The 54,843-nt window shown below is 63.0% G+C and carries 59 protein-coding genes, 1 tRNA gene and 1 pseudogene (2 of these 61 only partly in view); 27 read left to right on the forward strand and 34 right to left on the reverse strand.

Features of this window, described 5'->3' with window-relative positions; all coding sequences use genetic code 11:
* From JQ567_RS19835 to JQ567_RS19850, 5 genes are all read right to left on the reverse strand, one after another.
* Positions 1-846, reverse strand: the 5' portion of a protein-coding gene (locus JQ567_RS19835) for a M20 family metallopeptidase (protein ID WP_212440381.1). The gene continues 573 nt to the left of window position 1, outside the view; only the first 846 of its 1,419 coding nucleotides appear in the window; the start codon lies at positions 844-846; its stop codon lies off the left edge, out of view.
* A gap of 834 nt (positions 847-1,680) precedes the next feature.
* The gene (locus JQ567_RS19840; RefSeq protein ID WP_212440382.1) at positions 1,681-3,036 is read right to left on the reverse strand and encodes an alpha/beta fold hydrolase; all 1,356 of its coding nucleotides are present in this window, start codon (positions 3,034-3,036) and stop codon (positions 1,681-1,683) included.
* Between the two features lie 163 nt (positions 3,037-3,199).
* The gene (locus tag JQ567_RS38245) at positions 3,200-3,475 is read right to left on the reverse strand and encodes a DUF5939 domain-containing protein (protein WP_249165574.1); all 276 of its coding nucleotides are present in this window, start codon (positions 3,473-3,475) and stop codon (positions 3,200-3,202) included.
* Between the two features lie 274 nt (positions 3,476-3,749).
* Positions 3,750-4,148, reverse strand: a complete 399-nt coding sequence (locus JQ567_RS19845) for a nuclear transport factor 2 family protein (protein WP_212440383.1) — start codon at positions 4,146-4,148, stop codon at positions 3,750-3,752.
* 300 nt (positions 4,149-4,448) lie between these two features.
* Positions 4,449-4,694 (reverse strand): DUF4440 domain-containing protein, encoded by a 246-nt coding sequence (locus JQ567_RS19850; RefSeq protein WP_212440384.1) that lies wholly within the window; start codon positions 4,692-4,694, stop codon positions 4,449-4,451.
* Positions 4,695-4,993: 299 nt separating this feature from the next.
* On the opposite strand from JQ567_RS19850, the gene JQ567_RS38890 reads away from it, so the two are divergent.
* The 3 genes from JQ567_RS38890 to JQ567_RS19865 all read left to right on the forward strand — a co-directional run bounded on the left by JQ567_RS38890 (position 4,994) and on the right by JQ567_RS19865 (position 6,316).
* Positions 4,994-5,575: a phasin family protein gene (locus JQ567_RS38890; protein ID WP_312017431.1), complete on the forward strand. Its 582-nt coding sequence runs from the start codon at positions 4,994-4,996 to the stop codon at positions 5,573-5,575.
* Positions 5,576-5,787: 212 nt separating this feature from the next.
* Complete coding sequence (locus JQ567_RS19860) at positions 5,788-6,000, forward strand: hypothetical protein (RefSeq protein ID WP_212440385.1); 213 nt, start codon at positions 5,788-5,790, stop codon at positions 5,998-6,000.
* A 127-nt stretch (positions 6,001-6,127) separates the two neighbouring features.
* On the forward strand, positions 6,128-6,316 hold the full coding sequence (locus JQ567_RS19865) for a hypothetical protein (RefSeq protein ID WP_212440386.1): 189 nt from the start codon (positions 6,128-6,130) through the stop codon (positions 6,314-6,316).
* Positions 6,317-6,330: 14 nt separating this feature from the next.
* Here the strand turns inward: JQ567_RS19865 and JQ567_RS19870 are convergent, their stop codons facing one another.
* Positions 6,331-7,134: a Crp/Fnr family transcriptional regulator gene (locus JQ567_RS19870; RefSeq protein ID WP_212440387.1), complete on the reverse strand. Its 804-nt coding sequence runs from the start codon at positions 7,132-7,134 to the stop codon at positions 6,331-6,333.
* Entirely contained in the window at positions 7,107-7,358 is a 252-nt protein-coding gene (locus tag JQ567_RS19875; protein ID WP_212440456.1) for a hypothetical protein, read from the reverse strand. The genes JQ567_RS19870 and JQ567_RS19875 overlap by 28 nt, the downstream gene beginning before the upstream one ends.
* 369 nt (positions 7,359-7,727) lie before the next feature.
* Here JQ567_RS19875 and JQ567_RS19880 point away from each other — a divergent pair, with 369 nt between their 5' ends.
* The 4 genes from JQ567_RS19880 to JQ567_RS19895 all read left to right on the forward strand — a co-directional run bounded on the left by JQ567_RS19880 (position 7,728) and on the right by JQ567_RS19895 (position 12,775).
* Positions 7,728-9,245: an AMP-binding protein gene (locus JQ567_RS19880; protein ID WP_212440388.1), complete on the forward strand. Its 1,518-nt coding sequence runs from the start codon at positions 7,728-7,730 to the stop codon at positions 9,243-9,245.
* A gap of 157 nt (positions 9,246-9,402) precedes the next feature.
* On the forward strand, positions 9,403-10,476 hold the full coding sequence (locus JQ567_RS19885; protein ID WP_212440389.1) for a DUF2252 family protein: 1,074 nt from the start codon (positions 9,403-9,405) through the stop codon (positions 10,474-10,476).
* A gap of 167 nt (positions 10,477-10,643) precedes the next feature.
* Positions 10,644-11,615 (forward strand): S1C family serine protease, encoded by a 972-nt coding sequence (locus JQ567_RS19890; protein WP_192738349.1) that lies wholly within the window; start codon positions 10,644-10,646, stop codon positions 11,613-11,615.
* Positions 11,616-11,686: 71 nt separating this feature from the next.
* A complete protein-coding gene (locus JQ567_RS19895; protein ID WP_212440390.1) occupies positions 11,687-12,775 on the forward strand; it encodes a phospholipase in 1,089 nt (362 codons plus the stop codon).
* A gap of 55 nt (positions 12,776-12,830) precedes the next feature.
* Here JQ567_RS19895 and JQ567_RS19900 read toward each other — a convergent pair whose 3' ends face one another.
* On the reverse strand, positions 12,831-13,580 hold the full coding sequence (locus tag JQ567_RS19900; RefSeq protein ID WP_212440391.1) for an SDR family NAD(P)-dependent oxidoreductase: 750 nt from the start codon (positions 13,578-13,580) through the stop codon (positions 12,831-12,833).
* Positions 13,581-13,695: 115 nt separating this feature from the next.
* On the opposite strand from JQ567_RS19900, the gene JQ567_RS19905 reads away from it, so the two are divergent.
* Both JQ567_RS19905 and JQ567_RS19910 read left to right on the forward strand, forming a co-directional pair.
* Positions 13,696-14,589, forward strand: a complete 894-nt coding sequence (locus JQ567_RS19905) for a LysR family transcriptional regulator (protein ID WP_212440392.1) — start codon at positions 13,696-13,698, stop codon at positions 14,587-14,589.
* A 56-nt stretch (positions 14,590-14,645) separates the two neighbouring features.
* Entirely contained in the window at positions 14,646-14,852 is a 207-nt protein-coding gene (locus JQ567_RS19910; RefSeq protein ID WP_212440393.1) for a hypothetical protein, read from the forward strand.
* A 71-nt stretch (positions 14,853-14,923) separates the two neighbouring features.
* On the opposite strand, the gene JQ567_RS19915 is transcribed toward JQ567_RS19910, so the two are convergent.
* From JQ567_RS19915 to JQ567_RS19930, 4 genes are all read right to left on the reverse strand, one after another.
* Positions 14,924-15,601, reverse strand: coding sequence for a DsbA family protein (locus JQ567_RS19915; protein ID WP_212440394.1), 678 nt, complete (start codon positions 15,599-15,601; stop codon positions 14,924-14,926).
* 29 nt (positions 15,602-15,630) lie between these two features.
* On the reverse strand, positions 15,631-16,374 hold the full coding sequence (locus JQ567_RS19920) for a sulfite exporter TauE/SafE family protein (protein ID WP_212440448.1): 744 nt from the start codon (positions 16,372-16,374) through the stop codon (positions 15,631-15,633).
* 170 nt (positions 16,375-16,544) lie between these two features.
* Positions 16,545-17,024, reverse strand: coding sequence for a PaaI family thioesterase (locus tag JQ567_RS19925; protein WP_212440449.1), 480 nt, complete (start codon positions 17,022-17,024; stop codon positions 16,545-16,547).
* A gap of 5 nt (positions 17,025-17,029) precedes the next feature.
* Positions 17,030-17,464, reverse strand: a complete 435-nt coding sequence (locus JQ567_RS19930) for a thioesterase family protein (RefSeq protein WP_212440395.1) — start codon at positions 17,462-17,464, stop codon at positions 17,030-17,032.
* A gap of 128 nt (positions 17,465-17,592) precedes the next feature.
* Between JQ567_RS19930 and JQ567_RS19935 the strand changes: the two genes are divergently transcribed.
* Positions 17,593-18,165, forward strand: coding sequence for a TetR/AcrR family transcriptional regulator (locus JQ567_RS19935; protein ID WP_212440396.1), 573 nt, complete (start codon positions 17,593-17,595; stop codon positions 18,163-18,165).
* A 240-nt stretch (positions 18,166-18,405) separates the two neighbouring features.
* On the opposite strand, the gene JQ567_RS19940 is transcribed toward JQ567_RS19935, so the two are convergent.
* On the reverse strand, positions 18,406-18,894 hold the full coding sequence (locus tag JQ567_RS19940) for a hypothetical protein (protein WP_212440397.1): 489 nt from the start codon (positions 18,892-18,894) through the stop codon (positions 18,406-18,408).
* Positions 18,895-19,095: 201 nt separating this feature from the next.
* Here JQ567_RS19940 and JQ567_RS19945 point away from each other — a divergent pair, with 201 nt between their 5' ends.
* Both JQ567_RS19945 and JQ567_RS19950 read left to right on the forward strand, forming a co-directional pair.
* Positions 19,096-19,383: a PsiF family protein gene (locus tag JQ567_RS19945; RefSeq protein WP_212440398.1), complete on the forward strand. Its 288-nt coding sequence runs from the start codon at positions 19,096-19,098 to the stop codon at positions 19,381-19,383.
* Positions 19,384-19,588: 205 nt separating this feature from the next.
* Positions 19,589-20,674 carry an AbrB family transcriptional regulator gene (locus tag JQ567_RS19950; RefSeq protein ID WP_409363617.1) on the forward strand — a complete coding sequence of 362 codons (1,086 nt, stop codon included), beginning with the start codon at positions 19,589-19,591 and terminating at the stop codon, positions 20,672-20,674.
* Here the strand turns inward: JQ567_RS19950 and JQ567_RS19955 are convergent.
* Positions 20,671-21,210 carry a disulfide bond formation protein B gene (locus JQ567_RS19955; protein WP_212440399.1) on the reverse strand — a complete coding sequence of 180 codons (540 nt, stop codon included), beginning with the start codon at positions 21,208-21,210 and terminating at the stop codon, positions 20,671-20,673. The two genes, JQ567_RS19950 and JQ567_RS19955, sit on opposite strands and share 4 nt — an antisense overlap.
* 149 nt (positions 21,211-21,359) lie before the next feature.
* Here JQ567_RS19955 and JQ567_RS19960 point away from each other — a divergent pair.
* Together JQ567_RS19960 and JQ567_RS19965 are read left to right on the forward strand one after the other, a co-directional pair.
* A tRNA-Leu gene (locus JQ567_RS19960) sits at positions 21,360-21,444 on the forward strand.
* Positions 21,445-21,578: 134 nt separating this feature from the next.
* Positions 21,579-22,043, forward strand: a complete 465-nt coding sequence (locus tag JQ567_RS19965; RefSeq protein WP_212440400.1) for a GNAT family N-acetyltransferase — start codon at positions 21,579-21,581, stop codon at positions 22,041-22,043.
* Positions 22,044-22,071: 28 nt separating this feature from the next.
* Here JQ567_RS19965 and JQ567_RS38895 read toward each other — a convergent pair whose 3' ends face one another.
* Positions 22,072-23,718: a sensor domain-containing diguanylate cyclase gene (locus JQ567_RS38895; RefSeq protein ID WP_212440401.1), complete on the reverse strand. Its 1,647-nt coding sequence runs from the start codon at positions 23,716-23,718 to the stop codon at positions 22,072-22,074.
* A 275-nt stretch (positions 23,719-23,993) separates the two neighbouring features.
* A complete protein-coding gene (gene aspA / locus JQ567_RS19975) occupies positions 23,994-25,451 on the reverse strand; it encodes an aspartate ammonia-lyase (protein WP_212440402.1) in 1,458 nt (485 codons plus the stop codon).
* A gap of 1,012 nt (positions 25,452-26,463) precedes the next feature.
* Here aspA and JQ567_RS19980 point away from each other — a divergent pair.
* The 3 genes from JQ567_RS19980 (at position 26,464) to JQ567_RS19990 (ending at position 30,098) form a co-directional block, all read left to right on the forward strand.
* Positions 26,464-27,105 carry a hypothetical protein gene (locus tag JQ567_RS19980; RefSeq protein ID WP_212440403.1) on the forward strand — a complete coding sequence of 214 codons (642 nt, stop codon included), beginning with the start codon at positions 26,464-26,466 and terminating at the stop codon, positions 27,103-27,105.
* Positions 27,106-27,492: 387 nt separating this feature from the next.
* Positions 27,493-28,170: a response regulator gene (locus tag JQ567_RS19985; protein WP_212440404.1), complete on the forward strand. Its 678-nt coding sequence runs from the start codon at positions 27,493-27,495 to the stop codon at positions 28,168-28,170.
* 35 nt (positions 28,171-28,205) lie between these two features.
* Positions 28,206-30,098, forward strand: a complete 1,893-nt coding sequence (locus tag JQ567_RS19990; RefSeq protein ID WP_212440451.1) for a sensor histidine kinase — start codon at positions 28,206-28,208, stop codon at positions 30,096-30,098.
* 67 nt (positions 30,099-30,165) lie between these two features.
* Here the strand turns inward: JQ567_RS19990 and JQ567_RS19995 are convergent, their stop codons facing one another.
* On the reverse strand, positions 30,166-30,420 hold the full coding sequence (locus JQ567_RS19995) for a hypothetical protein (protein WP_212440405.1): 255 nt from the start codon (positions 30,418-30,420) through the stop codon (positions 30,166-30,168).
* Positions 30,421-30,663: 243 nt separating this feature from the next.
* On the opposite strand from JQ567_RS19995, the gene JQ567_RS20000 reads away from it, so the two are divergent.
* Positions 30,664-30,918, forward strand: coding sequence for a cysteine rich repeat-containing protein (locus JQ567_RS20000; protein ID WP_212440406.1), 255 nt, complete (start codon positions 30,664-30,666; stop codon positions 30,916-30,918).
* Between the two features lie 34 nt (positions 30,919-30,952).
* Here JQ567_RS20000 and JQ567_RS20005 read toward each other — a convergent pair whose 3' ends face one another.
* From JQ567_RS20005 to JQ567_RS20015, 3 genes are all read right to left on the reverse strand, one after another.
* Positions 30,953-31,558, reverse strand: a complete 606-nt coding sequence (locus tag JQ567_RS20005) for a hypothetical protein (RefSeq protein WP_212440407.1) — start codon at positions 31,556-31,558, stop codon at positions 30,953-30,955.
* 112 nt (positions 31,559-31,670) lie between these two features.
* On the reverse strand, positions 31,671-32,342 hold the full coding sequence (locus tag JQ567_RS20010) for a hypothetical protein (protein WP_212440452.1): 672 nt from the start codon (positions 32,340-32,342) through the stop codon (positions 31,671-31,673).
* A 208-nt stretch (positions 32,343-32,550) separates the two neighbouring features.
* Positions 32,551-32,796: a hypothetical protein gene (locus JQ567_RS20015; RefSeq protein WP_192735271.1), complete on the reverse strand. Its 246-nt coding sequence runs from the start codon at positions 32,794-32,796 to the stop codon at positions 32,551-32,553.
* A gap of 123 nt (positions 32,797-32,919) precedes the next feature.
* Here JQ567_RS20015 and JQ567_RS20020 point away from each other — a divergent pair, with 123 nt between their 5' ends.
* Positions 32,920-33,573 (forward strand): hypothetical protein, encoded by a 654-nt coding sequence (locus tag JQ567_RS20020; protein ID WP_212440408.1) that lies wholly within the window; start codon positions 32,920-32,922, stop codon positions 33,571-33,573.
* Here the strand turns inward: JQ567_RS20020 and JQ567_RS20025 are convergent.
* A pseudogene (locus JQ567_RS20025) lies at positions 33,570-34,127 on the reverse strand (NAD(P)H-dependent flavin oxidoreductase); the annotation flags it as partial. The gene JQ567_RS20020 and the pseudogene JQ567_RS20025 overlap by 4 nt on opposite strands.
* Here JQ567_RS20025 and JQ567_RS20030 point away from each other — a divergent pair.
* Positions 34,085-35,629, forward strand: a complete 1,545-nt coding sequence (locus JQ567_RS20030; RefSeq protein ID WP_212440453.1) for an AMP-binding protein — start codon at positions 34,085-34,087, stop codon at positions 35,627-35,629. The pseudogene JQ567_RS20025 and the gene JQ567_RS20030 sit on opposite strands and share 43 nt — an antisense overlap.
* Before the next feature lie 195 nt (positions 35,630-35,824).
* On the opposite strand, the gene minE is transcribed toward JQ567_RS20030, so the two are convergent.
* From minE to JQ567_RS20060, 6 genes are all read right to left on the reverse strand, one after another.
* Entirely contained in the window at positions 35,825-36,124 is a 300-nt protein-coding gene (gene minE / locus JQ567_RS20035) for a cell division topological specificity factor MinE (protein WP_212440409.1), read from the reverse strand.
* Positions 36,121-36,936, reverse strand: coding sequence for a septum site-determining protein MinD (gene minD / locus JQ567_RS20040; RefSeq protein WP_212440410.1), 816 nt, complete (start codon positions 36,934-36,936; stop codon positions 36,121-36,123). Before minD ends, minE begins: the two co-directional genes overlap by 4 nt.
* A 19-nt stretch (positions 36,937-36,955) precedes the next feature.
* A complete protein-coding gene (minC, locus tag JQ567_RS20045) occupies positions 36,956-37,663 on the reverse strand; it encodes a septum site-determining protein MinC (RefSeq protein WP_212440411.1) in 708 nt (235 codons plus the stop codon).
* A gap of 221 nt (positions 37,664-37,884) precedes the next feature.
* Complete coding sequence (locus JQ567_RS20050; RefSeq protein WP_212440412.1) at positions 37,885-38,658, reverse strand: thioesterase family protein; 774 nt, start codon at positions 38,656-38,658, stop codon at positions 37,885-37,887.
* 122 nt (positions 38,659-38,780) lie between these two features.
* Positions 38,781-39,518, reverse strand: a complete 738-nt coding sequence (locus JQ567_RS20055) for an SDR family NAD(P)-dependent oxidoreductase (protein WP_212440413.1) — start codon at positions 39,516-39,518, stop codon at positions 38,781-38,783.
* Positions 39,519-39,563: 45 nt separating this feature from the next.
* A complete protein-coding gene (locus JQ567_RS20060; RefSeq protein WP_212440414.1) occupies positions 39,564-40,652 on the reverse strand; it encodes a substrate-binding domain-containing protein in 1,089 nt (362 codons plus the stop codon).
* A gap of 114 nt (positions 40,653-40,766) precedes the next feature.
* On the opposite strand from JQ567_RS20060, the gene JQ567_RS20065 reads away from it, so the two are divergent.
* Positions 40,767-42,251, forward strand: a complete 1,485-nt coding sequence (locus JQ567_RS20065) for an aldehyde dehydrogenase family protein (protein ID WP_212440415.1) — start codon at positions 40,767-40,769, stop codon at positions 42,249-42,251.
* Between the two features lie 196 nt (positions 42,252-42,447).
* On the opposite strand, the gene JQ567_RS20070 is transcribed toward JQ567_RS20065, so the two are convergent.
* From JQ567_RS20070 to JQ567_RS20090, 5 genes are all read right to left on the reverse strand, one after another.
* Positions 42,448-43,416, reverse strand: coding sequence for a nitronate monooxygenase family protein (locus JQ567_RS20070; RefSeq protein WP_212440416.1), 969 nt, complete (start codon positions 43,414-43,416; stop codon positions 42,448-42,450).
* A gap of 225 nt (positions 43,417-43,641) precedes the next feature.
* Positions 43,642-44,232, reverse strand: coding sequence for a hypothetical protein (locus JQ567_RS20075; RefSeq protein ID WP_409363618.1), 591 nt, complete (start codon positions 44,230-44,232; stop codon positions 43,642-43,644).
* A 68-nt stretch (positions 44,233-44,300) separates the two neighbouring features.
* The gene (locus JQ567_RS20080) at positions 44,301-44,882 is read right to left on the reverse strand and encodes a YqaA family protein (protein ID WP_212440417.1); all 582 of its coding nucleotides are present in this window, start codon (positions 44,880-44,882) and stop codon (positions 44,301-44,303) included.
* Positions 44,883-44,945: 63 nt separating this feature from the next.
* Entirely contained in the window at positions 44,946-45,401 is a 456-nt protein-coding gene (hisE, locus tag JQ567_RS20085; protein ID WP_212440418.1) for a phosphoribosyl-ATP diphosphatase, read from the reverse strand.
* A gap of 139 nt (positions 45,402-45,540) precedes the next feature.
* The gene (locus tag JQ567_RS20090) at positions 45,541-45,969 is read right to left on the reverse strand and encodes a hypothetical protein (protein WP_212440419.1); all 429 of its coding nucleotides are present in this window, start codon (positions 45,967-45,969) and stop codon (positions 45,541-45,543) included.
* A 257-nt stretch (positions 45,970-46,226) separates the two neighbouring features.
* On the opposite strand from JQ567_RS20090, the gene JQ567_RS20095 reads away from it, so the two are divergent.
* From JQ567_RS20095 to JQ567_RS20120, 6 genes are all read left to right on the forward strand, one after another.
* Entirely contained in the window at positions 46,227-47,291 is a 1,065-nt protein-coding gene (locus tag JQ567_RS20095; protein WP_212440420.1) for an ABC transporter substrate-binding protein, read from the forward strand.
* Positions 47,292-47,400: 109 nt separating this feature from the next.
* On the forward strand, positions 47,401-49,179 hold the full coding sequence (locus JQ567_RS20100; RefSeq protein WP_212440421.1) for a glucan ABC transporter ATP-binding protein/ permease: 1,779 nt from the start codon (positions 47,401-47,403) through the stop codon (positions 49,177-49,179).
* 223 nt (positions 49,180-49,402) lie between these two features.
* The gene (locus JQ567_RS20105) at positions 49,403-50,887 is read left to right on the forward strand and encodes a D-alanyl-D-alanine carboxypeptidase family protein (protein WP_212440422.1); all 1,485 of its coding nucleotides are present in this window, start codon (positions 49,403-49,405) and stop codon (positions 50,885-50,887) included.
* A gap of 184 nt (positions 50,888-51,071) precedes the next feature.
* Entirely contained in the window at positions 51,072-52,754 is a 1,683-nt protein-coding gene (locus JQ567_RS20110) for a long-chain fatty acid--CoA ligase (protein WP_212440423.1), read from the forward strand.
* A gap of 28 nt (positions 52,755-52,782) precedes the next feature.
* On the forward strand, positions 52,783-53,337 hold the full coding sequence (locus JQ567_RS20115; RefSeq protein WP_212440424.1) for a DUF924 family protein: 555 nt from the start codon (positions 52,783-52,785) through the stop codon (positions 53,335-53,337).
* 169 nt (positions 53,338-53,506) lie between these two features.
* Positions 53,507-53,992: a peroxiredoxin gene (locus tag JQ567_RS20120; RefSeq protein WP_192735294.1), complete on the forward strand. Its 486-nt coding sequence runs from the start codon at positions 53,507-53,509 to the stop codon at positions 53,990-53,992.
* Between the two features lie 272 nt (positions 53,993-54,264).
* Here the strand turns inward: JQ567_RS20120 and rnhA are convergent, their stop codons facing one another.
* The gene (rnhA, locus tag JQ567_RS20125; RefSeq protein WP_212209851.1) at positions 54,265-54,729 is read right to left on the reverse strand and encodes a ribonuclease HI; all 465 of its coding nucleotides are present in this window, start codon (positions 54,727-54,729) and stop codon (positions 54,265-54,267) included.
* Positions 54,717-54,843: the 3' end of a homoserine kinase gene (locus JQ567_RS20130; protein WP_212440425.1), read on the reverse strand. 854 nt of this gene lie beyond the right edge of the window; only the last 127 of its 981 coding nucleotides appear in the window; its start codon lies off the right edge, out of view; its stop codon occupies positions 54,717-54,719. Before JQ567_RS20130 ends, rnhA begins: the two co-directional genes overlap by 13 nt.

Below are 54,843 nucleotides of genomic sequence, written 5' to 3' on the forward strand. Positions count from 1 at the left end.
CAGCGCGGCGCCTTGCGCGATCTTGTGAACGCGGCCCACCAACGCGTTCATCCCGGGCAGATCGCGGTCGCGGATCGAATAGCGCACGCGGGCGTGGGCCTGCACCACGTTGGGGGCAATGCCGCCGGTGTCGAGCAGCGCATAATGCACGCGGGCTTCGCTCGGCATGTGCTCGCGCATGTAGTTGACGCCGACATTCATCAGCTCCACCGCATCGAGCGCACTGCGGCCAAGATGCGGCGAGACCGCGGCATGCGAGGCGCGACCGGTGAAGATGAAATCGGCGCGGGTGTTGGCCAGCGACGGCGTCACCGCGACTTCCCAGAAACTGTTGGGGTGCCAGGTGATGGCGATGTCGGCGTCATCGAAGGCGCCCGAGCGCACCATGAAGGTCTTCGCCGCACCGCCCTCCTCGGCGGGGCAGCCGTAATAGCGCACGCGCCCCGGCGTCTTGCTCGCGGCTAGCCAATCCTTCACGGCGGTGGCGGCGAGCAATGCCGCCGAACCCAAGAGGTTGTGGCCGCAGCCATGGCCATGGCCGCCGGCCTCGATGGGGCGGTGTTCCGCGACGCCCGCCTCCTGGCTGAGACCGGGCAGCGCATCATATTCGCCAAGGAAGGCGATGACCGGACCGCCCTCCCCCCATTCGCCCATCAGGGCGGTGGGAATGCCGGCGACATTCTCGGTGATGCGGAAACCCTGATGGCGCAGTTCGGCCAGATGTTCGGCGGCAGAGCGTGCCTCGGTGTAGCAGACCTCGGGCATCGCCCAGACCCTGTCGGCCAAATCGATGAAGCGCGGCTTGATGACGTCAATGCCCCGCCAGATGTCGCTGCGATTGTCCATGCTACGGTCCCCGATCGTTGTTTGGATAAAATCGTATCAGCTTCGCCTGACCCGGCCTAGCGCCGGGCGGGTGACCTGCCATGCGGCCGACGCTATGGATATGCGCCTGCGACCTCGCGGCGCGAATGCGCCCGAGCTTTGCCAGATGCTCCTTGCCCTCGAAATACAGAGGGCGCAGGGAAGACCGGGTGCGCGCTGCACCCGCGGTCTCGCGTGCGGTTTGCACTAAGTAGGCTGCACACGAGCATACAGGTCCAGCGGAGAGCATCCGGCCTTCCCTGCGCAATGGCTTTACGGCTTATATCGAGCTCTCCCTGGTGAACGGGCTTTCTTGCCACCATTGCCCGCAAGAAGCGTTTGGCTCCTCACGAACGTGACGCCAGCAACGGGGCGCCAGGACCACACGACTTCGCCGTACGCATCAGTGCCGTTCGTCGCCAGCACATCAGCGTCCACCGCGACCCGCCCAACGTCCGTGACGACGGCCGACGCCCTCTGAGTGGGACGGGATGGGCAGATATATGACCCTGATTTGCCTTCTGGAAAAGCGAAATATTTTTTATTTCGGGGCTTGACACGAATTCCGATAATCGGAATTGATTTGCCCGCCGGGCGACACCGAGGTATCCCCACACACCCGGTCCCCAACGATGATCGGTGATCGTGCAGCGCATGACGGGTCCCGCACGCCGAATTCCGAGACTTCAATATCCCTCTCGCTAACGGGCCCATCGAGCGGTGCGGTCGCGTACAGATAGCTGGATCGAGATGTCCTGCTGGCCGCTTGATAGTGGTCAAGCGATTGCTTTTGGGCCGCTTGGCTTCCAGCCCGGATCACTTGGTCAAAAACAGATTGATCTCCTCGAAAAACCGAGCACTGGCGGGTTCGTGCTTCAGAAAGAGGTGATTCCGCCCCGGCAGCGCTATGAAACGAGCACCGGGAATCCCGGCCGCCATTTGACGGCCCGCATCGATCGGGGCCATGAGATCGCCACGCACATGCATGACGAGGGTTGGGACCTGCACTTGCGGGAGCAATTCGCGCACATCGAGATTTCCGACGACTTCGAAATAGCGAGCAGCGCATTCAGGTGATGTGGTCTTTCGTTGCAGGTCGTTGAACCAATCAGCCTGCTCCTTTGTAGCCTCGGGAATGAACTGCGAGGTGAACATTTGCCGAAATGCCGGATCATCCGTGCCCCATCCAAGGCGCATCAAAGTTCCCATCGCCTTTCGTTTCTCATGTTCCGCTGGTGATCGCTTGCCGCCGCCCAGCGCAAAACCACCATACAGGATCAAGCGACTAACGCGCTCCGGATGCCGTACGGCATAAGCGATGGAGATGGCACAGCCTTGGGAGACGCCAAACAGCGGAAAGCGGTCTATCCCAACGGCATCGACCACGGTTTCGAGATCGCCGACCCATGCCTCAAGAGAAAGCTCGTCGACATCCCAATCCGACAGCCCGTTGCCTCGTGCGTCGTATCGAACCAAGGTGTGATTCCTCGCCAATCCTTCCAGCAAATGATGCCAGATCGGGCTCTCCCAGTCGTGTTCAAGGTGATTCATCCAGTTCGCCGCCTTGACCAAAGGTGAACCCTGCCCCACGGTTGCATAGGCAAGGCGCACCCCATCGGACGTTCGGCAATATTTGATCTCCTGCGTCATGCTGACGGAATCAAAATTCACCGAGTAGACTTCGACGGGCTTGGCGATGTTCTTGAGGTTCCGGAGCCCCAGCTTCTCGCACGTGAACGAGAGTTTTTCGAGCAAGTGATCGTGTGCTTGGCGCGAAATGCAAATTCCGCCCGGTTCGGCCATGCCCTCAAGCCGTGCGGCGATGTTCACGCCGTCGCCGTAAATATCGTTATCGTCGATGATGATGTCGCCGAGGTTTATGCCAACCCGGAATTCGATCCGCTTATCGACACCTACCTTGGCATTCCGCTCGCTCATGCCGCGTTGCACTTCAACGGCGCATCGTACCGCGTCAACCACGGACGCGAACTCGACCAACATGCCGTCCCCGGTCGTCTTGACGATACGGCCCCGATGTTCTTCGATTTTCGAATCGACGAGCGCTTGCCGGTGCCCCTTCAATTGAGCGAGCGTGCCTTCTTCGTCCGCGCCCATGAGACGGCTGTAACCGGCCACATCAGCAGCCAGAATTGCTGCAAGCCTGCGTTCCAACGATGCATCCTCCAACGGTCAGTTACCGCTCACGAATCTTTCAGAACGAGTCTTTCTTCGCGACTTTCCGGAAGGCAGAGAAAGCGCAACGCCAATCCTTCACAATTGCCTCGGAGATCCGGCCCGTCATCTTTCACGACCCGGACGGTTTGCCGGTGCAAGACTATCTGATGCACGTCGCATTCTCTCTGCCCCAGACCACCATCCAGTCCATCGTGAACAAGCCGACCGCCGCCGCATGAAGAAACAGATCGATTGCTTCGCTCTCGGCGATGCTCCGTTCGTGCGCGAACTTTAGCGGATTGACCCGAAAGAGAGCGCTGTCTTCATTCGATCGAATGAGGCTCTCAAGTCGCGAGACCACCCGGGGAGACCAGGGACGGACGCCCTCAAGCGCAGTGAGCCGCTGTTCAAGAGCCTCTTCGTGGAGTGTACGCATCGGCGTTACCCGAAGGTCTAGCCCGAAGCCCCGCCCCGCAAAGTTAGCACGGAAAGCTGCTGCTGAATACAACAGCGGTGGCAAGCTTGCTCCCGACCCGATCGACGCCTCGCGCGTGAATCGATCTCAGGCATACGCCTAAGAATGCAATTGAGGGGGAAGGTGCTATCGCGGGCCGCCATGGGGCTACCGCCGCTCAACGGCGGAGCTTACGTGCGACACCAAGCCCACGTCGGCTCCGGCGCGGTCTATGGCTCCTGCCCGGCGCTCACCCTCAACGAAACGCTTTGGCGGCTGCGGCTGAGTCCGTGTACTCTTGAAAGGCCACGATCTGCCCGCCGCGGACGGTGAGCACGTGCGCGAAGTCGCTCTCGTAGGTGCGCCCGTTGGCTTTGACCTGCCAGACGTAGTGACCGAGCACGACGACCTTGTCGCCCTGTGCAATGAATTCACTGGGCTCGAATGAACGCGCATCCTGTAAACTGGCGAGCGTCGAAAAGAACTCGCCGACCGCGTTGCGCCCCCGTCGCTTGCCGGCAAAGGGCACGTTCTCAACCTCCGGCAATTGCCACGTGATGTCCTCTGACATGGATTGCATCAGGGTCGGGATATCGCCGGCTTTGAAGTTGGCGTAGGCTTGCTCGACAAGCTGTCGGTTCTCAAGTTCGCTCATTTGCACCCTCCTGGCATTTGGGGTGAAAGCGCGGTTATTCCATAACTGATAGCTAAATCTGTCAATGCGCAGCCGCGCAACTACGCTTCGCGCTTCCGATCCGAGCTACATTTATCGGCGGCCATATGGACGCCGCGCCCGTCTTGAGGGCCGCAGGACGGATTGAGCCCTACGAGCTCCAAGCTCTCCCAATTTGGACACTTGCCGCTGCGGGGCAGGATGAGCTGACCAACATGATTGCAGCGGCGAGCCAAAACATCACGCGCGGGGTGTTGTCATCAGCCAACAACCGCGAGGAGCCTACTTGCCATCGTTCCAGATATCGGTCGCCATTTTCCAGTCGTTTCCGACCTTTTCCCAAACCACAACATACTTCCCGCTCACTTCCTGTGGCGTCGGGCCCTTGGTCTTCAGGCTGAAATTTCCGATCTCGCGTGCCGCAGAGGGGCCGAGCGGCTTGACGTCCAGGACTGTGAGTTTCGGATCGCCAACTTGTTCGGCCATGCTTTTCCACATTGCCTCGATCGCCGCTCGGCCCTGCACCATCGCAGAACCGGGCGGATCGCGGTCTCCGCTCCGATACTGCGTGCATGCCGATCGGCAGCAATTTTACCGCCCGGGCATGCCCCTGAGACTCGCCCTATTGGGTTACCCCCTGGTCGGCGCGGCCGCCCAAGACAGCGGCGGAAACGAACGAAAGCCTGCGCCTCGCAGTGTCCACTTAATTCACAACATCATCCCCGTTAACCATACCTATATACGATGGTGTGAATTGACATCGTCGAAAAAATTTTAATCGAGAGTCGCAAATCGAACCGACCGTCCCGTTTTCGCAGGGCACAGTGGTGCGGGGCTGGATTGAAGCTCATCAAAAAACAAATCGAACACGGAGCGTGAGCTCTCGTGACGCAAGCGAGCGTCTCGGGAAAGGGCTTTCGCTTGAGAAAGGTAATGCCGCAGTGAGTGAAAGCGAAACGAAAGTCGCACCGAACGGAACGAATGTATTCGGGATGCCGCTCTTGGAACTCCCAAAGATCGCGTTGCCTGGCGTGAGCTTCGAGCTGGCCGAGCAGGGTTTTGCCCGCGCGCGGGAAGGTTGCGAGAAGATGAAGGTCGCGTCAGAGGCGATGACCGAAGCGCTGCGCGAGAGCTATTCGAGCAACGCCAGAAGCACGACCGACTACGGGCTTAAGGTGCTCGAAATCTCAAACGCCAATGTCGCCTCCGCGATCGATTTCTTCGTCAATCTGCTGGGCAGCAAGTCCGTTTCGGATGTCTTTACCTTGTCTGCGTCGCAGGCGCGCAAGACCTTCGACGCCGCATCCGGCCAGAACAAGGAATTGCTGGCCCTTGCCCAAAAGCTTGCGACGGAAACGGGTGAGCCGATCAGAGATCACTTCGCCAAGATTCTCCACAAAGCCGGCTAAAAAAGCGGCGCCCAATTCACATAGAGGATTCGTTCAGGAGGGATCCGGCCGGTTGGATTAAGCCCTGCAACGAGCATGCCCACCCCATGCTCGATCAAACAAAGGCACAGGTGCGCTATGCCCCCCCAGTCACCGCACCGACAAGAGGCGCAAATCCAACCGGCCGGTGCTTTGCTGCAAAAACGGCAAGTACCATTTCAAGGGAGGGACACATGGGTATGGTTATGGTGAAATGTCCGCAAAGCGGACGCGCGATCCCCACCGGCATCAAGATCGATCGCGAGAGCTTTAGACGCAGCGCGGTGTTCTTCTCGCGCACCCATTGCCCGATCTGCAGCACCTATCACGACTGGTTCGCGCGGGAAGCCTGGGTCCACGAGCCGAGCATCCGGACGCGGCGTCTCGGCTCGGGCTCCAGCGCCTGACCGTCGCTAGAGCGTGATGACTTCTCTTCGATTCGTCATCCCACTCTAGCTCTTTGTTTGAGCATGATCTTTTCGGAAAACCGGTGCCCACTTTTCCGGATCATGCTTTAGCGCAATGGGGGACACCATGGCGCGCATGGAAATCTCAACTGAAACGTCGACCTGGCTGCTGCAGGCCAGGGACTTTCTTGAAGAAGCACGACGGCTAAAGCCGGGCCCCGCGCGCAACGAGCTGCGCCAGACAGCGAAGGTGCTGCGCGAGCTTGCGAAGCTCGAGGCGAAGAAACGACGCAACGGCCGGTCGCAGCGCCGATAGGTCGGCGGTCGCGCTCACACGACATCGCCCGATTCGATTTCCGGGATGCGCACACCAACCGGCGGAACCGCCGCGCGTGATCGGGCCGTGTTCACCGAAAGGATCTCCTCGACTTCGAGACGTATGGTGCCGTGGCATTCGCACGATGCCGCCGCGAGCCGCGATCGGTCGATCTCGATCCGGCCTCGTTGATCGGACCTGATCGCTCCGGAAGCGCGCAGTTTGCCCATCAAGAGCGTCACCGTCGTTCGTCGCACACCAAGGATCTGCGACAACGCCTGTTGGGTGAGCGGGAGCACGTCGTGGTCGATGCGGTCGCGAAACTGCAGCAGCCAACGGGCCATGCGGGCTTCGACCGGATGCAGCGCATTGCAGGCCGAGCCGAGTTGGAACTGTACCAGCATCGCCCTGGCGTGATTCTGGACAAGGTGCCGGATCGCCGGACTCCGATTGAAAGCGGCGTGAAAGCGCGATGCAGGAATCCGCGAGGCGATGCCCGCCGCACGAACGACCGCGGTAACGGCCGAAGGTGACGGCCCGAGCACTGAAAGAATGCCTATTGCCCCCTCGCGCCCGACTGCGGCGGTGGCAACCGTCTCTCCGTCCGCCATGTCGATCATCAGCGAGATGGCGCCGCTATGAGGGAAAAGGACATGCTCGATCGGGTCACCCGCTCGCGAAATGACCGCGTCCGGATCGAGCGCGACCGTCTCCAGCACGGGCCCCAGCAGATCGAGGTCCGACGGCGGCAGCGCTGCAAGAAGGCGGTTACCTGTTCCGCCCAGAGGCTTCACTGAAGGGAGCCCGCGATGAGACATTCGCGGCCTTCTTCATTTGGAGTGTCGCGAAACGGCGATCTTGCTCCGAGATCAAACTCACCCTGGTACGCTTTTACTCTCGACAACAAATTTGCTCCCAACAACAAAACTCTAACCATCGGCCGCGATGTGGATTTCTGCTCGCCGCGTCGCAAAGAGTTAGATGCAAATGCGCCGGACGCAACAACAAAATGCGCATAAGTACCACCGTAGTAATGCGGCACGCGTGGTTCCAATTCCGGCGCACGGCACACGCTTTCCGGCGCACGGCACACGACGGAAGCGGACGCGACCTATCGGTGCGCGAGCCCGTAGCGATATCAGCAGGTAGCACTTTTGAGACATGACGGTGGACCCCGGGATGTCCGTGAACGGAAGTCGTCGGCGGTCAGCCGCCCAAGCCGCTCAATGAGGTGAACGCTCGCGATCGGGGTTGCTGTTATCTGCGGCAATATGGACGCCGCGCCCGTCTTGAGTGACAATGTCTCCTGTTGGCGAAATGTCTCCTGTTGGCGAAGTGCCAGCGGTGGCCATATGCCGCCTGATACGAAACACAAGAGCGGCATCAAGACGCCCCGCAATGGAAACGCCCCATGCTGATCCCCCTTGCCGACGTGCCGCGCTGGTATGCCGAGCGCAAACCGAAAGACACGATCGCGATCAGCCATGGCGCTGAGACGCTGACCTGGGAGCAACTGGAGCGCAATGCCAACGCCCGTGCCCGCGCCTTTGCCGCCAAGGGGGTCAAGCCCGGCGATTTCGTCGCCATCGGCCTGCCCAACAGCAACATTTTTTTCGAGACCACGTTTGCGGTGTGGAAATGCGGCGCGACGCCGACCTCGCTGACCTGGCGGTTACCGCGCGGCGAGGCGGCTGCGGTGCTGGAGATTCTCCAGCCTTCGCTTGTCGTCGGCGGTCAGCCGGACTGGAATGCACCGAATTCGCTGCCCGCCGATTTTGTGCCGGAGGGCTTTTCCACTGAGCCGATCGACAATCCGGTGGCGCGCTACTGGAAGGCGATGACCTCTGGCGGCTCGACCGGCCGGCCGAAGGTGATCCTCGACCACCGGCCCGCCGTGATCGATACCGCGGGACCGGCAGCGCTCGGCATGCCGATCGGCGCTTCCCTGCTCAACCCCGGGCCGCTCTACCACAACGCGCCCTTCATCGTGTCGCACACCGCGCTGTTCCATGGCGGGCGCGTCACCGGCCTCGTCAAGTTCGACGCCGAGGAATGCCTGCGCCTGATCGAAGAGAGCCGGGTGCAGTGGGTCAATTTCGTGCCGACCATGATGCACCGGATCTGGGCGCTGCCGGGTGAGGTGCGCAGCCGCTACGATCTGTCGAGCCTGCAAATCGTGTTTCACATGGCAGCGCCGATGCCGCCATGGCTGAAGGAAAAATGGATCGAATGGCTCGGGCCCGAGCGCATCTATGAGCTCTATGGCGGTACCGAAGCGCAGGGCGCATGCATCATTTCGGGCGTCGAATGGCTCGAACACAGGGGATCGGTCGGCAAGATCGCCGAGACCTCCCGCCTGCGCATCATCGGCGAGGACGGCAACGAGGTCGCCACCGGCGAGACCGGTGAAATCTATTTCCTGCCCAATGACGGCGCCGGCAGCAGCTATCATTACCTCGGCGCCGAACCAAAACGCCGCGCCGACGGCTGGGAATCGCTCGGCGACATCGGAAGGCTGGACGCCGACGGCTATCTCTATCTCGGCGACCGGCTCGCCGACATGATCCTGCGCGGCGGCGCCAACATCTACCCGGCCGAAATCGAGGCCGCGGTATCAGCGCATCCGTTAGTTCGCTCCTGCGTCGCGGTCGGCCTGCCCGATCCGGAATTCGGCCAGCGCGTGCACGCAATCCTGGAACTTGGGCCCGACACCGACGCGCAATCGGTCGCCGACGGCATGGGCGATTTCCTCTCCGACCTGCTCAGCCGCTACAAGCACCCGGAAAGTTTTGAAGTGGTCAATTTCGGCCTGCGCGATGATTCCGGCAAGGTCCGCCGCACCCTGCTGCGCGACGAGCGCGCCGCCTGGCTGAAGGAGAATCGCGCCTTCCGGATATTGCCCGCGCGGGCGCGGGCCAAGGCGGAGTGAGGAGCGGAGTGGAGTCGGACCGACGGCAGCGACCGTACCAAGATTGCCAAAAAGCCTACTCCCGTCATCCGAGACGTTTCCATACACGGCATCCTGAGGTAGATTCGTCTAATTGACGCGCCGGCTTTCGAGCGGCCGCACCGCATGGGGACATGACATGTCTTTCCGCAAGGATAACAGGGCATACGAGGCCTGGCTCGCCACGCAGTGCGACGTCGTCAAAAAGGATATCGCCTACAAGCACAAACAGATGACGAAGAACCCCTTCATCTTTCTGCGGGCGACCTATTTCCGCTGGGCCAGAAAAATCGGCGACTGGTGTCCGGAGCTGATGGATGCGCCGCAGTTGCTTTCGGTCGGCGATCTGCATCTGGAAAATTTCGGGACCTGGCGCGATGCGGACGGCCGCCTGGTCTGGGGCGTCAACGATTTCGACGAAGCCGCCGTCATGCCCTATGTGCTCGATCTGGTCCGGCTTGCGGCCAGCATCCAGCTTGCGCCGAATCCGGCGGTCGACCTCAGGCATGCCGCCAACGCCCTGCTCCGGGGTTATCGCGACGGCCTTAAAGCCCCACGGCCGGCGCTGCTGTTCGAAGATCAAAGCTGGTTGCGGCCCTATGCCGAGCCTGAGGAAGACAAGCTGAAGGAGTTCTGGAAGGAAGTGGCCGACTACCCGGATTACAAGCCGCCGCCCGCAATCGCCAAAGCGCTGATCGAAAGCCTGCCTGACAGCGTGGACAGGAAGAGCATCCGATTGTGCCGCCTGCTCCACAAGGGTGGCGGCAGCCTGGGGCGGCCGCGTTACGTCGCGGTCGGCGACTGGCGCGGCGGGCAGGTATTGCGCGAGGCCAAGGCGCTGGTGCCCTCGGCGTGGACATATGCCAATGGCCAAAAATCCGGCAAGAAATCCGGGAAGTCGAATTTCCTGGCGCTGGCAAACAGCCGGTATCGCGCGCCGGATCCGTTTCTCGACGTGCGCCATCAATTCATCTTTCGGCGCATCGCCGCCGATTCCCGCAAGATCGAGCTGGGTGATGCCGCCGGCAAGAAATTGCACCTCAAGCTGCTGGAGGCGATGGGACTGGAAGTGGCGTCGGTCCACGCGGCAGGCGCGGTGCCGGTCAAGGCGCTGCAGGCCGACCTTGCGAAACGCCCGCGCGGCTGGCTGAACGCCGCCGCAGCGGTTGCGGCCGACAAAGTCAAGCGCGATTATCGGGAATGGCGGAGCTGACGCGCGTTCCATCAGTGCACGGATCGCAAACCCGCGTTCGATCCGCGATCTCGATCCGCGGCCGTTTCGCTGATATAATCCGGCAAAGGCTGCCGCTGGCAGGACCATGATCTATTCGGGTTGCGCGGCGTTGGTTAAGCGACGCGCAACCGTATGGGAGACCCTTCATGCCCTCTTTGACCGAATGGAAAGTGCCGCCGGCCAACCAGCCGCGCCCGGGCGATTACAGTTTTGATCTCGACCGCGCACTGGCCTCGGTGGTCGGGCTGCATTCGATTATCCCCGCCGACGCCTTCAGCGCGGAAACGCTCGGCACCGAGCGCGCCGGCAATGGCGTGCTGATCGACGACGGCCTGGTGCTGACCATCGGCTATCTCATCACCGAGGCCGAGACCGTGTGGCTGCATCTGGGCGACGGCCGCGTGATGCAGGGCCATCCGCTCGGCTTCGACTTCGAATCCGGCTTCGGCCTGGTGCAGGCGCTCGGGCGTCTCGACATCGAGCCGCTGCCGCTCGGCTCTTCCGCCATCACAAGGGTCGGCGACCGCGTCGTGCTCGGCGGCGCCGGCGGCCGCACGCGATCGGTCGCGAGCCAGATCGCGGCCAAGCAGGAATTCGCCGGCTATTGGGAATATCTGCTGGATGAAGCGATCTTCACCCACCCCGCGCATCCGAACTGGGGCGGCACCGGGCTGATCTCTGGCCGGGGCGAGCTGATCGGCATCGGCTCGCTGCAGCTCGAACGCGAGCGCGAGGGCAAGGCCGAACACGTCAACATGATCGTGCCGATCGACCTGTTGAAGCCGGTGCTCGACGATCTGCGCAAGTTCGGCCGCGTCAACAAGCCGGCGCGGCCATGGCTCGGGATGTTTTCGACGGAGATCGACAACCGCATCGTGGTGGTCGGCGTCGCCGGCAAGGGTCCGGCGGCGCGCGCGGAAATCAAGACCGGCGACGTCATCCTCGCGATCAACGGCGACAAGATCACCAGCCAGACCGGCTTCTACCGAAAACTCTGGTCGCTGGGCCCTGCCGGCGTCGACGTGCCGCTCACGGTCTATCATGAGGGCGTCACTTTCGACGTAGTGCTGACCTCGGTCGAACGCGCCAAGCTGCTGAAGGCGCCAAGACTTCACTGAGCAAGACTGCACTGAAAAAGACTGCACTGAGACAAGGCTTCACCAGACTTGATCAAATCAGGGAATGCGCGATGAGCGAGGCGGTGGTGGACGACGTCGTTGCCGTGCTGCCGCCGCTGCTGCAATCGCTTGAAGCGCTCGGCTTTGTCGCGCGCTACCTGAACCCGCCGGATTTTGGTCGCGTGATGGAAGCTGCCGGCACGCCGGACGAGGCGCTGCGCGCGGTGCGCCCGCGGCTTTCGCAGTGGCCCGCGGAATTCAGCGATATCAAGACCGCGCTCGAGACCGCCAGCGACGCGGCGCTGGCCGCCTTCGCAGGGTTACGCGAAGTGCAGAACGGCAATGGCGATCTGGTCAGCGTGTTTCGGGCACTGCGCTATTCGCCGCGGGCGCAGGAGGCGCTCTATGCGCTGGTCGCGAAATTGCCGCCGGTCAGCGAGTTCTTTGTCGAACCTTCGTTGCGCGAGGATGCCGATCTCACCGCACGGCTGGCGCAACCGGCCAATGAAAACACCGGCATCTTCCACGACCATAACGAGCCCGGCAGCCGCGGTGGCTTCTCGCTCTATGTGCCGGAATATTATACGCCGGACCGCGCCTGGCCGCTGGTGATGGCGCTGCATGGCGGCAGCGGCAATGGCCGCGGTTTCCTGTGGAACTGGCTGCGCGACGCGCGAAGCCACGGCGCCATCCTGATCGCGCCGACCGCGACCGGGAATGCTTCGAATAGCAAAACCACCTGGGCCTTGATGGGCGAGGATACCGACACGCCGAACCTGATGCGCATTCTCGAACAGGTGCGTTCGCGCTGGAATATCGACGCGACAAAAATGCTGCTGACCGGCATGAGCGACGGCGGCACTTTCTGCTATGTCAGCGGGCTCGAAAGCGCCTCGCCGTTCACGCATCTGGCGCCGGTCTCGGCGACGTTCCATCCGCTGATGGCTGAAATGGCGGATGCGGAGCGATTGCGCGGCCTGCCGATCCACCTCGTGCATGGCAAGCTCGACTGGATGTTTCCGGTGCAGCTGGCGCGCCAAACCCAGCAGTTGCTGTCGGCGGCCGGCGCCAACGTGACCTATCGTGAGCTGGACGATCTCAGCCACACCTACCCGCGCGAGATCAACGCGCCGATGCTGGCGTGGCTGCGCGAGGAATGATTCCAGTAACGCGGGCGTTCGGACGCATTTGATGCGGCGAACGCCCGCGGGCCGGTTAGCGCCAGCCGCCGGACGCCGAGATTCGTTCGCCGGTCAGCCAGGCGGAATCATCTGATGCGAGGAACACCGCCACCTTCGCGATGTCGTCGGGCTGGCCGTAGCGGCCGAGCGGCGTCATGCCGATGACTTGCTCTTCGACGTCGCCTCCGAGCAGGCCGGCACTCTCGAGCCCTTCCGATGCCGTGGCTCCCGGCGCGATGGCATTGACGCGGATTTGTCGCGCGCCGAACTCTTTCGCCAGGCTGCGCGTGATCGAATCGACCGCGCTCTTGGTGGCGGAATAGATCACCGAATCCGGCGTCGGATTGAGGCTCGCGATCGACGAGATATTGATGACACTGCCGCCCTGCGGGCCGAAATAGTTCAGCGCTTGCTGGATGGTCAGCAGCGTTCCCAGCACGTTGGTGTTGAACTCGCGATGAAACTCCTTCTCGGTCACCTTCTCGAGCGGCTCGAACTGGTAGACGCCGGCATTGTTCACCAGCACGTCGAGCGTGCCGAACGACGTCTTGGTCTGTTCGAACAAACGCTTCACGTCGGCGGCATCAGCGACGTCGCCCTGCACCGCAATCGCCTTGCCGCCCTTGGTCGTGATGTCGGCGACGACGCGATCGGCGCCTTCGCGGCTCGACGCGTAGTTCACCACCACGGCGGCGCCGGCCGCGGCCAGGCCTTTCGCGATACCGGCGCCGATGCCTTTCGACGCCCCCGTGACGATCGCCACCTTGCCCTTGAGGTCACTCATTTGATTCTCCTGACAGGCCGGCCCTGTTGCCGGCGTTTGTGACCGGCTATCTACTTCGGACTGAATGGCTTATTAGGATCACATAGATCGCAGGATTTGTGCCTGGAATTCCGAAATGACGACAATTCTGGAGAAAACCGCCGGTCTGGTCGCCTTCGTGCGGACGGTGGATTCCGGCTCCTTCTCGAACGCCAGCCGCGCCATCGGCTCCAGCGCGTCGGCCGTCTCGAAAAGCGTGGCGCGGCTGGAGCGCCGGCTCGGCGTCCGGCTGCTGCAGCGGTCGACGCGGACGCTGAGCCTCACCACCGAGGGCGCAGCCTATTACGAACGCGTCGCACCGCTACTCCGCGCGATCGAGGACGCCGAGGACGTCGTGCAGATGGCCGAGAGCGCGCGCGGCCTGTTGCGCGTGACCGCGCCGGTGTTTGTCGGGCGAACGCTGATCGGGGAATGGTCGCAAGCCTTCCTGGCGCGGCATCCCAACGTCAAACTCGAACTCAGCGTCAGCGATCGCCATGCCGATCTGATCCGGGAAGGTTTTGATGTCGCGTTGCGCATCGGCGATCTCGCCGATACCGATCTGACGGCGCGCAAGCTGGCGGATCTGCCGATGGCCATGATCGCCTCGCCGGGTTACGTCGCCGCGCGCGGCGTGCCCCGCAGCGTCGAAGATCTGCGCCAGCATGCTTGTCTGCGCTATCTGCTTGCCGGAAAGCCCTATCCGTTTGCTTTCGCCGATGACACCACCATCACCCCCGAAAGCGTGCTTGATTCAGACGACGGCACTACGCTGTATCACGCAGCCCTTCACGGCGCCGGCATCGCGCAGGTGCTCCGCTTCGCCGTCGAGGACGATTTTGCGGCCGGTCGTTTGGTCGAAATACTGCCTGACGTCGCGATGCCGTCGGTTCCGATGCACGTCGTGCACGCCTTTGGCCGGCAATTGCCGGTGCGGGCGCGACTATTCGTCGATTTCCTTGTGGAACGCGTGGGCCGGATCGGCAAATAGCCCGGCGGGAACTTTCCTCTCAAAGCTGCGTTGTTTGCGCATCATCGGAGGATGTCATGCGAACGTTTCTGGGAATGATTTTGGGCGCGCTGCTGCTGGTCTGCGGCGTCTACGTCTATGATTCGATGAACACATCGAGTGTGGCGAACGGTCAGGTCGCGCAGAACAACCGCACCATCGTCAACTGGGATGTGGCCGCGACCGATTGGAAAGCGTTGAAAACGCGCGCCCATGAGGAATGGACCAAGATCGCGTCGAAGTAATCACGCGACCAGTTGCACGGGAAATCAGGGCGTCCTCGTCACCGACGAGGGCGCTCTTTCCATTGGCGAGACTAGTTAGCGGCCTTCGCCTTCCGCGCGTCCTTGATGACCATTTCGAACTCCGCCATGGTCAGGATGCCGGGCACGCGGAACTTGCCGACGATAAAGGACGGCGTGCCGCGGAAACCGAAGGCTTCGGCCTGGGCGTGGTTGCGCGCGAGGATGGCGTCGATCGCCTTGGCGTTGGTGGCAAGGTCGCGGTTGAGGCGATCCATGTCGACGCCCTTTTCGGCGATCAGCTCGCGGGCGCGCGCCTCGGTCAGCCGTGAACTGACGCCGATCATCGCCTCGTGCGCCTGCATGAACTTGTCCTGATATTTGGCCGCCAGCGCCATCCGCGCCGTGATCTTGGAAACTTCGCCGAGGATAGGCCAGTCCTTCAGCACCAGGCGGACCTTGCCGTCGTCCTGCACGACCTGCGCGATCTCCGGCGCGATCTTGCGGCAATAGGGACAATTATAGTCAAACCATTCGACGATGTTGATGTCGCCGTCGGGGTTGCCGGCCGCGGGGATATCCGGGTCGCGCAGCACCAGCGCTTCGGTCAGCACCGCGTCGTCATCACGCGCAAACGCCTGATGTGGCATCGCGGCGGTGCCGAGCAGGGTTACGCCGGCGCCAAGCAGGCCGAGCGCTTCGCGCCGGCTGCGGTGCGGCTTGGTTCCGGCTGGTTTGTTCTGCTGGTTCATTGCTGCTCTCGCGACGGCCTCACCCCTGTCTACGCCCAGGATGAGGATATGTTACGCGCCAGCATATAGAGCGCTACCGCAATAATGACCACGGCGAACACAATGTTGAGGGCGCCGCGCCGCTCTGCAAGGTGGCGCGCGGCGCCGGTGCCGGCCAATCCCCCGGCAATTCCTCCAGCGACGAACAATCCCGCCAGCGCCCAGGAGACGAGGCCGGACCAGGCGTAGCTGGCGGCGGTGGTCATGCCGAACGCGGTGACGGCGACCAAGGAGGAGCTAACCGCGTTCATGATCGGCATGCCCGTGGCCAGCATCAACGCCGGCACGATCAGGAATCCGCCGCCGATGCCGAAGAATCCCGATAGCGTCCCCGTCGCCAGACCAAGGCTGACGATGGCCGGCATGTTGGACATCGACATCTTGACATCAGGCAGCCCGATCCGCGACCGCGTCTTCAGCATCAGCAGCGCGATCCCGATCATGACCAGCGCGAACAGCGCCAGCAGCTTTTGCCCGTCGACCATCTTGCCGAGGATCGATCCGCCGAACGCGCCCGCCATCCCCGCTGCGGCAAACATCAGCGCGCACGACCAGACCACCGTGCCGCCGCGCGCATGGTTGGACAGATTGACCGCGGCATTGGCGGCGACCGCAATGGCGCTGGTGCCGATCGCGACATGCGGTTCGGGCACGCCGACCACATAGACCATCAGCGGGACCGCCAGGATCGATCCGCCGCCGCCGACCAGGCCAAGCGAAAACCCGACCAGCATCCCCGACGCCAGTCCCAGCACGCTTTGCATGGTGAAGATGATCAAGATGGAAGACTCATGTGCACGGCCGGATCATAGAAGAAATTTCTATGATCCGCCATAGCTGCAGCACAAACCTGCCCTGAAACAGGCGTTCAGCGCACGTCCCATGCTCCGAGCAACGTCCGACGTCAGGCGGGCGCGGGCGCCCTGTCCTGCAACGGGGCGCTGGCGCGGCGTGGCAGTGCCATCAGCGTCCCCGTCATGGTCGCGATCAGCGTCTCGATGCCGTCGTGTTCGGCATAGGCGCGCCCCTCACATACGGTGAGCGTACGACCCGGTTTGACGACGTTGGCCCGGAACGCAAAACGTTGCCCGCGGGCCGGCGCCAGCAGATTGGTCTTGAATTCCACGGTCAGGATGTCGGATCCATCGGGCATCAGTGTGAAGGCGGCGATGCCGCAAGCGCTATCGAGGCCCGCGGTGATGATGCCCGCATGCACAAAACCGTTCTGCTGGGTAAGATCAGGCGAATACGCCATCGCAAGCTCGACCTCGCCCGGCTCCAGCCGTGCGATCGAAATCCCGAGCGTGCGCATCGCGTGCTGGCGCTCGAACGTATCGGTCGCGATCTCACGAAAATCCGGATTCTTCGGCTCGAAGCGCGCCATACCGCTCATGCCAGCACCGCCTCAGCCGGGCAGAGATGCTTTAGCGCGGTATTGCGGATCTCAGGCGCGAACGGCATCGATTTGTGGGCCTGCCGGTCGAGGTGCACGGCGGTGATTTCACAGGTCGCTGATATCTCGCCGGTTTCGGCGTTGCGCATCTCGTGCAGGAAGCGGATCGACTTGTCGCGGATTTCCAGCAGCCGGCTTTTGACTTCGACGATATCACCGGCGAAAAGTTCGCGCTTGTAGCTGATGTTCTGCTGCACGCCGGCCATGCCGTGGCCGGATTCGCGCAAATAGGACGGCGTCAGCCCGAGCCGCGCGAACATATTCCAGTTCGCCTCGTCGAATTTGCCGACATACCACATGATGTTCATGTGCCCGACATGATCGCATTGCCACGGATAGACCGTGCCGCGATAGGTCGCGTCCGTCTCCATCGTCTCGCTCCCGCTTATCGTTTCTGCCCGCTTTTCTGCCCGCTTTCGATTCCTGATACGGTAGCGTATCAGGACATGAACGGGTTAGCAATACGGTACCGTATCAAGAATCGGTGAGGCTGGAATCAATGACCGACGGCAAGAGCGAGAATCGCAAGGACGCGACCTGGATCGAGGCCGGCATGGCGGAAATCGCCCGCACCGGTGTCGAGGGCGTGCGAGTCGAGGTGCTGGCGAAGAATCTTGGCGTCACCAAGGGCGGTTTCTATCGTCGCTTCAAGGATCGCGCGGCGCTGCTGGACGGCATGCTGCAAAACTGGAGCACCGGGCGCATCGCCGCGATCGAAAGGCAGACCAGCCTCGATGGCGCCACCGCGCGCGAACGCTTGCGGGCGCTGGTCGCGCTTTATTCGGAACGGATGAATACCGAGGGCATGGCGGTGGAGCTTGCGATCCGGCAATGGGCGCGATCCGACGAGGCCGCGGCCGCAGCGGTCGCCAGCGTCGATGCCGCGCGCCTGCAAAATGTCGGGCAGCTCTATCGGGCGGCGGGGCTGGCGGCAGAGGAAGCCGACGCGCAGGCGTTCCTGTTCTACTGCTTCATCTTCGGCCAGAGCCTGCTGTTCCTCGAACGCGGCCCACGCAAGCGCGCGCAGCTGATCGCAAAATCAGCCGAGAAGCTGCTCGAGGATGAAGGCTAGACGCGTGATGCGTTAAATTGCATCCGCGATGGAAGCTGCGCTCCCTCTCCCGCACTTGCGGGGGAGGCGTAGGCGGCCTACGGCCGCCGTCCTTGATTAAGAACGCCGATGCGTAGCATCGGCTATGGGTGGGGGCTCTCTCAGCGATGCGACTCGTGGAGAGAGCCCCCACCCGGCGCTACGCGCCGACCTCCCCCGCAAGCGGGAGAGGTGAAGCAAGTCTGCGTATTCAGCGATAGCTCAGGCCGTAGGTTTCAGCTTCTTGGTGCATTCGCTGTAATAGCCGCCGCCCTTCTGGATCCACTTCAGGCCGCCATTGCCGTTGCTGGTCTTGTTGGCGTTGTACTGATCGAGGCAGGTGTGCATGCGCTGTTTGCCAGCGGTTTCCTTGGCGTATTTCGGATCCACGGCGTTCGGATAGACTGCAGGTCCCGCCGGCGCCGCAGCTTCCTTTGCGGGCGCGGCTTCCTTCTTGGCCTTGGCTTCCTTGGGCGCGGCAGCAGGTGCTGCGGCCGGCGCGGCTGCTGGCGCAGCGGCGGTGGCATCCGCACCGCATTGCGCCTTGCGGAAGTCATTCCATTTCTGGCCGCCGAGCGTGCCGGCGGTCTTGGCGGCCTGGTATTTCGCGCTGCATTCCTGCGCGGTGAGGGCCTGCGCCGGCGACGTCACCATGAACGCCGCAAAACCCGACACCGCCATTGCGCAGAGTATTTTTGCTTGATTGGTCATCCTAAGGCTCCCTTGGACAGTTCTCTTGAGCAGTCATCTGCAACGCCCATCCTAGCGCAACCACAGCTTGCGACAACGCGCGGTGCGATTTTCCGTTCAAAATAATGTGGCTGTCAAGGAAGCGGATATTCCGGTCCATTCACTTAACGTTCAGCATCACGGCGCGACGGTCGCGCCCTTGTCTTCAATCCGAGGTGCCCCATGACGAAGATCTCTTCCCTTGTCACCGCGACCGCGATTGCCTCATTCCTGCTGATGGGCGTGGCGTCGGCGCAAACCGCGGCGCCGGCTGCAAAGACCGAGGCGCCGAAGACCGAAACCAAGGCACCGGCCGACAAGAAGGCCGCCGCGAAGCCGCGGACGCCCGGCTCGCTCGAATGCTCCAAGCAAGCCGACGAGAAGGGGCTCAAGGGCAAGGAACGCAAGAAATTCCGTTCCGCCTGCAAGAAGGAATTTGCCGACAAGGAAAAGGCGGCGGGAGCGAAGTAACCACCTGCCCTTCCTGCTTCAGGACAAGGGCTACTTCGCATCTGCATGTCTGATGGTGTCGCTTGGCGCCCGCGGCCCCCGCGCGGGCGCCAGTTGCTTGCCGGCGCATTGACCGCCCGCGCCAGGGCCGATGATGGCTGGCGTACGCATTGCAGCAATCGCGTGGTGCATTTGTCGCGCGATGCGGGATTTGCCATAAGGCGGCGTGAGCCTGATCCCCGCATCGATGACGTCTGCGATTCCTGACCGCGCCAGGATTCTCTCCACGATCGAGACAATCGTCCTCGGCGCCGCTGGCGGCTTGCTGTTTCTTTGGGCAAACCTGCCCGGTGGACTGATCTCCGGCGCGATGTTCGCGGTCGGCATCGCCGCGATCTGCGGACGGCCGCTCGCGATGCCGCCGATCCTGACGCAAAGCGTGCTGCTGCTGCTCGGAATCACGCTGGGCTCGCTGGTGTCGCGGCAGCTGATCCAGCACATGAGCTCCTATCCGCTGACCATCGGACTTCTGGCGCTCGCCACCTTCTGTTCGACCTTCGGCAGCAGCTTCTACCTGCAGCGCTTCCACGGCTGGGACCAGACCTCGGCCTTGCTGGCCGGAAGCCCCGGCGCGCTGTCGCAAATCACCATCCTCGCCGCCGAGAAGGGCGCCGACGTCGCTGGTATCGCCGTGGTTCAGACCATGCGCGTGATCATCCTCACCGCCGCCCTGCCGCTGCTGCTGGCATTGACCGGAATCGCACCATCGGCACCGCCGAACATCGCCGCCATCATCGCCTCGCCGCTCGAACTGGCCGTATTGATCGCGGCTGCGGTCGCGGTCGCGCTGTTGTTGCTGCTGATGAAATTTCCGGCGAGCTGGATGTTCGGCGCGATGATCGCCTCGAGCGTGCTGCACGGCACGGAAATGATCGAGGGCGGGCTGCCGCCCTGGATGCGCGGCGTGGCGCTGGTCGGCATCGGCGCGGTGATCGGCACGCGCTTTGCGCGGGTGAAACGGTCGACGCTGCTCAGCCATGTCAATGCGGGGCTGGGCTCGTTTGCGGTGGCGATCGTGATCTCGGCAATTTTCGTCGCCATCATCGCGCTAACCACGAATGTGCGGTTGGCCGACGTCGTGGTCGCCTTTGCGCCGGGCGCGATGGACGCCATGCTGGCATTGGCGCTGACGCTGCATATCGACCCGATTTTCGTCGGCGCGCACCATCTGTCGCGCTTCGTGTTCGTCTCCATCACGACGCCCGGCATCGTCCATCTGTTCGGACGGCCGCAGGACGATGTGGACGACTAGGCCCGCTTCGCTGACTTGACACCCCACGCCGCGATCGCAGCGATCGCCAGCGAGATCAGCACATTGTAGCCGGCGAGCGAGAGGCCGAGGAAGCGCCACTGCACCTCGTCGCAGCGGATCACTTTCACGGTGTCGAGGCGCTCGAGCAGCGTGCCGGCGCTGCCGAGATTGACGAGCGGGCCCGAGCAATCGGTCGGGCCCTGCCAGAACTTCCATTCGACGCCGGCGTGGTAGCCGCCGAGCCAGGCGTTGGCGAGCGCCGCCAGCGCCAGCAGCCCAAGGCCGGCCAGCAGCACCGGCCGCGGCGCGTTCCGCGAGGCTGCGAAGGCGACCAGAAGGGCGAGCGGGACCGCCAGATAATAGGCGTAGCGCTGTTCGAGGCAGAGCGGACAGGGGCGGATATCCAGCACCAGCTGGAAGAACCAGGCGCCCGCCAGGGTCGCCGCCGCGATGGCCGCGATCGCCAGCGCGGCGACAACAGCGGGATTGGCACCAAGCCCGGCATGTGACGGATTTGCGGTGGCATGAAGCGTCACGGGCGTTCTCCAACGATAACAAGGTCCTATCCCGCTGATATGGCGCTGTCGAGGCGCGGGACAATCACATCCGCGCGGGTTGACCCGGGGAAACCGCCCGCTATATTCCGCCGGCTTCGCGGCACCGGCCTTTGGCCGACGCCCCGAGGGCCCCTGTGGCGGAACTGGTAGACGCGCTCGACTCAAAATCGAGTTCCGCAAGGAGTGCTGGTTCGATTCCGGCCAGGGGCACCACGCTTCGCCCTTTCGGGCTTCGCGTGGCGCGGCCACGTCGCCGTGACGGCCAACTTGCTGCCAGCATTGCGGGCGAAGCGATCCCCTCGTACCCTTCGGCACGACCGCCACCTCCATTCAGAAGCGCGCACCCGATGGACATGCTCGTCAAACTCTATGCCCTGCCCGATTCCCGGCCTGCCTATGATCGATTGCGCAACGCCGGAATCGTCATGCGCCGTGCGCTGGCCCCCGAAAAGCACAAGGTCACAGGCTGGGTGCGGCAGAATTTCAGCGAGGCATGGGCCAGCGAAACCGATGTCGCGTTCAGCCGCCAGCCGGTCTCCTGCTTCATCGCGGTCCGGGAAAAAACCATCGTGGGATTCGCCTGCCATGATGCGACCTGTCGCAACTTCTTCGGTCCGACCGGCGTCGATCCGAAGGCTCGGCAAGGCGGCATCGGGAAAGCCCTGCTGTTCGCCTGCCTCGAGGACATGCGGCAACAAGGCTTTGGCTACGCCATCATCGGCGGCGTGGGGCCGGCAGAGTTTTATTCGAAGGCGGTCGGCGCGGTGGCCATCGAAGGTTCGGAGCCGGGGATTTATCGGGGGCTGCTGTAGCGCCGCATTGCCCGTGGGAGGCTGACCGCTAGATCCGGGCGACCGCGGAAGATCGCGCTTGATCGGCCATCTGGGCAGCCCTGCTCTCTTCACCGGAATACGCGCCGGCATCGGGCACTATCGAGCCCGCCTCGGTTTCCGCCAATTCGGTGCGGTTGCGGCCGAGGCGTTTGGCCTCATAGAGCGCCTTGTCGGCGGCGGCGATGAGATCGCGATGCCTGGTTTCGGCGCCGGGCACCAGCGACGCGACGCCGATGCTCAGTTTCGCATGGCCGCGCTGAATCTCGTCCGCGCCGCAGCGGACGATCAGATCCTCGCGAATCCGCGCCGCCAGCGCTGCCGCATCGCCGAGCGGCGTTTCCGGCAGCAGAACGGCGAACTCGTCGCCGCCATAGCGCGCGCCCATATCCGAAGGCCGCTTCACATTCGCCGCGATCGACGCGGCAATGGCCTGCAGCAGCCTGTCGCCGGCCTGATGGCCATGCGCGTCGTTATAGGCCTTGAAATGGTCGGCATCGATCATCAAGAGCGCGACCGGCGCGCGGCTGCGCATCGCGCGGCGCCATTCATAGGCCAGCGCGCGGTTGAAATGCCGGCGGTTGGCAAGGCCGGTGAGCCCGTCGATCGTGGCCAGAATGGTGAGCTTCTTTTCCGCGGCACTGCGGCGCGCGAATTCGCGATGCAGGAAGGCGGCCAGCATCACCGTCACGGCGCACAGCACGGCCATCAAGACGCCGATCGCGATCGCCTGCCGCCACCACGCCGCAAGGACATCGTCGAGCGATTGGCCGACCACGACGATCAGCGGCAAATTGCCGATCTGGGTATAGACGAACAGCCGTTTGATCCCGTCCGATACCGCCCGCGATTCATAGTGGCCGCTGGGAGCCTTCGGGAAGTGCGTGAACAGTTCGGCGCGCTTGATGTTGCTGCCGATGAAATCCTGGCGGAACGGCCAGCGCATCAGCACGATGCCGTCGGTGCGCGCCAATGTCACCGTGCCGTTGGGCCCCAGCGACGCATCCTTGAACATCGCCTGGAAATGGTCCTGCAGCATGGCAGTGAGCACGACGCCGGCAAACGAGCCGTCCGGATGCGACAGCCGCCGGCTGAACGCCACCAGCGAGAGACCGGTGACACGGGATGCGATCGGACGGCTGATGTACAGGCCGGGAAATTCATTGTCTCTGTGAAACTGGAAATAGTCCCGGTCGGACATGTTGTGTTGCGGCGGCACCAGATTCTTGGAATCGTGCGTGATCCGTCCGGTGTCATCGATGACGAACATCGATGTCGGATGACGCGCGGTGGCGGAATAATCGAACAGCACCAGCTGGCGCATTTCCGGACTGAGGCGATCGAGACCGGGCAGCTTCAAATTGCTCATCACCCCCTCGAGCGAGAGATTGAGCAGGTCCACGTTGCGTGCGATATCGGCCTTGAGCGAATTGGCGATGCTGGTGGCGACCTCGGTGGCACGCGCTTCGGTCGCCCGCCGCGCCTCCAGCAGCACCCAGCCGCATACCGCGGAGAAGCTCAGCGCCAATAGAATCACCGAAATGGTCATCCGGTGATGCGACTGCGTCCATGCCCAGCCGGAGCTATCGTCCGCCTCGGCGGGCTGACGCGGCCAGAGCGACTTCCACACCGGTTTGCTCGCTTCCGCTATTGCCACGGAATTCACCTTGCAAGACGTTGCCATCGCCTTTTGTGCCCCGATGGAACGAGTTAGGCGTTAAAGGCCAAGTGAATTCGCCCCATGTGGTTCACAAATTATTCGCGGAACAGGTTGAAATGGCCCGATCGGGCGACTTTTCCGTGGAAGTACGGATGCTTTTCGCGCCGCACACAAGCATTGATGAGAAACAGCACCGCGCACCGCCAGCGCGGATCACGCCTGCACACGGTCGCAAGGCCCAATCATGACCGAATACAGATCGGCATACGCGATCAGTCGATCTGACTCGGTCCTGCGGTCCCTACCTCCGCCTTGCCCTGCACCAACGTCACCGTAATCGCGCGTGGCCGGGTCAACACTTCCGGCTGCAGGATCTGGTCGAGCTGCTCCGGCGTGAGCAGTTTCTTGGCCAGCACCAGATCGTAGACGCTTTCGCCCGTGACCAGCGCCTGCTGCGCGATCTCGGTGGCGTTGGCGTAGCCGATATAGGGATTGAGCGCGGTGACGATGCCGATCGAGTTTTCGACGCCGCGGCGCAGGTGCTCGCGGTTGGCGGTGATGCCGTCGACGCATTTGTCGGCCAGCGTCAGGCAGCCGGCGCGCAGATGATTGACGCTCTTGAACAGGCTGTGCGCGATGATCGGCTCGAACGCATTGAGCTGCAACTGGCCGGCCTCGGCCGCAAAACTCACCGTAATGTCGTTGCCGATCACCTCGAAGGCGATCTGGTTGACGACCTCGGGAATCACCGGATTGACCTTGCCCGGCATGATGCTGGAGCCCGCCTGCATCGGCGGCAGGTTGATCTCGTTCAACCCGACGCGCGGACCTGAGGACAACAGCCGCAGATCGTTGCAGGTCTTCGACAGCTTGACCGCGACGCGCTTGAGCACGCCGGAAAGCTGAACGAAGCTGCCGCAATCCTGCGTCGCCTCGACCAGGTTTGTCGCGGTCACGACCGGAATGCCGGTGACGGAGCGCAGATGCCGGCACACCAGACCGGCATAGTCCGGGTGCGAGTTGATGCCGGTGCCGATCGCGGTCGCGCCCATGTTGATTTCGCACACCAGCAGCACGGCCTCCTTGAGCCGCTGCTCGTCCTCGCCCAACATGACGGCATAGGTGGAAAACTCCTGGCCCAGCGTCATCGGCACCGCGTCCTGCAACTGGGTGCGGCCCATCTTGATGATGTCCCTGAACTCGTCGGACTTGCGCTCGAACGCCTCGCGCAGCACCGCCATCGCTTCGACCAGCCGCATGATGCCGCCGTAAGCCGCGAGCTTGAGCGCCGTCGGATAGACGTCGTTGGTGCTCTGGCTCATGTTGACGTGCTCGTTGGGGTGCAGGAATTTGTAATCGCCCTTGGGCCGGCCGAGCAGCTCCAAAGCGCGGTTCGCGATCACCTCGTTGGCATTCATGTTGGTGGAGGTGCCGGCGCCGCCCTGAATGACGTCGACCACGAATTGGTCGTGCAGTTCACCCGATCGCACTTCCTCCGCGGCGGCGACGATGGCGTCGGCGAGTTTGGCATCGAGCAATCCCAGTTCGCGGTTGCTCTTCGCCGCGGCGATCTTGATCGAGGCCAGGGCCGCAATGAGATCCGGATAGATCGAGATCGGGGTGCCGCTGATCGGGAAATTCTCCACCGCCCGCAAGGTGTGGACGCCGTAATAGGCCTCCGCCGGAACATCGCGGTCGCCCAGGAGATCGTGTTCGCGTCGCGTCGTCATCGGGGGGACCTTTTCGCCGGAATGTCTGGGGGTTGGATAAGATCAGGAGACGAGGGCTTTTCCTAGTGTCGGGCTTCCCCACAAGGCCGTCATACCCAGCGCATGCGGGGTATCCAGTACGCCGCGGCTTCTCAGTTCTATCACAGGCATCTCTGGGATACTGGATCACCCGCATGCGCGGGTGATGACAGCTGAATGTGTGTTCGCGTTCTCGCGACGCGATGCGCCCGAGCTTTGCCAGAAACTTCCCGCCCTCGAAAATAGAGGGCGCAGGGAAGACCGGGTGCGCGCTGCACCCGCGGTCTCGTGTGCGGTTTGCACTAAATAGGCTGCACACGAGCATACAGGGCAGCGGTGAACACCCGGCCTTCCCTGCGCAATGGCTTTACGGCTTATAACGCGATCTCCCCGGTGAACCAGCTATCTTGCCACCGTCGCCCCCGATTGGCTTTTGGCTTCTCGGGAACTTGACACCAGCAACGGGGTGTCAGGACCACGCGCCTTCGCCGTACGCCTCTGTCGCGTTACGTCTTCGCAACATCGGCGTCCACCGCAACCCGTCCAACGTCCGTGACGACGGCCGACGCCCTCTGAGTGGGACGGGATGGGCGAAGATATGTCCTGATTTGACTTCTGGAAAAGCGAAATATTTTTTATTTCGGGGCTTGACACTCTTTCCGAAAACCAGAACTGACTTGAAACAATCGAGTGTTGCGACCAGAGACAGACGGGCGAGACGCAGATCGGAGGAACCCTATTCCGATCTACTTCACCTGAATAGCTCCTGAAGCATCGCTGCAAGCAAGTCACTCTCGTCCAGCGGCAAGTGTCGCCGCTTTGCGCGTCACTCGCTCGGCTTCTATTTCCGCAACAAGAGCGGACGGCAGTTGAATATTGATTGGACCCATTCCCACAATCTATCCCCCTCGGCGAAGTGACTCTGACCGCAGTCGAGGGGTTCGTAGAGACGTGTCATTAGAATGGGATTCTGATGCGCGAAGGTGAACGTTGATTGTTCATGCCGATAGTGATGGTCAGTGAACGGAAAATTCCAGTTCAACAAGACGCTCTGCAACTCTTCGCCTCGCTTGCCTTCCATCGTCTGCTCAAGATTACTTTGCAGATTTTCATGTCTGGTCGGCCTCATGGCCAAGGCTTCACGGCGGGAATACCTCGGCAATCCGTCATCCTCTCTGTCGCCCACGTACCGCACTTCCAATGCTTGCGCGAGCCGCCTGACCGAAAACACAACCTGGTCCAGCTTGAACAGGTCCTCAGGGTTTCTTCCATACCCATAAAGCAGGTAGCGATTGTCAGCATTTCCGTCCTGATACAGGCGACGAATAAAATCGACTACGGGTTCTTCGCGCCACATGCGTGCCGGCATATTCTCAGGCCGTACGAATTGAGCGATCAGCAGTTCCGGAGCAAGCGGCCTCACCGCTTCGTACAACCTTTCTATGTTATGGCTGAATCCGCGCGACGATCGTCCATTCATGAGAAGCACAGCCTTGAAGTACTTCTCGAGGCAATGGACGGCCAACCAGAAGAAATCAACATTCAACTTCTGTTGGAAACACCATCTGGCCAGGGTGTAATTGTCATCGGCCGTAGAGATAAGAGCTCCCTTACAACGCTGTGCTTTTCGGCATGAAGGTCTGGAAAATCAGAGGGCATTGTCTATTCACTTTCCCTCACTCAAGAATGACCGCCCCCGTTTTCGCGGGAGCCGTCTATTCGCTATCAAACTACGTCGTGGACCATGCGACGAGACTTACCAGGGTAGGCAGCCTTGTCCTTTGGCGATAGGGACGCGTAGTCGGAGCTATGTAGGCCTTGTGGCCCAAATTTGAAGTGCCACAGTTTTCTAACCACCCCGAGTCCGCACTAGGCTCCGCAGACCATGTCGTGCCCTTCGACCGATACCCCGCATGGCCCCTCTTCCCCCTACCTCCCCCATGAATATGGCTGTCCCAAAACGCCGTCGAACGGTTAAACTCGCGCAGGGGCGCCGCGGGGACAGGCGGCCGGAGCCAATTCCATGACGCCGTTGAGCGATGAACCGCTTTCGCAGGCCATTTCCGTTTTGCTGGTCGAAGACGACGCGCCGACGTCCTGGCGGCTGCAGGACGCGCTGACCAAGGCCGGCTATCAGGTGCGCGCGGCGGCGACGCTGGCCGAGGCCAAGGCCTGCCTGGCGCAGGGTGCGCCAAAGGTGCTGCTGACCGATCTGCAATTGCCTGACGGGCACGGCATCGATCTGATCCGCGAGACGCGCCAGCGCTTTCCCGACACCGAAATCATGGTGATCTCGATCCTCGGCGACGAGGAGAGCGTGATCTCGGCGATCACCGTCGGCGCCACCGGCTATCTGCTCAAGGACGCGTTTCCGACCGACATCGCGGCCACGGTCCGCGACCTCGTGGCCGGGCATTCGCCGATCTCGGCCTCGATCGCACGTTTCATCGTGCGCCGGACCCAGAACAATCCGGAGCCGCCGCCCGGCCCGCCGCTCAATACCGCCAAATTGACCCCGCGCGAGATCGATATCCTCTGGGGCATCGCCAAGGGTTTTAGCTACGCCGAGATCGCGGGCCATCTCGGCCTGTCGCGGCAGACCGTGCCCGGACACATCAAGAGCATCTATCGCAAGCTCGAAGTGCACACCCGGGGCGAAGCGGTGTTCGAGGCGGTGCAGCAAGGCCTGATCCGGCTGTGACCGAGGACGCCGCAATCGAGGCTCCTCCCGGCGAGATGCGCCGGCGGCTGCAGGTCTCCCGCCTGTTGCAGTATGTGCTGCTGCAGATCCTCATCGCCATCGCCTGCGGCTTTATCCTGCGACAGCCGCTGCCCGCGCCGCCTGAAAATTATGCCGTGACCGAGTTCAGACTGAGGCAAGGCGACACCGAGCGGTCCGTCACGTCGCCGCACTTCGCCAGCGCGCGGTCACCTGCCGACGATCAGCCAACCTATTCCGGCCGGTTCACATTTCCGGCCGAGCAACCGCCGCGCGCCTGGTCGATCTATCTGCCGCGCTTCACCAATGCCGCCGAAGTCGCTGTCAACGGCGTCGTGGTGCTGGACACGAGGCGCGATCCGGTCGCCAACCGGCCTGACCGCTCTACGCCGCAGATCGCCGTGATTCCGTCAGCGCTGCTGCACGGCGGTTCGAACGAACTCACCATTCGCGTGCTGGTGTGGGGTCCGATCTCGGCGTTTCTCGACACGCCCTACGTTGGACCTGACGATGTCGTTCGTCCCTATTACGACCGGCGGGCGTTGCTGTTCGTCACGTTGCCGATCGTGTTTTCGGCTTGGCAGGCGATCCTCGCAGTGATCCTGACGATCATGTGGGTGATGCGCCGGCATGAACCGGCTTACGGCATGCTGGCGGCGGCGATGGCGGTCGGCGTCTTGCAGGCATTCCTGTCGACCCCGCTCGACGAGTCCCGTTACGCCACGCTCAATTCCATCGCGATCGCTTCCGCGCCGCTCGAGAGCGGGCTTGTTCTGGCCTTTGGCATTCTGTTCTTTGGCCGCAAATGGCCGCGCTGGGGCGCGGTCATCTTCGCACCCAGCGTGATGCTTGCCGTTGCCGGCCTGATCGGCGGCCAGGCCTCGGTCCGCTCGCTGTATCTGTTCATCGGCACGCCGACGGTCGGGCTTTGTCTCGTGATGATGGCGCTGATATCAGGGAATGCGGTGCTGCGGCGGCAGGACGCCGCCAGCATCCTGCTGGGCTGCGCGGTCACCATCGTGCTGACCAGCTGGATTCACGACATGCTCTCCGTGCTGCAGATCGTGCCCGATCGGCGCATCTTCTTCTCGCGATTGTCCTATTCGGCGATGCTGGTGGCGATCGGCGCGGCGCTGACCTGGCGGTTCGCGCGCGCGCTCAACCAGGTCGACAGTTTTGCCGGCCGCCTCGTCACCCAGGTGCGCGAGGCCGAAGACAAATTGAAGGCCAGTTTCGCCCGCGAGGAAGAACGCGCGCGCGCCGCAGCCTTGGCCCGCGAGCGCACCCGGCTGATGCGCGACCTGCACGATGGCCTCGGCGGCCAGCTCGTCAGCATCGTGGCGCTCAGCGAACGCGGCAATGATGCGAGCGCTCCAATCGGCGACGCCGCGCGGGCGGCGCTGAAGGATCTGCGCCTTGTCATCGACTCCATGGACGACATCGGCGGCGATTTGATGCTGGCGCTGGGATCGTGGCGCGAGCGCGCGATGGCGCAGCTGCGCCCGCACGACATCGAACTCGATTGGCTGATAACGCCACCGGGCCTGCCGGTACATCCGGAATTGCGGCCCTGGCACGTGATCCAGATCATGCGGCTGTTGGATGAAGCCCTGACCAATGCGGTCAAGCACGCCGGCGCGCGCCGCATCACGGTCAGCATCGGGACCTTGCGCGACGCCGCGGACCTCGACCAGGGCTGCATCACGATTGCGGACGACGGCAAGGGTTTTGCGCTGGCGCCTGACGGCGAAGCCCCCGCCGAGGGCGCCAAAGCGGGACGCGGCCTGCGCAACATGCGAAGCCGCGCCGCGCGCTGCGGCGCCGGGTTAGATTTGACATCCGGCGCCGGCGGAACGCGGGTGCGGCTGACCTTGCCGCACCGCTTTCCCGATAGCGACGGTAGCGCTTGAGGTTTGACGCGTTTTCTTCACGCGAACCGGTACCCACTTCGCTCGAAAACGCTATGCCCGCCTGAAGTTACCGCCGGCCGACGCGATTGACCGGGCCGCCACGATTCCACGCTGTGCCGGGGCGGACACCGACGCCGCGCGCGCCGACGCCAACGCGGGGTGTGGCAACCGCTACCGCGGCCACCGGCGTCGGCCGCACCACGCAGCCCTGCGGCACGCCGGCCGTCTTGCAATAGACCACCGCGGCCTGGGCCGAGCCGGTATGAAGCGAAAGCGCCGCCACCGTCAGACCGGCGCTCAGCCATCCAGAATTCCTCAACATGTAACCTCTCCTGATTTTGCCGTGCAGCCTGCAATGGACCGACCGGTCACCGCAGCCGACGCGGAGAGGTACTTGGGCCAGACCGGCGTGCGGCAACATCCCATGAAGATGGTGTGTCGATGTCGCCGGGCGTTTGCAGGGGAATTTTCGCTGCCATGAACATGGCATGGACCGCGCGGCCGGCCTCGACGAGTTTCCGCGAACTGTCGTTCAACCCCGTCAACGCCCCTGCCAAGGTGATCCATGAGAAAGCCAGTTCAAAAATCCACGCCTGCCGCAACCGCCCTCGTCTCGCTGATTTTTCTGCTCGCCGGCAGTGCGCTGGCCTCAGCCCAATCCGGGCCGAGCCGCGAAGAGCAGATGGCTTGCCGTTCCGATGCCGGGAAATTCTGCGCCGAGCATATCGGCAAGCCGCCGCAGATGAACGCCTGCCTGCGCGACAACAAGTCGAAACTGTCCGACCCCTGCCGCAAGGTGGTGGAATCGCGTGGCGGATAGGTGACGCGATCTGGATCGTCAGGTAGTGGATCGATCAGTCCAGATCGAACAATCTGATCCGGGGCGTCTCGAGTCGCGCCGGCTCGGCCGCAAAGACCTGCCGCGGCTCGGTCTCTTCGCGGATCTTCTCCTCGACCTCGCGAAGCTCCTGATCCTGCCGCGGCCGGCGTCGTTCAACCCAGTGCTGACGACGCTCGGCCTTGCGCTTCTCCTCGGCGGCGCGCCTTGCCTCTCGCCTGATATCGGCGTCGCGCGTTTTGGCAAAAGCGGCTTCGGGCGTTTTGACCGGCTCAGGGTTTGTCTTTTCAGACGCTGCCGCCAGCGTCACGGGTGCCGCAGTCGTCGGCTGTGGTGACGCTGCGGGCGACGTGCTCGCTGCCGCTCCAGTGGGCTGCCCCTGCGTCGAGGTCGTCGTGACGGGTTCGTTCTGCGGCTGGTTCTGCGCTGCATTCGGTGCGACCGCCGACACGTTCGTCGCAGCGATCGGCTTTTCCGACATCCGCAGCTCAAGCTTGCTCGTTTCGATCTTGGGCGCATGCGGGCTGACGATGTTCGAAATCAACATGCCGCCGCCTAGGCCCACGACAACAGCCGCGACCACGGTTCCCACGCCTGCAAAATATGCCGTCGAAGTGCGCATGGTTCGGCTCCTTGATCCACGCGGGAAAACGCGCTGATAGGGCCGATGTTCCGATATGGGAAAATGTGGAAACGATGGAACCGGCGGCGTGCGCTACGGCCGCCGCAATCGCTCAGATCATGGAGGCTACTTTTTCGAGCCCGATGATGCGGGCGAGCGAGCGCACTTCGCTCTTCTGGTCTTCGCGCAATTGGAACAACAACGGCATCGCCGCCGATTTCAGCTGCTGGACTTCTTCAGCCTCGGGATCGATCGGAATGCCGCCCGCCGCATTGGGATCGGCCTGCCGCTTTGCGTGAATCTTGCGGGCGACAGCCTTCAACGCGGTCTCCACCGGCGGCCAATAAGATTCCTGCGAGGCGGAAAGCTTGAGGCGCTCCTTGATCCCGGCGATCTGGATGTCGCTGAGCAGCGCGTAATTCTTTTGCGGGGCCGGTTTGGCGGCGGCCTTGGGCTTGGGCGGTGCGGCAGCAGGCGCCATAGCGGGTGCGGCGACTTTCGGAATTCCGAGATCGGCCGGCGCGGTCGAGGCATAGGCCTGGCGCAGCGGCTCGCTCAGCACGGACGCGGCCTGCGGCGGTTCGAACGCGGCCAGCGCCATCGTTGCGATGGCGAGCTTGTCCTTCTTGCTTTCCTTGTTGGAGACCGGGTTTTGGACCGCGGCCGGTACGGAGGCCAGTTCGTAACGCGCGGCGAATAGGCTATCGCGGCCGAGAATTGCGGTGGCGGCGGCGGCGACTACGAGGAAACAGGTCAACGCAACGATCGTAATGGCTTTGGTCAAAAACGTCTCCATTCCGCCGATCCTGGAGCCTGTCGGCTCCAGTCTTTATATTTTTTGACGCGTTTTCTTGACGCGAACCGGTATCCACTTCGCTCGAAAACGCTACCGAGGATGCCTGAAAACTGGACGGTAATTAAGGCTTTACCATGCCGCTCAAGGGGTTAGTGCCCCCGGAAAAGAGCGAGAATCACGCCGAATCGGCAAAATATCAGGCCGCCGCGGCCAGATCGTAGGCTTCCTGGATGTCGGCCACGATATCGGAGGCCTCCCAGAGCGCATCGGGGGCGACCGAGCGCAGGCTGATGGTCCAGTTGCTTTTGCCGGTGCGGGGCATGCTGACGATATCGAATTCGACGTTGCGGCAGAGCGGATGCCGGTCCAGCGCGCGGGTCACCCGCCACCTGATTTCGTCGATGGTGGCCGGGGTTTTGGCATAAAACTGATCGAAATCCATCTTGCGCCCCCTTATTTGCGGATCGCCCGGCCGTGGCGGCCGGCTATCCTGTGGTTCTATTGTTGGCGCGGATTTGGTTAATGGCTCGTTAAGGGCCGAGCCGGCACAAGAAGCAGCCTTTTGATGATCGACGCGACAACCGAGACGACGACCGCCGCGGCCAGGCCGTCGGTCCGATCAGCGCTGCTGGCGGCCACGGGCATTTCGATCGGCACGCTGCTGCTCGCGACCTTCGAATTGTCGATGGCGGACTGGCCGTCCGGTCTTGTGCTGCTCGGCATCCTGCCGCTGACGGCGCTGGTGTTCTTCGGCTGCTGCCTCTGGACGGCGACGCTGCTGCTTCGCATCCCACGGGGCGGCGCAAAATTCGCGATCCCGTTCCTGATGTGCGCGGCGACGCTGGCGCTGCTGGTCTACGCACCCTTGCAGAAAGTCGCGCTGCAACGGAATTTCCACTGGCACCGCGCCGATCGCGAACGGATCGTCGCCCGCGTCGAGGCCGGCGAGCTCAAACCGAACGTCTCCTACAACAAATACATGATCGCGCTGGGCGCAACCGAGCCCAACGTTTCCGCCGGCGGAAACGACATCGTCATCGACACGGCCAAAGAAGGCACCTACGTGCTGTTCCTGACCTCGCGCGGTCTAAAACACTATTTCACCGGCTTCCTGCACGTGCCGCCGGGCAGCGATCCCAAAGACTTCTTCGAGTTCGACGACAAGCCGCCGAGCCAGCTCGTTCACTACGACAAGAATTGGTATTTTGTGGCGAATTAGGTGAACTGGATTTTCGCCGTCGCAGCGCGGTACTCCGCAAGCGTCCGTGCGATGAGTTCATCGACGCCAAGCACTTCGGTCACGCCCGAGGTGGAATGTCCGGCGCTCCAGATGTCTTTCCAGCGCTTGGGGCGGTTTTCGCGCGCGCCGATGTCGATGTCCTTGCCGATATCGATGGCGCCGCGCGCCGGCAGATCGTCGGGATCGAGGCCGGCAGCTTCGATGGACGGCCGCAGCATGTTGGTCTGCAAGCCTGTGAAAGCCGTGGTCAGCAGAATATCGTCGGCGCTGCTCGCGACCAGCATATCCTTGTATCTCGCATCCGCCATGCTCTCGCGCGTGGCGATGAACCTGGTGCCCATGTAGGCGAGGTCGCACCCAAGCGCCTGCGCCGCGCGCAAGGCATGTCCGTCGCTGATGCCGCCGGCGAGCACCAGCGGGCCGTCGAAGAAACCACGCACCGCGCGCACGAACACGAACGGATTGAGCCAGCCGGTCTGGCCGCCCGCGCCTGCGGTCAACAGCACCAGCCCGTCGGCGCCGGGCGCTGGCGCGTTACCCGGAGCGGACCGCGTTCAGCTGGCCCGTCGGATCGATCACCTATCAAGGCACGACCGACCTGATCGGCCGCATTCAAGCCGTGTTCATGCGACTGAACTTCGAGCCCGGTACCCGCGTTGCGTTTCTGACCGCCAACCGCGCCGACGCCTGGTGCGCGGGTGTCGCCGCGCAATTGTCGCGGCTTTCGATCACCTGGCTGCATCCGCTGGGCTCGCTGGACGATCAGTTGTTCCAGCTCGAGGACTCCGAAGCGCAGATGCTGGTGGTCGACGGCGTCACCTTTCGCGATCGCGGCGGCGAACTCGCGGCCAAGGCCGTTGGCCTGAAAACCGTGTTCACGCTCGGGCCCGCCGACTACGGCGCCGACCTGCTCGCCGCGGTCGAGACTGCCGGTAGCGCCACGGCACGCTGCTTTGCTGGCCTCGACGATATCGCGACGCTGAATTACACCGGCGGCACCACCGGTAAATCCAAGGGCGCGTTGCGCACCCACCGCGAGAATAGCGGCGCCGCCAGCGCGATCCTGGCGGATTTCGAGATCCCGGACCGACCGAGCTATCTCACCGTGGCCCCGATCAGCCATGTCGCCGGCACCAAAGTGCTGCCGACGCTGATGCGCGGCGGCACCGTGCACATGCTGAAGGGTTTCGATCCCGAAACCGTGTTCAAGACCATCGAGCGCGAGCGCATCAACTTTACGCTGTTCGTGCCGACGATGATTTACGTGATGCTCGATCATCCATCGCTCGACAAGACCGACCTCTCCTCGCTCGAATTGCTGCTCTATGGCGCATCCGCAATGTCGCCGAGCCGCCTCGTCGAGGGCATCGAGCGGATCGGGCCGGTGTTCTCGCAGCTCTACGGCCAGACCGAGTGCTATCCGGTGTCGGTGCTGCGCAAGGCCGACCACGATCCGAAGACGCCGGAAATGTTCACGTCCTGCGGATTCCCGATCTCGGCGTGCGAGGTCAACGTGCTCGACGACAACGACCAGGAGGTTGCGACCGGCGAGGCCGGCGAAATCTGCGTACGCGCGAAGCATGTGATGGCCGAATACTGGAAGCGGCCGGAGCAAACCGCCGAAACGCTGAGGAGCGGCTGGCTGCATACCGGCGACATCGCTCGCAAGGACGAGCGCGGCTATATGTTCATCCTCGACCGCAAGAAGGACATGATCGTCTCCGGCGGCTTCAACATTTTTCCGCGCGAGGTCGAGGACGTCTTGTCGCAACACGCCGATGTCGCGATGGTCGCCGTGGTCGGCGTTCCCGACGATAAATGGGGCGAGGCCGTCACGGCGGTGGTCGTGGCGCGCGAAGGCGCGAAGCCGAATGCGGATGAGTTGATCAATCTCGTGAAAACGAAGAAAGGCTCGGCGCACGCGCCGAAGCACATCAAATTCGTCACGGAGTTGCCGATGACCGGCGTCGGCAAGGTCGACAAGAAGGTGCTGAAGGCAGGCTTCTGGAGCGGCCGCGGCCGGATGGTGGGGTAGCTCTCGTGTCCGGACGCGGCGCAGCGCTCTTCGCGCTGCTCCGCAGAGCCGGGACCCATAGTGCCCGCCGACGGTCCCGGATCAGCAGCGCACTACGCCGCGAAGGCATAGCGCGTCGAAGACGCGCGTGAACGCGCTGATGGCATTGCGCAGCATCCGGGACACGGCTGCTACGGCGCGGCTGCCAGGGTAGTATCAAGCCGCCCCTGCTCGCCTCTCAGCGAGAGCCTTGGTCTTCTCGAAATTATTTGGCACTTCGATATCGACTTCCAGCGTCGACACGGCCGGGCCGCGGTCAAGCTTGACCGTGACCTTGTCAGGATCGAGCTGGATGTGCCGCGAAACCACGGCAAGAATCTCCTCGCGCAGCGTCGCCAGCAGGTCCGGCTGACCGCGCAGACCACGCTCGTGCGCCAGCAGGATCTGCAGCCTTTCCCGCGCCACCGGGGCGGATGCCTTGCGGCCGCTGAACAGTCGCAGCAAATTCATGCTCATGCCGCCCTCCGTCCGAGCAACCGGTTCATCAATCCCCTGCGTTCGGTCGGCACGACCATGTCGACGGTTTCGCCCATCAGGCGGCGGACCGCGTCGGTATAGGCGCGGGCCGGCGCACTGGCCGCATTGTTCAGGGTGACGGGAGAGCCGACATTCGAGGCGCGAAGCACGTCCTGGCTCTCCGGGATGATGCCGAGCAGCGGGGTGGCGAGAATTTCGAGGATGTCATCGATGCTGAGCATCTCGCCGCGCGCCGCGCGCGCCGGATCGAACCGGGTGATCAGGATGTGCTTGGTCACCCGCTCGCCCTTTTCCGCCTTGACGGTTTTCGAATCGAGCATCCCGATGATGCGGTCGGAGTCGCGCACCGAGGAGACTTCCGGGTTGGTGACGATCACGGCCTCGTCCGCATAGCGCATCGCCAGCATCGCGCCGCGTTCGATGCCTGCTGGACTGTCGCACAGGATCCAGTCGAATTTTGTTCGCAGCTCCGCGATGATCCGGCCGACGCCTTCGTCGGTCAGCGCGTCCTTGTCCCTGGTCTGGGATGCCGGCAGCAACCACAGATTCTCCAGGCGCTTGTCGCGGATCAGCGCCTGCTGAAGCTTGGCGACGCCCTGCACCACGTTGATGAGGTCGAACACCACGCGCCGTTCCGCGCCCATCACCAGATCGAGGTTGCGCAGGCCGACGTCGAAGTCGATGACGACGACCCTCTCGCCGGCCTGGGCAAGTGCTGCACCGAGCGCGGCCGTGGACGTCGTCTTTCCAACGCCGCCCTTGCCTGATGTAACGACCAGGACATTTGCCATAATTGATCTCCGTAGCCGATTAATTCAGCGGTGTAATTTTCATGGTGTCGCCTTGCAGCCAGGCCTGGGCCGGGCGGTTCCGCAGCGAGGCGTCGATTTCTTCAGCAGTCTGGTAGTAACCGTCGATGGCGAGCAGTTCCGCCTCGATCTTCTGGCAGTAAATCCTGGCCGATGAATTGCCGTTGACGCCAGCCATCGCCCGGCCGCGCAGCGTGCCGTAAACATGGATCGATCCGCCGGCGACGATTTCCGCCCCTGAGCCAACCGAACCCAGCACCGTGACGTCGCCATCGGTGAAGACGATCGACTGGCCCGAGCGGACCGGGCTTTCGAGCAACAGCGAGTTCGGCTTCGGCTTGGCCTCGACCTTTTCTTCGGGCTTTTCCGCAGGCTCGGTTCGCGTGATGACGCAGGAACGACCGCCGGTCAGCAGCGGCGGCATGCTGGTGGTAAGTTTCTCGGCGTCGACGCCCTCGATACCCAGCACGCGGATGTTGCGCTCTTCGAGGTTGTTGACGAGGTGGGTGATGGCCGCGCGGCTGAGGTCCAGCGCCGCCAGGTCGAGCACGACAGGCTTGCCGACGAAGAAGCCTGGCGAACGCGCCAGGGTCGAATCGATCTCCTCGAGCCAGCCGACGATCGGGATCTCCGGAGTAAACACGAAGGCCACATACGAGCGGCCCCGCATGCGAACTAATTGTCGCGTTGCCCCCGCTGTTGCCTGCATGGTGGATCCACCCATTCCTGGTTACTGAATAATTAAGGATGGGGCTGATTTGGTTAATGAGTGATTAATTGTGACAACTCATTCAGCGACCGCGTGGCGCCAGGAGAGCGACACGAGAGCTACCCGAAGTTACAGGTGAGCGGTGACGGTCAGCAAAAGTGGTGGCAATTTGATCGGTTTGTGCCGAGCCGGATGTTGCTGACCGGCCCAGCGCCATCGAGTTAGCGCTTCTCAATCACCAGGCTCTGGACCGCGCGGCCGAAATAGCCGCGTTCATCGGCCAGCCGCGCCATTGCGAGGCCCGCGCCGTCAGGGCCGATCCAGGATTCGGCGTCGAGCAGCATCCAGTCGCCGACCGGCTGGCGCGCGAAATTCACCGTGAGGTCGGCATTGAGGAACGTCCATTGCCGGAAATGCAGCACCGCCGAGGTGCCGTTGCAGAAATCCGCAGCCACCATCGCGCGCATTGCCTGAGAGACCGCCGCCCCTTCGACGATCGGGCGATCGACGCGATACCAGATCGCGCCCGGACCGGGGACGCCAAACCGGCCGCGCGCGGCGCGCAGCGACATGCCTGTTACGAACGGGCTGGAAGAAAAATCCGCGGGCTCGACCCGCGATTGCTCAGGTCCCGGCAGCGTGACCTGTTCGATGTCGGCCTCGGGCGGCAAATCGTTGGCCTGCACCTTGATCTTCAAAATGGTGGCGGCTACCACGACGACGCCGTTGGCGCGAAGCTTTACCGCGCAGAGCTGGATCTTGCGGCCTTCGCGCAGAATCTCGGTCTCGATCGTCAGCGGCGCAACCGGCACCGGGCGCATCAAATCCACCGTCACCCGCGCGATCCGCATCGGTACCGGCGTCGGTAATGCTTCTGCTGCCCAGACCACCAATGCCGCCGGCGGTGAGCCGTGCTGCATGCTCGGGTCCCACGGCCCCGCCGCGTGGGGACTGGTGAGGACGCTATTGCCGTCCACGCGAAAGATAGCGTCCATCAATCAATGATCCCTTGAGAAGAAGGAAAGCGCCTTTTCTGCCCGCTCCGCTTGCGCGAGTCGAGAGCTCGGCGGCACAGACCCCTGTGCGCCATTCGCACGCAACGCACTCACGCCTTGCGTCAGATGAAGGCCATGCCGCCGTTGAGGATGATGGTCTGGCCGGTCATGTAGTCGTTGCCGAGCACCATCGCGACGGCCTGCGCCACTTCCTCAGGTTGCCCCATTCGGCCCAGCGGAATATTGCGCGCAAGATCGGTGCGGCCGCGCATCATGTCGGTTTCGATCAGCGACGGCGCCACATTGTTGACCGTGATCCCCTCCTTCACGAGCCGCGCCGCGTACCCCCGCGTCAGCCCCTCCATGCCGGCCTTGGAGGCATTGTAGTGCGGGCCGATGGCGCCGGCGCCGCGCGCGGCACCGGAGGAGATATTGACAATGCGGCCCCATCGGCGCGCCCGCATCATGGGCAGCACGGCTTGCGTGCACAGGAAGACCGACTTCAGGTTGACCGTGATGGTGCGGTCGAAATCGGCCTCGGAAAGTTCGTCGACGCTGCGCACGATCGCGATGCCGGCATTGTTGACGAGGATGTCGATCGGGCCGAGGTCGCGCGCGACCTGTTCAACCATCCTTGTGACTGCAGCAGCCTGCGACACGTCGGCGGCAACGGCGATGGCGCGGCCACCATTGGCCTTGATTTTGGCAACAACCGCTTCGGCGTCATCCGCTCGCTCGCGGTAATTGACCGCGACCGCGGCTCCGAGTTCGGCCAGCGTCATCGAGATCGCCGCGCCAATGCCGCGCGAGCCGCCCGTCACCAGCGCGACACGCGCGCTCAGATCCTGTTTCGTTGTCATCGATCCCGTCCGCCGCAAGCGTGGATGGGCGTAACGATATCATTCTCACACCACACCGCTACCCACGCTCTCCAAGAACGCCTTGACGTTGCTGACTGTGCCGGTGTCGGTCGCGACATAGCCGGGCAGGCTCGCCACCTCGCGCTGGAACTCGCGGCCCTTCATGATGTCGATGACGCGGCGCATCGGCTCGGTCTCCAGGAACGCGCGTTTGCAGACAAAGAAATAATCCTCGGTCAGCAAGCGGATGAAATCGAGCCCGAACTGCCGTGCGGCCGCCTCGACGCCAAAACTGACATCGGCCATGCCGCTGGCGACGTAGGCGGCGACCGCCGCGTGGGTGAATTCCATCTGCTGGGCGCCGTTGATTTTCGCTTCGTCGATTCTGTGCAACGCCAGCAACTGATCGAAAAGTAGCCGCGTTCCGGAATCATGGTCACGGTTCACGAAGCGCGCCTTGCGATCAACGATATCCTTGATGGATGCAATCTTGAGTGGGTTGTTCGGCTTGACCATCAATCCCATTTCGCGCGTCACGAAACTGATGACGCGGTCCTCGCGCGGATCGAGCCATTCCTTGCAGGCCCGGATGCCCTGTGCCCGCAATTCGCCGCGCGGCAGATGCACGCCGGAGAGATCGCAGGCGCCTTGCGCCAGCGACAGCAGCGAATTCTGGTTGCTGACATAACGCAAATCGACGCCGATCCCGGGTTCGCGATCGAGCAATTCGCGTAGCTTCGAGACCGCAAAACCATGGCTGGCGTGGACGCGGATCACGGACGGGCGCTGGTGCAGGAACGGCTTGATCTCGGTCGCGAGCTCCTGCGCCAGATTTTCAAGCTGCGGGCCGAGACGGGCCTGCATCCGCTCGCCGGCCCAGACCAGCTTCTCGCCGAACGCGGTCAGCGTCGTGCCCTTGCCGCGATGGGTCTCGACCAACGGCACGCCGAAGAAATCCGACCATTGCTCGACCAGATTCCAGACGTGGCGATAGGACAGTTGGGCGTGCGTCGCCGCGCTGGTGAGCTTTCCGGTTTTGCGGATTTCATTGAGGATTCCGAGCATCACCACGGCCGTTTGTGGACTGCCTTCCTTGTGAAATCGCCAGACGGTTTCGATCTCGATGTGGTGCATTGGCTCTCAGCCTATGAAGTCGATTGCATATGTTTGCAGCTCATAGGCAGATCATATCATATTTACTGCAGCGAATATCCTCCTAGTTTGAGATACAGAAACGGAGGAAATATGATGTCCATTGCATATGATTACACCGCGACGGCGCCCGCGATCGCGGCCGCCAGGCCCCGGTTGCTGCTGATCGACGGCCAGCACGTGCCCTCGATCTCCGGACGCACCTTCAAGACGCTCAATCCGGCCACCGAACAGGTCATCGCCACCGTGGCGGAAGGCAACGAGGCCGACGTCGATCGCGCCGTGGCCGCGGCCCGCCGCGCCTTTGAAGGCCCCTGGCGCAGCATGCGCGCCTCCGAGCGCGGCCAGATCCTGCTCCGGCTTGCGGAGCTGATGAAGAAGCACGCGGACGAAATCGCAGCGCTCGAAAGCCTCGATGCCGGCAAGCCGATATCAGGCGTGCTGCGGCAGGACCTTCCGGCCGCCATCGACACGCTGACCTACTACGCGGGCTGGGCCGACAAGATCCACGGCGAGGTGGTCTCGACGCGGGACGACGCGCTGACCTACACCGTGCGCGAGCCGGTCGGCGTGGTCGCGGCGATCGTTCCCTGGAATTTTCCGCTGATGATCGGGATGTGGAAACTGGCGCCCGCGCTCGCCTGCGGCTGCACTATCGTGATGAAGCCTGCTGAGCTGACCTCGCTGTCGGCGCTGCGGATCGGCGAGCTGGCGCTGGAAGCCGGCCTGCCGCCGGGCGTGCTCAACATCGTGACCGGCCCCGGCCGGGTCGTCGGCGACGCGCTGGTCAATCATCCTGATGTCGACAAGGTCACATTCACGGGCTCGCCAGGCGTCGGCCGCGGCATCCTGCGCGGTGCGGCCGGCAACTTCAAACGGGTGTCGCTCGAACTCGGCGGCAAATCCGCCAACGTGATCTTCGACGACGCCGATATCGAGGCCGCCAGCAAGGCGGCGGCTTCGGGGATCTTCTTCAACGCCGGACAGGTATGCTCGGCCGGCTCCCGCGTACTGGTCCATGAGAAGGTCTACGATGAAGTGGTCGAACGGCTGACGCAACGCGCTCAGTCGATCCGCATCGGCGATCCCGGCGATCGCGCCACGGCGCTCGGTCCCGTGATCTCCGAAAAGCAGATGAAGAGCATCCTCGATTATGTCGATATCGGCCAGCAGGAAGGCGCGCTGCTGACCACCGGCGGGACACGCGTCGGCACCAGCGGCTATTTCATCAGCCCCGCCGTGTTCGCCAATGTCGAACACGAGATGCGCATCTCGCAGGAGGAAATCTTTGGTCCGGTGGTGAGCGTCATCAAGTTCAGAGATGAAGCCGATGCGCTGCGGATCGCCAACGGCACCGCCTACAGCCTCGCGGCCGGGGTGTGGAGCCGCGACATCGGGCGGGTGCAGCGTTTCGCAAGGAACGCAAAGGCCGGAACGGTCTGGATCAACACCTACGGCTATACCGACGTGCGGTTGCCGTGGGGCGGCGTGCGCGATTCCGGTTTCGGCCGGGAACACGGCTCGGCCGCGATCGAGAATTTTACCGAGCCGAAGGCGGTGTGGATGAATCTCAACGTGTGACGGTCGCGCGTCGGAGCGGCGCTTTCTTCCCTCTCCCCTTGTGGGAGAGGGTGGATCGAATGAGCGAAAGCTCATTCGAGACGGGTGAGGGGTTCTCTCCGCGGATACACACCTCCCCGCGGATAGAGACCCCTCATCCGCCTTCGCTGCGCGAAGGCACCTTCTCCCACAAGGGGAGAAGGGAAGAAGCGATCACTCACAGTGGCGGATCAACCGCCTCGGCGTATTCCTTCTTGAACCTTGCGATCAGTTCGGCCGCTGGCAGAATTTTTGCCACGCTGCCGACGCCCTGGCCGCTGCCCCAGATTTCCTTCCAGGCCTTCGGCTTGGCGCGCTCGCCCGAAGCATCCGTGCCGAAACTCATCTTTGACGGATCCGAGGTCGGCAGATTGTCGGGATCCATGCCGGCGGCGACAATCGACGGCTTCAGATAGTTGCCATGCACGCCGGTGAACAGGTTGGAATAGACGATGTCTTCCGCGCCTGAGGCCGTGATCATCTGCTTGTAGCCTTCCACCGCATTGGCCTCCGCGGTAGCGATGAAGGCCGAGCCGATATAGGCGAAGTCGGCACCCAGTATGCGTGCCGCACGAATGGCCCGGCCGTTGGCAATCGCGCCCGACAACGCGATCGGACCGTCGAACCATTGCCTCGTCTCGGCCACGAAGGCCAATGGTGAGATTTCGCCGGCATGACCGCCGGCGCCCGCCGACACCAGGACCAGCCCATCGGCGCCCTTCTCAACCGCCTTGTGCGCAAATTTCTGGTTGATGACGTCGTGGAACACGATGCAGCCCCAGCCATGCGCCGCCTGGTTGAGCTCTTCGCGCGCACCGAGCGAGGTGATCATCATCGGCACCTTGTGCTTTTCGCAAAGCGCCAGATCCTGATCGAGCCGGTTGTTCGACTTGTGCACGATCTGGTTGACCGCGAACGGCGCCGAGGGCGCTTCCGGGTGCGCCTTGTCGTGGGCGGCGAGTTCTTCCTTGATCCGCGCCAGCCATTCGTCGAGCAGCGCCGGCGGCCGCGCGTTCAGCGCCGGAAACGATCCGACCACACCCGCCTTGCACTGCGCGATCACGAGATCAGGCACGGAAATGATGAACAGCGGCGCAGCGATGACGGGGATCGACAGACGGCCCTTGAACAAGGCAGGCATGGACATTCGAAGCAATCCTTATGCGTGTTCCGGAACTGGTACGGGCATCTCCAAGAGATATCTCAAGAGATGCCGGACGTCATACCAACAAGGCAATCTTTCCAGTGTCAAGTATTGCGTTTTGGCGCTATTTTTTGCGCATGATCTCCGGGCAAACGCTCCCGCGTTTGTCCCGAGGGAAAACCGGCGCCCGCTTTGCGCTGACGCGGCCCTGCGGGTCCGCATCATACGCTATTGGCATATCGCGCGAGTCACGTAATTTTCGGTCTTGCAGTCGCCCGGCTCGCGCTTGCGGCCCGGGATGAACACTTTCGGCGAGCATTTCTCGGCCGCGTCGGTGTCGAGGCTCTTGCCTTCCCTGTAACCCTTGGTCTGGCACAGCTTGTCGGCCCCCGCCTTGCAGTCGGGCGCGCCATTGGCCGACACCAGGCAGGCCGCGCGTCCTGTGACCATGATCGACGGAAGCACCATGTTCGACCGGCTGTCGCCGGTATCCTTTGCAGCATCCTTGGCGCGGGTGTTGAGGTCGGTCTCGCCTGGGCTCTTCAGGCTCGGCAGGATCGATTTGGATTTCTCGAGCAGCTTGCCGATTTCGTTGATCAGGCCGGGATTTTCCGGCTGCTGCGGCGGCGGTTCGATCTGCTGAGGCGCCGGTCCTTGCGGCACCGGCTGCTGGGCCGGCGACTGCACGCCGAGCGAGGGCTGAGGCGCGCCTTGCGACCAGCCGGCGTCCGAGGCCAGCGCCAGCATCGACAGGGCGAGGCAAGCGGTCGCGAACGCCGTCGCGAATGACTTGAAAAGATGGCCGATTCGATCAGGCATGGAGCGAGCGTAGCCTGAAGCGGGCGTGTTCTGAAGCCTTTGGGCCGGCAAAGCGCCCCGCGCGCAGGTCAGACCAATTTAACCGCGATGACGAACCCGAGCACCAGCACCACGGCCCCGATCGCGACCCAGAGGCCAAGCCGCTTTTCCAGCTCGCTGCGAATGAGGTCGCCGTAACGGTTGAGCAGGATAGCGACCACGAAGAACCGGCCGCCCCGCGCGATGATCGAGCACATGATAAACAGCCAGATGTTGTAGCCGGCAAATCCTGACGTGATGGTCACGAGCTTGTAGGGGATCGGCGTCAACCCCTTGCCGATGATGATCAGCGCGCCCCATTCGGCATAGGACTGCCGGAAGGCTTCGACCTTGCCGCTGAGACCATAGATGTTGATCAGCCACTGCCCGAGCGAGTCGTACAGCAGCGCGCCGATCGCGTATCCGACCACACCGCCGGCAACCGAGGCGATCGTGCACACGGTTGCGAACCACCACGCCCGCTTCGGCCGCGCCAGTGACATCGGCAGCAGCATGACATCGGGCGGGATCGGGAAGAACGAGCTTTCCGCGAACGATACCGCCGCCAAAATCCAGAGCGCGTAGGGCTTGTCGGCGGCAGCGATGAACCAGTCGTAGGATCGTTTAAGCATGGCCGCATGAACCATCATGGAGCGGATTTGTCCATGCCGGCAAACGACGGAATTTTAGGAGATTTAGTGCCGCTTTCGCAGGCTGCGGCCTTCCAGCGCGACAATTCGCCGCCGAACCGCAGGTGGTGTCACCGCTTTGGGCAACGCCTTGGCAGGGACGACCTTGGCGAGGGCCGCCTTGGCAATTCCCTTGGGCGCCTTGACCGCCGATTTCGGCAGCTTCTCGGCAATGCCGAGCATCTCCTCGCGCCGTTCCATCTCACGCCAGACATCCTCGGGCTTGACGCCGGCGGCTGCCCACAGAACGGTCAGGTTGTAGAGAAGGTCGGCGCTCTCGCGGACCACCGCATCGGTCTTGCCGTTGACGGCGTCGATCACAACTTCGATGGCTTCCTCAGCCAGCTTCTTGGCCATCTTGGCCGGGCCCCGCTGAAACAGCCGGGCGGTACGCGACGTAGCCGGATCAAGATCCCTGGCCGCGATCACCGCCTGATAGAGCCGCTCGAGCGAATCACTCATCCTTCGAACCTAGTGGAAAGCCGTGGCCGGCGTGTTAACGGCCGGGCTCACAACCAAAAAAATCCACCGGCCAGATGCGGCCGGTGGATTCGTGTTTAACAGCCGCCTTAGCAGCGCGCGCAATTACCAAGCGTTGGAATTACCAGGCGTTGGGATTCTTGTAGCCGCCATAGTACCGGTTACCGTAGCCACCGCCGTAGTAGTAGGGGCCGCCGCCATAGTAAGTCGGGGGAGCAGCGTAATAGGCCGGGCCGCCACCGTAGTAACCATAGCTGTTGTCATAGTAGTAATCGCGGCGGTTTTGGGCGGCCGCAATCGCGATGCCGGTGCCGACGATGCCGGCGAAGGCCGCAGCCGCCGCGGCGCCGCCGCCGCCATGATATCTCCTGCCGCGCGAACTGAAGTCAGTCGCGCCGCTTGTCCCGGTCGTGGCCGTTACATCCTTGGCAGGCGCAGCCGAGCCGGCGAAAGCTGCCGACGGCTGGTAGGCCGTCAGGGCTACCGCGACAACCGTCGCCACCGCGCCGGCGCGGCCGATCGATGAAAACACTCCTGATCGTGCAAACATCTCGATATCCTCCGTGGGAGCTTGGCCTGACAGGCCTCGAATTGCTAACCACCGAGCGGATATTAGGTTCCCCAAACCGAATGCAAGCTGAACGATCTCTGGCCAAATCGTGGCAGTCATCGCCCGTTTACGTTGGATGCGACAGAATGCCTGCGTTTAAGGCTTGTAATGCCGGTGTTCTTGTCCTGAAACAGACCTGCGATCCAACAAACCTGGCCACGCGGCAACTTGTCCCATCTCTTGCTGACGTAAGCTCAATGCGTGCACGCCGAACCAACGCCCTTCGCTCGATGCTGGCCTCGCTTGCAGGCCTTTGCGGAGTGGTGTGCTTTGGTGCGGGGGCGAGCCTTGCCGCGGACGAACCACGGCCGCCGCTCGCGATCCAGTTCTCGCTCGACCGGCCGATCGATGCGACGGACGCGCCGTTCGTGATGGCGGCCACCGGCGGCCTGTTCACCGCCGAGGGGCTCGCCGTCACCATCAACATCGCCAGCGGATCGCCGGATGCGATCGCGCGCGTCGCGGCCGGCACCAGCGATTTCGCGCTGGTCGACATCAACGCGCTGGTGCGTTTTCGCGACAAGGACAAGCAGGGCGTCCCGCCGGTCAAGGCGGTGTTCGTGCTGTTCAACAAGGCACCCTACGCCATCATCGCCCGCAAGAGCCGCGGCGTCCGGGCGCTGTCGGACATCGAAGGCAAGAATCTCGGCGTCGCCGAGGGCGATCTTTCGGTCCGGCTATGGCCGGCGGTGGCGAAGCAGAACGGCATCAAGATCGCGAGCGTCAAGCAAAGCAATATCAGCGCCGCGGTGCGCGAGCCGATGCTGTCGGCAGGCCAGATCGATGCCGTCACCGGATTTTCCTATCTGTCGGCGATCAACCTGAAAGACCGTGGCGTGCCGGCCGACGATCTGGCGGTCTTGAAATTCGCCGACTATGGCTGCGACGCCTACGGTTTCGCCATTGTCGTCAACCCGGCGCTGGCGGCCGCCAAGCCGGAAGCGGTAAAGGGATTTGTGCGGGCGGTGATCGGCGGGACGCACCTGGCCATCAAGGACCCCGCCGCCGCCGTGACCGAGATCGTCAACCGCATGGACGGCGGCTCGCACGACCTGGAGCTCGAACGGCTGAGCGCCATCCTGCGCGACAATATCCTGACCGGCGAGGTCAGGCGCAACGGCATCGGCGGCATCGATATTGCGAGGTTCGAGCGGTCGATCGATCAGCTCGCGGAAGGCTTCAAATTCCAGAAGCGGCCGGTAGCTGCGGACATTTTCGACGACCAGTTCCTGCCCCCGGTCAACGGCCGACTGATCAATTGAGTAGCTGATCAATTGAGTAAAAGTCTCGCGGACGCTGGTTCTCTGCGGCGATCCCTGATTAGAATGCGGCTCGACTGATCTCCCCGTTGCCCCCTCCAGTGCTTGCGGCATGTCCATGATTCGCCTTTACACCCGCGTGCTCGAGCTGCTCGGCAAAGAGGCGCGGCTGGGCTGGATTCTGGCCGGTGCCAATCTGCTGCTGGCCGGCGCGCAATTCGCCGAGCCCGTGCTGTTCGGCAAGATCATCGACGTGCTCTCCGGCAAGCCGGCGCCGGGTCCGCTGTCATCGTCAGGGGCCTGGCCGCTGCTGGCGGCCTGGGTGGCGTTCGGACTGTTCACCATCGGCTGCAGCGCCGCGGTGGCGCTGCACGCCGACAAGCTGGCGCACCGCCAGCGCCAGGCGGTGCTGACCGACTATTTCGAACACATCATGCAGCTGCCACTGACCTTCCACACCGGCACCCATTCCGGGCGGTTGATGAAGGTGATGCTGAACGGCACGGATTCACTGTGGCGGCTCTGGCTCGGATTCTTCCGCGAGCATTTTGCCGCGATCATGTCGCTGGTGGTGCTGCTGCCGCTGTCGCTCTACATCAACTGGCGGCTGGCGATCCTGTTGTTCCTGCTGTGCGTGGTGTTCACGGTGCTGACCACGCTGGTGGTGCGCAAGACCTATGGCATGCAGAGCGAGGTCGAGGAGCATTACTCGGACCTCTCCGCGCGCGCTTCCGACGCGCTCGGCAACGTCGCGCTGGTGCAGAGCTTCGTGCGCATCGATGCCGAGGTGCAGGGCCTGCGCTATGTCGCCGACAAGCTGCTCGCGGTGCAGATGCCGGTGCTCGGCTGGTGGGCGTTGGTCACCGTGATCACCCGCGCCTCCACCACCATCACCGTGCTCGCGATCTTCACCGTCGGCATCGTGCTGCACGGCCAGGGGCTGACGACCGTCGGCGAGATCGTGATGTTCGTGAGCTTCGCGACCATGCTGATCCAGAAGCTCGAACAGGTGGTGAGCTTCATCAACAGCGTGTTCATGGAAGCGCCACGCTTGCAGGAATTCTTCGACGTGCTGGACGCCGTGCCCGCGGTGCGCGATCGGCCCGGCGCTGTCGACACCGGCCGGCTCTCCGGCCTGATCGAATTCAACGACGTCTCGTTCTCCTATGACGGCAAGCGGCCCGCGATCGAGGATCTTTCCTTCACCGCTTTGCCCGGCCAGACCATCGCGCTGGTCGGCCCGACCGGCGCCGGCAAATCGACCGCGATCGCGCTGTTGCATCGCGCGTTCGATCCGCAGTCCGGCATCATCAAAATTGACGGCATGGATATCCGCGGCCTGAAGCTGACGGCGCTGCGGCGGAATATCGGCGTGGTGTTCCAGGAGGCCCTGCTGTTCAACCGCTCGCTCGCCGACAATCTGCGCGTCGGCAAACCGGACGCCACTGAAGAGGAAATGCGCATCGCGGCGTCGCGGGCGCAGGCGCTCGAATTCATCGAACGCAGCGACAAGAAATTCGAGACCCATGCCGGCGAGCGTGGCCGCATGCTGTCCGGCGGCGAACGGCAACGGCTGTCGATCGCGCGCGCGCTGTTGAAGGACCCGCCGATCCTGATCCTCGACGAGGCCACCAGCGCGCTCGACGCGGTCACCGAGGCGAAAGTCAACGCCGCTCTCGACGAAGTGATGAAGGGCCGCACGACCTTCGTGATCGCCCACCGGCTTTCGACCATCCGCAACGCGACGCGCATCCTGGTGTTCGACAACGGCCACGTGATCGAAAGCGGAACTTTCGATGAACTGGTGGCCAAAGGCGGCCGCTTTGCGGAACTCGCGCGGGCCCAGTTCATGGTGCAGGCCGACGCGCGAGCCAGCATTGAGACCCAATAGCCCACCCCTGCGCGGCATCCGGATTGAATTATCTGCCGAAATTGCGTCTATTTCGTCCACTATTTCGTCCACGATTTAATTGGCGAACCTCTGTTCTGGAACGGCAAGCCGGTATAGGTTTGCAGCCGCCGTGAGCGACGGCACCGGACACGCTTGAAACCCGAACGTCAGATATCAGGACCTCCTATTTTCAAGGCGGGTCTCAAAGGACCGGAACGCAAAAGTGCATTTTCTTCGCCCGCTGCTTCGCCATCCATTGTTGAACCTGATCCTGTTCGTCGCCGCGCTTGCGGTCGCAACGCCCCGCGCCGCGCATGCCGAGGCGTTGCTGGTGGTCGAAGCCGAAACCGGCAAGGTGTTGCAGGCCGAAAATGCGACGATGCCCTGGTATCCGGCATCGGTGACCAAAATCATGACGGCTTACGTCACGCTCAAAGCCGTCAAGGAAGGGCGCCTGCGACTCGACAGCGTGCTGACGGTTTCGCCGGTGGCAGCCTCGCAGTCGCCGTCGAAGATGGGCTTCAAGCCGGGCACGCAAGTCACCGTCGAAAACGCGCTGGCGATGGTGATGGTGAAGTCGGCCAACGACATGGCCGTGGTGCTCGCCGAAGGCGTCGGCGGCTCCGTCGACGGCTTCTCGGGGATGATGAACGCGACCGCACAGCGGCTCGGCATGACGCAGACGAGCTACGTCAATCCGAACGGCTTGCCCGCCGATGGCCAGATCACCTCGGCGCGCGATCTTGCGATTTTGGCGCGTGCCGTGATTCGCGATCTGCCCGAATACGAATATTTCATGCACATCCCGGCGATCCGTTTCGGCCGCCGCACCACCAACAATTTCAACAAGCTGATCGGCCGCTATGCCGGCGCCGACGGCTTCAAGACCGGCTTCATCTGCGCGTCCGGATACAATCTGGTGGCCTCGGCGACGCGCGACGGCAAGCGGCTGATCGCGGTCGTGCTCGGCTCGACCTCCGGCCAGGCCCGCGCGGTGCGCGCCGCCCAGTTGCTGGAGCGCGGCTTTGCCGGCAACGGGCTGGGATGGCTGCGACCCTCGCTCGGCACCGTCGACAATCTGGTGCCGATCGACGCCACGCCGCCGAACCTGCGCGAGGAGATGTGCAACGGCAAGCGCAAGCGGCCCGCCACCGACGAGGATGCGGACACGACAGTGGCCGCCGGTGGGGGCGAAAGCCCGGCGCTGGCGTTCTTTTCCGCTGGACTGCAGGCGCCGACGGCAAAGCCCTCGGAACTGCTCGCGACGGCGTACACGGCTGGCGAGCCCATGGTGGTCTATACCGGCCCGAAGAAGACCGGCACGGAGCTGATTGCCGCCGTGGCCGCGGACGACCAGAAGCAGATCACGCGGCGCGGCAAGAAATCGCGGGTCGCGGCGAAGAAGCCGGACGCGGACAAGCCCAAGTCTGAGGCCAAGTCTGAAGCCAAGTCTGAGGCCAAGACCGCCGCCACAAAACCCGCGGCCAAACCGGCCGCGGTGCGGCACGCGAATGTCAAACCGGACACCGCCGCCGCAAAGCCTGCTGCCGCCGCAAAGCCTGTGGCAGCTGTAAAGCCTGCCGCAGTTGCCAAGCCCGCCGCCAGGCCGGCCGAGAAACCTGCCGCTTCGGGCGATAAGCCGGCCGCGAAGCCCGCCAAGCCCAACGCCGCCGCAAAACCCAAGAGCGAATCCAAACCGGCTGGTTAAAGAGCCCGCAAGGCCCGGCAATCAAGGCGGTTTTCGCCCGTTCCGGACGTTGACTTGTCGATTCCCAATGCGTCGATAGCGCGCAGCCGCTTGCCATCGGCGGCGGCATTCTCAATACTGCCCAAAACAAGGCATCCCGGCCCAAGAATTCGAGAAATCGGGAACTAACCAGAGGGGAAATACCATGGAGCGGATCTGGCTCAAGCAATATCCGGCCGGCGTGCCCGCCGATATCGACGTCAATCAGTACTCGTCGCTCGTCGAGTTGCTGGAAGAGAGTTTCAAGAAGTTCGCCGACCGCAAGGCGTTCATCTGCATGGACAAGTCGATCAGCTACCGCGACCTCGACCAGATGTCGGCTGCCCTTGGCGCCTATCTGCAGAGCAAGGGCCTGCAAAAGGGCGCCCGCGTCGCGCTGATGATGCCGAACGTGCTGCAGTATCCGGTCTCGACCGCCGCCGTGCTGCGCGCCGGCTATGCGGTGGTGAACGTCAACCCGCTCTACACCTCGCGTGAGCTCGAGCATCAGCTCAAGGATTCCGGCGCCGAGGCGATCGTGGTGCTGGAGAATTTCGCCACCACGGTACAGCAGGTGATCGCCAGGACCGCGGTCAAGCATGTGATCGTCGGCAGCATGGGCGACCTGCTCGGCTTCAAGGGCGTGATCGTCAATCTGGTGGTCCGCAAGGTGAAGAAGATGGTGCCGGCCTGGTCGATCCCGGGCGCGGTTTCGTTCAACGACGCGCTGGCGGCCGGCCGCGGCATGAAGCTCAACAAGCCGCAGCTTAGCCGCGACGACGTCGCCTTCCTGCAATATACCGGCGGCACGACAGGCGTTTCCAAGGGTGCGACGCTGCTCCACCGCAACATCCTCGCCAACGTGCTGCAGAACGACGCCTGGCTGCAGCCGGCACTGAAGAAGCCGCCGCATGTCGACGAACTGTTCATCGTCTGCGCGCTGCCGCTCTATCACATCTTCGCGCTGACGGCGTGCTTCCTGCTCGGGGTACGGGCCGGCGGCGTCAATCTGTTGATCCCGAACCCGCGCGACATGCAGGGCTTCATCAAGGAGCTGATGAAATACCAGGTCAACAGCTTCCCGGCGGTCAACACGCTGTACAATGGCCTGTTGAACTCGCCCGGTTTCGAGAAGGTCGATTTCTCCAAGCTGAAGACCTCGTTCGGCGGCGGTATGGCGACGCAAAAGGCCGTGGCCGAGAAATGGCTCAAGGTCACCGGCTGCGCACTGTCGGAAGGCTACGGCCTGTCGGAAACCTCGCCGACGCTGACCTGCAACCCGGCCGACACCGACAAGTTCTCCGGTTCGATCGGCATTCCCGTGCCCTCGACCTACCTCTCGATCCGCGACGACGACGGCAAGGAAGTGCCGCTCGGCGAAGCCGGCGAGATCTGCGCCAAGGGTCCGCAGGTGATGGCGGGCTACTGGAACCGGCCGGAAGAGACCGCGAACGTAATGACGGCGGACGGCTTCTTCCGCACCGGCGACATCGGCGTGATGACGCCGGACGGCTACACCAAGATCGTCGACCGCAAGAAGGACATGATCCTGGTCTCCGGCTTCAACGTCTATCCGAACGAGATCGAGGAAGTGATCGCCAGCCATCCGGGTGTGCTGGAGTGCGCCGTGATCGGTGTCCAGGACGCAAAGTCGGGCGAAGCGGTCAAGGCCTTCATCGTCAAGAAGGACCCGAACCTCACGGCCGACGACGTCATCAAGTTCTGCGGCACGCAGCTGACCGCCTACAAGGTCCCCAAGCAGATCGAGTTCAGGACCGACCTGCCCAAGACCAATGTCGGCAAGATCCTGCGCCGCGAACTGCGTGACGAAAAGAAGGCCGCGGCCTGAGACCGAACCGTGGAGCGAGCGTCGGATCATGACTGACGCTCGCGACACCACGCCGGCTGACATCCTGAAATTCTGGCGCGAAGCCGGCCACGACCGCTGGTACAAGCGCGACGACGCGTTCGACGCGGAAGTGCGTCAGCGGTATCTCGAGCTGTGGCGGAAGGCGGCCGCGGGCGAGTTGTCGTCCTGGGAAGCCAGCGACGACGGCGCGCTGGCACTCACCATCGTGCTCGACCAGTTTCCCCGCAACATGTTTCGTGGTGACCCGCTGACCTATGCGAGCGACAGGCTGGCGCGCGATGTCGCGGCCCGCGCCATCGACCGGGGTACCGACAAGCGCATCGACCCGACGTTGCTCGAATTCCTCTATCTGCCGTTCATGCATTCGGAGCATTTGCCCGACCAGCTGCGCTGCATCGAGCTGTTCGGCGGCACGGCCAATACCGAAAACAAGGAATATGCCGAGCATCACGCCGACATCATCCGCCGGTTCGGGCGCTTTCCGCACCGTAACCGCATCCTGGGGCGCGAAACGACGCCCGAAGAACAGGCATTCCTCGACACCGGCGGGTTTACCGGCTGATGACAGAACAGTGAACGCAAGACGGCATTGCCGTTTCCGGGACACCGAATATTGTGTCGGTCATCCGCAAAGGTTAGTCTTGTTTTGACGCGTTTTCTTCACGCGAACCGGTACCCACTTCGCTCGAAAACGCTATAAGACACATCCGCTCATTGAGGGAGAATTGACGATGACGATCCAAGTTGGCGACAAGCTGCCGGAAGCCAAGTTTCGCGTGATGACGGCGGAAGGGCCGCAGGTCAAAACCACCGACGATATTTTCAAGGGCAAGAAGGTCGCGCTGTTCGCGGTGCCCGGCGCCTATACCGGCACCTGCCACAAGATGCATCTGCCGAGCATCTTCCTCAACGCCTACGCCATCAAGGACAAGGGCGTGAACACCATCGCGATCGTCTCCGTCAACGACGCCTTCGTGATGAACGCGTGGAAGCGCGACACCGACCAGCGCGACGAGGCCACCTTCCTCGCCGACGGCAATGCCGACTTCACCAAGGCAATCGGCATGGAGCTCGACGCGTCCGGCAACGGCCTCGGCATCCGCTCCAAGCGCTATTCGATGCTGGTGGAAGACGGCGTGGTCAAGAAGCTCAACCTCGAGCCGGCCCCCGGCAAGGTCGAGGTTTCCGGCGGCGATACGCTGCTGGGGCAGCTCTGAGATCGTCATTGCCTGCGACAAACGTGAAGCGTTTGCGCAAGGGAGCAAAGCGACGAAGCAATCCATACTTGCTTTGCCGCTCTATGGATTGCTTCGCTTTGCTCGCAATGACGAGTTGATGGTCTAGCCGCACACACAACTGTCATCGCCCGGCTTGACCGGGCGACCCAGTACGCCGCGGCCTCTCGGCTCTTTCACAAACGTCTCTGGAATACTGGATCGCCCGCTTTCGCGGGCGACGACAGTTGTGGGTGTGGCGGCTAGGCCTATGCCTACGCCTTCAACCGTGCCATCGCGACGCCGTCGCGGGCCAGTTGATCGGCGCGTTCGTTCTCGTCGTGGCCGGCGTGGCCCTTGATCCAGTGCCAGCGCACCTCATGCGCCTTCAGCGCCGCGTCGAGGCGCTGCCACAGGTCGACGTTCTTGACCGGCTTCTTGTCGGACGTGCGCCAGCCGTTCCGCTTCCAGCCATGGATCCATTCGGTGATCCCTTTGCGGACGTATTGGCTGTCGGTGGTGAGGTCGACGACGCAGGCCTTCTTCAGCGCTTCCAGCGCCGAGATCGCCGCCATCAACTCCATGCGGTTGTTGGTGGTGTGCGCTTCGCCGCCCTTCAATTCCTTTTCGGTGTCGCCGAATTTCAGGATCGCGCCCCAGCCGCCGGGGCCGGGATTGCCCGAGCAGGCGCCGTCGGTGAATACCGTGACATGCGGCTTGGAATCGCTCACGCAGCGCATCCCGCCTGCATCAGGCCGTAATCGCGCGCGGACTGGACGCTCTGGTGGAAGCGCAGCTTGCGGACATATTCGAGCGGGTCTTTCGGCTTCACCAGCGCGCCCGGCGGCACGTCG

It is taken from the genome of Bradyrhizobium sp. AUGA SZCCT0431, from assembly GCF_018131065.1.
Lineage (GTDB): Bacteria > Pseudomonadota > Alphaproteobacteria > Rhizobiales > Xanthobacteraceae > Bradyrhizobium.

Excerpts from the sequence above, each read along its gene's own strand:
- hisE (WP_212440418.1), bottom strand. The coding sequence starts at position 45,401 with ATGAGTGATTCGCTCGAGCGGCTCTATCAGGCGGTGATCGCGGCCAGG.
- JQ567_RS19935 (WP_212440396.1), top strand. The coding sequence starts at position 17,593 with ATGACCGACGGCAAGAGCGAGAATCGCAAGGACGCGACCTGGATCGAG.
- JQ567_RS19865 (WP_212440386.1), top strand. The coding sequence starts at position 6,128 with ATGGCGCGCATGGAAATCTCAACTGAAACGTCGACCTGGCTGCTGCAG.
- JQ567_RS20060 (WP_212440414.1), bottom strand. The coding sequence starts at position 40,652 with ATGCACCACATCGAGATCGAAACCGTCTGGCGATTTCACAAGGAAGGC.
- JQ567_RS20020 (WP_212440408.1), top strand. The coding sequence starts at position 32,920 with ATGATCGACGCGACAACCGAGACGACGACCGCCGCGGCCAGGCCGTCG.
- JQ567_RS20000 (WP_212440406.1), top strand. The coding sequence starts at position 30,664 with ATGAGAAAGCCAGTTCAAAAATCCACGCCTGCCGCAACCGCCCTCGTC.
- JQ567_RS20120 (WP_192735294.1), top strand. The coding sequence starts at position 53,507 with ATGACGATCCAAGTTGGCGACAAGCTGCCGGAAGCCAAGTTTCGCGTG.
- minE (WP_212440409.1), bottom strand. The coding sequence starts at position 36,124 with ATGAGCATGAATTTGCTGCGACTGTTCAGCGGCCGCAAGGCATCCGCC.
- JQ567_RS19940 (WP_212440397.1), bottom strand. The coding sequence starts at position 18,894 with ATGACCAATCAAGCAAAAATACTCTGCGCAATGGCGGTGTCGGGTTTT.
- JQ567_RS19930 (WP_212440395.1), bottom strand. The coding sequence starts at position 17,464 with ATGGAGACGGACGCGACCTATCGCGGCACGGTCTATCCGTGGCAATGC.
- JQ567_RS20100 (WP_212440421.1), top strand. The coding sequence starts at position 47,401 with ATGTCCATGATTCGCCTTTACACCCGCGTGCTCGAGCTGCTCGGCAAA.
- JQ567_RS20050 (WP_212440412.1), bottom strand. The coding sequence starts at position 38,658 with ATGGACGCTATCTTTCGCGTGGACGGCAATAGCGTCCTCACCAGTCCC.
- JQ567_RS19890 (WP_192738349.1), top strand. The coding sequence starts at position 10,644 with ATGCCCTCTTTGACCGAATGGAAAGTGCCGCCGGCCAACCAGCCGCGC.
- JQ567_RS20080 (WP_212440417.1), bottom strand. The coding sequence starts at position 44,882 with ATGCTTAAACGATCCTACGACTGGTTCATCGCTGCCGCCGACAAGCCC.
- JQ567_RS19985 (WP_212440404.1), top strand. The coding sequence starts at position 27,493 with ATGACGCCGTTGAGCGATGAACCGCTTTCGCAGGCCATTTCCGTTTTG.
- rnhA (WP_212209851.1), bottom strand. The coding sequence starts at position 54,729 with ATGCGCTGCGTGAGCGATTCCAAGCCGCATGTCACGGTATTCACCGAC.
- JQ567_RS19885 (WP_212440389.1), top strand. The coding sequence starts at position 9,403 with ATGTCTTTCCGCAAGGATAACAGGGCATACGAGGCCTGGCTCGCCACG.
- JQ567_RS19990 (WP_212440451.1), top strand. The coding sequence starts at position 28,206 with ATGCGCCGGCGGCTGCAGGTCTCCCGCCTGTTGCAGTATGTGCTGCTG.
- JQ567_RS20115 (WP_212440424.1), top strand. The coding sequence starts at position 52,783 with ATGACTGACGCTCGCGACACCACGCCGGCTGACATCCTGAAATTCTGG.
- JQ567_RS19870 (WP_212440387.1), bottom strand. The coding sequence starts at position 7,134 with ATGTCTCATCGCGGGCTCCCTTCAGTGAAGCCTCTGGGCGGAACAGGT.
- JQ567_RS38245 (WP_249165574.1), bottom strand. The coding sequence starts at position 3,475 with ATGCGTACACTCCACGAAGAGGCTCTTGAACAGCGGCTCACTGCGCTT.
- JQ567_RS19895 (WP_212440390.1), top strand. The coding sequence starts at position 11,687 with ATGAGCGAGGCGGTGGTGGACGACGTCGTTGCCGTGCTGCCGCCGCTG.
- JQ567_RS20065 (WP_212440415.1), top strand. The coding sequence starts at position 40,767 with ATGTCCATTGCATATGATTACACCGCGACGGCGCCCGCGATCGCGGCC.
- JQ567_RS19965 (WP_212440400.1), top strand. The coding sequence starts at position 21,579 with ATGGACATGCTCGTCAAACTCTATGCCCTGCCCGATTCCCGGCCTGCC.
- JQ567_RS19995 (WP_212440405.1), bottom strand. The coding sequence starts at position 30,420 with ATGTTGAGGAATTCTGGATGGCTGAGCGCCGGTCTGACGGTGGCGGCG.
- aspA (WP_212440402.1), bottom strand. The coding sequence starts at position 25,451 with ATGACGACGCGACGCGAACACGATCTCCTGGGCGACCGCGATGTTCCG.
- JQ567_RS20070 (WP_212440416.1), bottom strand. The coding sequence starts at position 43,416 with ATGTCCATGCCTGCCTTGTTCAAGGGCCGTCTGTCGATCCCCGTCATC.
- JQ567_RS19945 (WP_212440398.1), top strand. The coding sequence starts at position 19,096 with ATGACGAAGATCTCTTCCCTTGTCACCGCGACCGCGATTGCCTCATTC.
- JQ567_RS19900 (WP_212440391.1), bottom strand. The coding sequence starts at position 13,580 with ATGAGTGACCTCAAGGGCAAGGTGGCGATCGTCACGGGGGCGTCGAAA.
- minC (WP_212440411.1), bottom strand. The coding sequence starts at position 37,663 with ATGCAGGCAACAGCGGGGGCAACGCGACAATTAGTTCGCATGCGGGGC.
- JQ567_RS19845 (WP_212440383.1), bottom strand. The coding sequence starts at position 4,148 with ATGAGCGAACTTGAGAACCGACAGCTTGTCGAGCAAGCCTACGCCAAC.
- JQ567_RS19920 (WP_212440448.1), bottom strand. The coding sequence starts at position 16,374 with ATGCTGGTCGGGTTTTCGCTTGGCCTGGTCGGCGGCGGCGGATCGATC.
- JQ567_RS20090 (WP_212440419.1), bottom strand. The coding sequence starts at position 45,969 with ATGTTTGCACGATCAGGAGTGTTTTCATCGATCGGCCGCGCCGGCGCG.
- JQ567_RS20015 (WP_192735271.1), bottom strand. The coding sequence starts at position 32,796 with ATGGATTTCGATCAGTTTTATGCCAAAACCCCGGCCACCATCGACGAA.
- JQ567_RS19925 (WP_212440449.1), bottom strand. The coding sequence starts at position 17,024 with ATGGCGCGCTTCGAGCCGAAGAATCCGGATTTTCGTGAGATCGCGACC.
- JQ567_RS19910 (WP_212440393.1), top strand. The coding sequence starts at position 14,646 with ATGCGAACGTTTCTGGGAATGATTTTGGGCGCGCTGCTGCTGGTCTGC.
- JQ567_RS20110 (WP_212440423.1), top strand. The coding sequence starts at position 51,072 with ATGGAGCGGATCTGGCTCAAGCAATATCCGGCCGGCGTGCCCGCCGAT.
- JQ567_RS19915 (WP_212440394.1), bottom strand. The coding sequence starts at position 15,601 with ATGAACCAGCAGAACAAACCAGCCGGAACCAAGCCGCACCGCAGCCGG.
- JQ567_RS20005 (WP_212440407.1), bottom strand. The coding sequence starts at position 31,558 with ATGCGCACTTCGACGGCATATTTTGCAGGCGTGGGAACCGTGGTCGCG.
- minD (WP_212440410.1), bottom strand. The coding sequence starts at position 36,936 with ATGGCAAATGTCCTGGTCGTTACATCAGGCAAGGGCGGCGTTGGAAAG.
- JQ567_RS20075 (WP_409363618.1), bottom strand. The coding sequence starts at position 44,232 with ATGCCTGATCGAATCGGCCATCTTTTCAAGTCATTCGCGACGGCGTTC.
- JQ567_RS19850 (WP_212440384.1), bottom strand. The coding sequence starts at position 4,694 with ATGGTGCAGGGCCGAGCGGCGATCGAGGCAATGTGGAAAAGCATGGCC.
- JQ567_RS20055 (WP_212440413.1), bottom strand. The coding sequence starts at position 39,518 with ATGACAACGAAACAGGATCTGAGCGCGCGTGTCGCGCTGGTGACGGGC.
- JQ567_RS19880 (WP_212440388.1), top strand. The coding sequence starts at position 7,728 with ATGCTGATCCCCCTTGCCGACGTGCCGCGCTGGTATGCCGAGCGCAAA.
- JQ567_RS19860 (WP_212440385.1), top strand. The coding sequence starts at position 5,788 with ATGGGTATGGTTATGGTGAAATGTCCGCAAAGCGGACGCGCGATCCCC.
- JQ567_RS20095 (WP_212440420.1), top strand. The coding sequence starts at position 46,227 with ATGCGTGCACGCCGAACCAACGCCCTTCGCTCGATGCTGGCCTCGCTT.
- JQ567_RS19905 (WP_212440392.1), top strand. The coding sequence starts at position 13,696 with ATGACGACAATTCTGGAGAAAACCGCCGGTCTGGTCGCCTTCGTGCGG.